The organism is Microbacterium oryzae (genome assembly GCF_009735645.1).
GTDB lineage: Bacteria > Actinomycetota > Actinomycetes > Actinomycetales > Microbacteriaceae > Microbacterium > Microbacterium oryzae.
Genome location: NZ_CP032550.1, coordinates 2883777 through 2938301 on the forward strand (window position 1 = coordinate 2883777; position 54525 = coordinate 2938301).

Sequence of the window (54525 nt, forward strand, 5' to 3'; positions counted from 1 at the left end):
GGCGTGGGACATCGCCGCACTCGGCCGCGAGCTCGGCTCGCACGCCTCCGCGCGCCTCGCCCGCGTCGACTGAGCCCCCATGCGTCGGGCCGCCTCCGCCTGTCGGAGGGCTCCGCGCTCGCGAGACTAGCGCTGGTCGTCGAGACCAGCGCCGGGAACGCTAGCCTCGACGCCCGGCGCTAGGGCTGGTGTTCCCGGCGCTAGGACCGGCGCTCCGGACGCCAGGCACGTGTCGGGCGCCGAGCCGCCTCGGAGCCGGGTGGCGGACAATGGGAGCATGACCGATCCCTTCTCCCAGCTGCCCGGTGCCGTGAACGGCGACGAGGGCGTCGAGCACTTCGGCGACCCGGTCCGCGAGCAGCGCCGCCTCCTCGCGGGCGACGCGATCGTGCCGCGCGGGGACCGCGCCGTCGTGCGGGTCGCGGGGGAGGACCGTCTCACCTGGCTCGACTCCATCACCTCCCAGGCGCTGAAGCGGCTCACGCCGGGTGAGAGCACCGAGCTGCTCGTCCTCGACCCGCACGGGCACATCGAGCACGCCGCGGCGGTCGTCGACGACGGCGAGGCGGTCTGGCTCATCGCGGACGCGGGCGACGCCCCGAAGCTCGCGAAGTGGCTCGGCATGATGCGCTTCCGTGCGCGCGTCGAGGTCGCCGAGCGCCCCGACCTCAGGGTCGTCGGATTCGTCGCGGGCGGCGCGGCCGAGGAGCGGGCCGTCGGCGCCGCGCTCCACCCGGCGGACCGGCCGCTCGTCTGGCGCGACCCGTGGACGGGCGTCGGTCAGGGCGGATGGCAGTACGCCCGCGTCGAGGAGCACCCCGGCACGCAGCTGGCGTGGGCCGAGGCGATCGTCGACGAGGCGGGGGCCGCCGCCCTCGCCGAGCACGGCGACGTCGCCGGACTGCTCGCGGCCGAGGCCCTCCGCATCGCCGCATGGCGACCCCGCTGGAGCCGCGAGGTCGACGAGCGCTCGCTGCCGCACGAGACCGACTGGCTGCGCAGCGCCGTGCACCTCGACAAGGGCTGCTACCGGGGTCAGGAGACCGTCGCCAAGGTGCACAACCTCGGCCACCCGCCGCGCCGCGTGGCGATGCTGCACCTCGACGGGAGCGAGAGCGTTCTGCCCGCGCCCGGCGCGGTGGTGCGCGACGGGGAGAGCGAGGCGGGGCGCATCACGTCCGTCGCGCGCCATCACGAGCTCGGACCCATCGCGCTCGCCGTGCTGACCCGGCGCACACCCGCCGACGCCCCGCTCGTCGTCGACGTCGACGGGGTGGCCGTCGCCGCCGCGCAGGAGGTCGTGGTGCCCGCCGACGCGGGGGCCACGGCCGAGGTGCCGCGCATCACGCGCCTCTCGCGCCGCCCGCTCGCCCAGTAGGCGGCGCGTCCGCGCCGCGCTGCCCGCCGAGCGGGGAGCGTGCGCTCACTCCGCCGGCGCGACCGCCGACCAGGGCAGGGTGATCTCGCCGAGGCGCCAGCGGCGCGGCGCGCGCGCGATCGGCCATCCGCCGCGACGCAGCGCGTCGACCGTGGCCAGCCACCGCTGCACGGGGCCGAACGTCGACAGTGGCGCCGCGCGCTCCCATTCACTGTCGAGCGCCTGCAGGAACGCGTGGACCGGCTCGCCGGGCACATTGCGGTGGATGAGGGCCTTGGGCAGCCGCTCGGCGACGACGCCGGGCCGCTCCAGCTGCGCGAGACGCAGCGAGACGGAGAAGCGGAGCGGCTCGCCCGACGGCGCGACGTCGACCCACGACGAGATGCGCCCGAGCTCATCGCACGTGCCCTCCACCAGCACCCCCTCCGGAGCCAGGCGCTCCGCCATCCGGCCCCACGCGCCGCGCACCTCGTGCTCGTCGTACTGGCGCAGCACGTTGAACGCGCGGATCACAGCCGGGCGTCGCCCGCCCTCGAGGGGCACCTCGAAGCCGCCGCGCGCAAACGACACGGGCAGGTCCGCCGCGAACACGGTGCGCCCCGCCCGCACCTCCTCGAGCTGGGCCCGCGCACGCGCCACCCGCTCGGGGTCGATCTCCAGCCCGCGCACCGCGACGTCCGGCCGCGCGCGGCGCAGACGGCTCGCGAGCTCGAACGCCGTCACCCCGCTCGCGCCGAAGCCGAGATCGACGACGAGCGGATGGTCGGCGTCGCGCAGGGCGGGATGGGCGGCGATCCAGCGGTCCACGCGACGGAGCCGATTGGTGCCGGTGGTGCCGCGGGTGGGGCGGCCCTCGGTCGTCGGCATGCCTCCATTCTCGCCCGCCGTCGACGGCGCCGCCGTCGGCCGCCCCGCCGCGGCTCGGTAGCATGGCGGGTATGACGCACACCCTGATCCTGCTCCGCCACGGGCAGAGCGACTGGAACGAGAAGAACCTCTTCACCGGATGGGTCGACGTCCGACTCACCGAGCAGGGGAAGCGCGAGGCTCAGCGCGGCGGGGAGCTGCTGCGCGAGCAGGGCGTCCTGCCCGACATCCTGCACTCCTCGGTGCTGAGCCGGGCCATCCAGACCGCCGACATCGCGCTCGACGCGGCCGACCGTCTGTGGATCCCCGTCAAGCGCTCGTGGCGCCTCAACGAGCGCCACTACGGCGCGCTCCAGGGCAAGGACAAGGCGCAGACGCTCGCCGAGTTCGGCGAGGAGAAGTTCATGGAATGGCGCCGTTCGTTCGACGTGCCGCCGCCCGTGATCGACCCCGAGGACGAGTACGCCCAGACGCACGACCCGCGCTACGTCGGCATCGACGGCGAGATCCCCGGCACCGAGTCGCTGAAGATCGTCATCGACCGCCTGCTGCCGTACTGGGAGGGCGAGATCGTCCCCGATCTCAAGGCCGGCAAGACCGTGCTCGTCGCCGCTCACGGCAACTCGCTGCGCGCGCTCGTGAAGCACCTCGACGGCATCAGCGACGACGACATCGCCGGCCTCAACATCCCGACCGGCATCCCGCTCGTGTACGAGCTCGACGACGACATGAAGCCGACCGGCGCGAGCCGCTACCTCGACCCCGAGGCTGCCGCCGCCGGTGCCGCCGCCGTCGCCGCGCAGGGCAAGAAGTGACGCGCTGACTCCGCACGACGAAGCGCCCCGCCGATCGGCGGGGCGCTTCGTCGTGCGGGGCGGCTCAGACGCCGAAGTGCGAGGTGCGCTCGTCGGCGGCGGCGATCTCCGGATCCGTGGACCCGGTCCAGTCGCCGGTGGCGAGGTAGACGATCTTCTTCGCGATCGAGACCGCGTGGTCGCCGAAGCGCTCGTGGTAGCGGCTGGCGAGCGCGGCGTCGATGACGTGGCCGACGTCGCCGGAGAACGCCTCGCTCAGCACCTTCTCGTAGACGGTGGCGTGCAGCTCGTCGATGAGGTCGTCGGCGTCGCGGATCTGCGCGGCAAAGGCGAGGTCCTGCGTGCGGAGCAGCTCGACGAGGGTGCGCGCGACGCTGACGTCGAGCTTGCCCATCTTCACGAAGGTGCTCTTCAGGCCCTTCGGGATGGCCCGCTCGGGGAAGCGGGAGCGCGCCAGCTGCGCGATGTGCTCGGCGAGGTCGCCCATCCGCTCGAGCGACGCGCTCGTCCGCAGTGCGCTGACGATGATGCGCAGATCGCGCGCCACCGGCTGCTGCATGGCGAGGGTGTCGATCGCGAGCTCGTCGACCGAGAGCGCGAGCTCGTCGATGCGCGCGTCGTCGGCGATGACCTCCTCGGCGAGCGACACGTCGCCGGTCTCGAAGGCGATCGTCGCCTTGTCGATGGCCACGGTGACCAGCTCGGCGATCTCGACCAGCCGGGTCTGAATGTCCTCGAGGGCCTGGTGGAAGACTTCGCGCATCGGGCGAACCTTTCGTCGGTGTCGGATCTGCCGCAGGCGGCGGCGGTCGCACGTCCAGCGCGCTCGGCGATCCTCGACCTCGAAGGTGAACGGCCGGTGCACGCGGGGTGAACACTGGGTCGAGGCTACCTCGCACGAGCCCGTTCGCAGGGGAGGGCTCTCGGCTGCACTCTACTCTGGAGACATGCACTCCACGCAGCTCGGGCTGCTCGCGCTCGCCCTGGGGATCCTCCTCGGCGTCGGGGTGACTCTGGTCGTGGTGCTCGCGTTCCGCGCGCGCGAGCGCGCGCTGCGGGAGCAGAGCCGAGCGGTGCCACCCGCGCTCATCGCCGCGCTCGACGTGATCGACGACGCGAGCGCGATCGTCGACGCCTCCGGCGCCGTGGTGGCCGTCTCCGCGCCGGGCACGTGGCTGGGCCTCACCCCCGGGCAGGGGCTGCACGAGGCCGAGCTGCGCGAGCTCGTCAAGGCCGCGCGGCTCGGCGGCGGCGCGCAGACGCAGACGATGCGGATCCGGCGGGGGCGCATCTCCGACGAATCGCGGCTGGTCGTGGCCCGCGCCGCGAGGATCGCCGACCGCCTCACCCTGCTCATCGTGCGCGACATCTCCGAGCAGGAGCGCCTGCAGCAGATGCGGCAGGACTTCATCGCCAACACCAGCCACGAGCTGAAGACGCCCGTCGGCGCGATCGGGCTCCTCGCCGAGGCGATGGATTCCGCGTCCGACGATCCGGATCAGGTGCGCCGCTTCGCCGGTCGCATGTCGGCAGAGGCCCGGCGCCTCGGCGAGCTCACCGCGCGCATCATGAACCTGTCGAAGCTGCAGGCAGCCGACGAGCTCACCGAGGTCGGCGACGTCGCGATCGACGAGGTCGTCGCCGCGGCGATCGAGCAGTACCAGGTGCAGGCCGGCTCCGCCGAGGTCGTCCTCGTGCGCGGCGGGGATCGCGGGCTGCACGTCCGCGGATCCGCGACCATCCTCGTCGAGGCGCTCGGCAACCTGATCGCCAACGCCATCGCCTACTCGCCCCGCGGATCGCGCGTGGGGATCGGCGTGCGCGGCACGGCCGAGGCCGTGGAGATCGCCGTGACCGACCAGGGCATCGGCATCGCCGAGGCCGATCAGCAGCGCGTGTTCGAGCGCTTCTACCGCGCTGATCAGGCCCGCTCCCGCCGCACGGGCGGCACGGGCCTCGGGCTCGCCATCGTCAAGCACGCGGTCAGCCGGCACGGCGGGGAGGTGCGGCTGTGGTCGCAGCCCGATCGCGGGTCGACGTTCACCATCCGGCTCCCGCGCACGGATGCGCCGCTGACCGGCGAGATCCCGGGACGACGCAAGAAGAAGGGCTCCCGCGCGGTCGACGCCGCGTGAGGGCAGCCCACGGAAGGAAAGAGGACGAATGACGCGTGTGCTGCTGGTGGAGGACGAGCCCGATCTCGCCGACCCGCTCGCCTACCTCCTGCGCCGGGAAGGGTACGACGTGGAGATCGCGGAGGACGCCGACACCGCGCTCGCCTCCTTCCGGAGGGAGGAGCCAGCGGTAATCCTGCTCGACCTCATGCTGCCGGGCATGCCCGGCACCGAGGTGTGCCGTCAGGTGCGCACGACCTCCGCGGTGCCGATCATCATGCTCACCGCGAAGGACTCCGAGGTCGACATCGTCGTGGGGCTCGAGCTGGGGGCCGACGACTACGTCACCAAGCCGTACTCCGCTCGGGAGCTGCTGGCCCGCATGCGCGCGGTGATGCGGCGCACGGCGCCCGCGGAGGCGGATCTCGACGAGCGCGTGCTGCAGGGCGGGCGCGTGACGCTCGACATCGACCGGCACACGGTCGCGGTCGACGGCGCCCCGATCAACATGCCGCTGAAGGAGTTCGAGCTGCTCGAGGTGCTGATGCGCAACTCCGGTCGCGTGCTCACCCGCGGGCAGCTCATCGACCGCGTGTGGGGCAGCGACTACTTCGGCGACACCAAGACGCTCGACGTGCACATCAAGCGCATCCGCTCCCGCATCGAGGTGACCCCGAGCGAGCCGGCGATGCTGGTGACGGTGCGCGGCCTCGGCTACCGCTTCGAGGGCTGAGCGCTACCGCCAGCGCCGAGTGCGCAGGGAAGGGGCCGAGCGGGAGGATCTCCGCTCGGCCCCTTCTCGCGCAGTGCGCGAGGTGTCAGTGCTCCTCGCCCTCGACGGGCGCGGGCGTCTCCTTCTCGCAGTCGCTGGAGCCGTTGCCGGGAACGAGGTCCTCGAACTGCTCGAGGCAGCCATTCAGCACGGGCACCTCGGCCAGGACGCCCTCGGCGTCGCCGGACTGGAAGTAGATGGGGAGCGTGGCGCCCGGGATGGTGTCGATCGCGTCGAGGAGCAGCGGGTCCTCGGCGGTCGTGCCCAGGCTCACCACGGAGTCGGCCGGCACGCGGACGGTGGTCGACTCGTCGCCCCACTCGAGGGTGAGGGTCTCGCTGCTGTCGGTGCGGTTCACGAGGGCGGCGGCGAGGTTGCCCTGCTCGCCCTCGTCGTCCGCGATCACGACCGCATTGCGGATCTCGATGGGCGCGCCCTCCGCGTCGGGCACTGAGACGCCGTCGGACGGGGAGTAGGAGATCGTCGTCGCCTGCGAGGTGACGGCCTGGCAACCCGTGGCTCCCAGGATGACGAGGCCGGCAAGGGCGGCGGACGCGAGTGCGCGCGAGTTCACGGATCCTCCAGATGGTGCGGCGTCGCCCGTCGAGCGGACGCTTCCAGCCCATCCTAAAGGGATGAGCGGGGTTCCCGTGGTCACGGATGGCCCCGCGAGCGTCGCGGAGGGCGGCGAACCTTAGTGCATCCTCAGCTGTGATATCCTGGAGATCGCCGAAAGGACACATTTCTATGCTTTTTGAGGTTGGCGAGACCGTCGTCTACCCCCACCACGGGGCCGCGACGATCACCGAAGTCAAGACCCGCGTCATCAAGGGCGAGGAGAAGATCTACCTCAAGCTGAACGTCACGCAGGGCGACCTCGTCATCGAGGTTCCCGCCGACAACGTCGACCTGGTCGGCGTGCGCGACGTCATCGGCCAGGAGGGGCTCGACAAGGTCTTCGAGGTGCTGCGTGCGCCGTTCACCGAGGAGCCCACGAACTGGTCGCGCCGCTACAAGGCGAACCTCGAGAAGCTCGCCTCGGGCGACGTGATCAAGGTGAGCGAGGTCGTGCGCGACCTGTGGCGTCGGGACCAGGACCGCGGGCTCTCCGCGGGCGAGAAGCGGATGCTCGCGAAGGCTCGGCAGATCCTCGTCTCCGAGCTCGCGCTTGCGGAGAAGGTCGAGGAGGAGCGGGCAGTCGAACTCCTCGACGAGGTGCTCGCGAGCAGCTGACGCGCTCCACGCGATCCCCGAACGGCCCGGCTCACCCCTCGGTGACCCGGGCCGTTCGCCGTCTCCACGGGTAGCGTGAGGGCGTGACCACCTTCGCGCCCTCGCCCCGTGTCGCCGTCATCGTCGTCGCCGCCGGATCCGGTACCCGCCTCCAGGCGGGCGCTCCGAAGGCCTTCGTCGGACTCGACGCGCAGACGATCCTGCATCACTGCCTGCGCGGCGTGTTCGATGCGCGGTCCGCGCAGGTCGTCATCGTCGCGCCCGAGGAGCGGGTGGGCGAAGCGCTCGCCGATGCGCAGGACGCCGCCGGAGAACGCCGCGACCTCGTCTCCGTCGTCGCCGGCGGCCGCACGCGCCAGGAGTCGGTCGCGGCCGGGCTCGCCGCCGTCTGGCCCGACGTCGAGATCGTCCTCGTGCACGACGCCGCCCGCGCACTCGCGCCCGCCGCGCTCATCGATCGGGTCGTCGCCGCCGTGGAGCGGACCGGGTGGGGAGTCGTGCCGGTGCTGCCCGTCGTCGACACCATCAAGCAGGTCGAGGGCGAGACCGTGACGGCCGTCGTCGACCGCTCGCAGCTGGCGGCCGCGCAGACGCCGCAGGGCTTCCGACGCGACGTGCTGGGGGCCGCGTACCGGGTCGCCGACACCGAGTACACCGACGACTCCGCGCTCGTCGCGGCCGCCGGCCATCCGATCGCCACGGTGACGGGCGACCAGCGCGCGTTCAAGATCACGACCCCCGACGACCTCGAGCGCGCGCGCTCCCTCATCGGCGCGCCCCGCGCCATCCCCGCCCTGCCGCGCGTCGGCGTGGGGACCGACGTGCACGCCTACGGCGGCGAGGGTGCGCTGTGGCTGGCGGGCCTCGAATGGCCGGGCGAGCGGGCGCTGTCGGGGCACTCCGACGGCGACGCCGTCTCGCACGCGATCGTCGACGCGCTGCTGTCGGCGGCGGGTCTCGGCGACATCGGCGGCCGCTTCGGCACCGACCGGCCGGAGTTCGCCGGGGCGCACGGCGCCGCCTTCCTCGCCGACACCCGCGCGCACCTCGCCGCCGAGGGCTGGGCGATTGGCAACGTCTCGGTGCAGGTGCAGGCCGCGCGCCCGAAGTTCGCCCCCCGCCGCGCGGAGGCCGAGGCCGCCCTGTCGGCCGCGCTCGGCGGTGCTCCCGTCAGCGTCGCGGCGACGACCACCGACGGCCTCGGCTTCACGGCCGACGCCGGTGTGCAGGCGTTCGCCGTGGCGGTCGTCTACCGCCGCTGAGCGGCCGGACGCCGCGCGTCAGAGTGCGCGCGTCATGAAGGTCGACAGCGGGTCCGGCCGGTAGTCGTCGAACGGCGCGCACGTCACGAAGCCCTCGCCGCCGTAGAGCCGTCGCGCGGGCAGGAACGCCGCGTCGCTGCCGGTCTCCAGCCACAGCGACGTCATGCCGCGGGCGCCGGCTTCCGCGATGATGTGCCGCAGCAGGGCGCGGGCGACGCCGCGACCGAGGTGGGCGGGCGCCGTGCGGAACGACTTCAGCTCGCCGCGTTCGGCGTCGAGGACCTTGAGCGCGCCGATCCCCGCCACCTCGTCGTCGATCCGCGCCGCCCAGACCGTCACGGAGGGATCTCGGAGTCCGGCGAGATCGAGCGCGTGCACGCTCTCCGCGGGGGTGCCCGCGAGCATGCCGGCGAGGTGCAGCTCGGCGAGCGCCCGCGTGGCGGGCTCGTCGAGGTCGGCGGGGCGGATGGCGATGGTCATCGGGTCTCCTGTCGGACGTTCCGGGGGCGACGGGCTCCCCAGGCGATGAGGGCGAGGCCCGAGGCCAGCACGACGAGCCCGGCGGCCCCGAGCGGAGCGAGCCGCTCGCCGAGGACGGCGATGCCGAGCACGGTCGCGGTGAGGGGCTCCGCGAGGGTCAGGGTCGCGGCCGTCGCCGCCTGCACTGCCTGCAGGCCCCAGGTGAACGCGGCGTAGGCGAGCGTGGTCGTGCCCAGTCCCAGCCAGAGGGCCACGGCCATCCCGCGCGGCTCGCCGAGCCACGACGCGTCCTGCGTGAGCAGCAGGGCGACCGCGAGCACAGCCGCGACGGCCCCCGCCGCGCCCATGATGGTGAGCGGTCGCCATCCGCCGTCGAGCAGTCGACGCTGCGACACCGTGAAGACCGCGAACGACGCGCCGGCGCCCACCGAGGCGGCCACGCCGAGCGGCGAGGTGCTGGCCTCGGTCTGCCCGCCGAAGGCGAGGACGGCGACCCCGGCGGTGGCGAGCGCCGTCGCCGTGAGCCAGAGGCCGCCGGGGGAGCGGCGCGTGAGCGCCCACTCGAGCGTGCCGGCCAGCACGGGCGACGAGCCGAGGGCGATGACGGTGCCGACGGCGACGCCGTTGATCGACGTGCCGAGGAAGAACAGCGGCTGGTAGGAGAACAGGCAGGTGCCCGCGAGCGCCATGAGAAGCGCCGCGCGCCCGGTGAGGCGCGGCGAGCCGGCGGGACCGCGCGCCCGCCCGCGCGCGCCGGCGGCCGCGGCGACCAGCGCGAGCGCCACGCCGCCGACCGCGACGCGAACGGCTCCCACGCCGAGCGGGGTCGTGCCGTCCGGACCGAGCGCCTGCGTGGTGCCGGTGGTGCCGAACAGCACCGCGGCGGCGAGCACGGCGAGAACGGGGAGCACCCTACGGTTCTACACGGCCAGACGCGGACGGCCCATTCGCCGGGGCTCGGCGGGGCACGGCCAGTAGTCTGAGGGGGTGACCCTCCGGCTGTACGACTCCCGCGCGCAGGCCCTGCGCGACTTCGCGCCCCTCGACCCGGAGAACGTGACCCTCTACGTCTGCGGGCCGACCGTGCAGTCCGGGCCGCACATCGGCCACATGCGCGCCGCCCTCGCCTTCGACCTGCTGCGGCGCTGGCTGGCGGCGCGGCATCCCCGCGTGACCTTCGTGCGGAATGTCACCGACATCGACGACAAGGTGCTCGCGAACGCGACGGACGACGAGCCGTGGTGGGCGCTCGCGTACCGCACCGAGCAGGAGTTCTCCGCCGCGTACGCGGCCATCGGCATCCTCCCGCCGACGTACGAGCCCCGCGCCACGGGATCGATCCCGCAGATGCAGGAGCTCATCCAGGAGCTCGTCGACCGCGGGCACGCCTACGCCGCCGGGGGCGACGTCTACTTCGATGTCCGCTCCTGGCCCGGCTACGGAGCCCTCACGCGCCAGTCGGTCGACGCTATGGAGGACGCCGCCGACGCCGACCCGCGCGGCAAGCGCGACCCGCACGACTTCGCGCTCTGGAAGGGCGCCAAGGAGGGCGAGCCGGGCAGTGCGACCTGGGCCTCGCCGTGGGGCGAGGGGCGCCCGGGATGGCACATCGAGTGCTCCGCGATGGCGCGCCGGTACCTCGGCGCCGAGTTCGACATCCACGGCGGCGGGCTCGACCTGCGCTTCCCGCATCATGAGAACGAGCTCGCCCAGTCGACCGCGGCCGGCGACGCCTTCGCCCGCTACTGGGTGCACAACGGCCTCGTGACGGTGGACGGCCAGAAGATGTCGAAGTCGCTGGGCAACTTCACGCTCGCGTCCGATGTGCTCGCCGCGCAGGACCCGCTCGTCGTCCGGTACGCGCTCGCCGCGGCGCACTACCGCTCGAACCTCGATCTCACCGAGTCGTCGTGGCGGGAGGCGGACGCCGCGCTCTCGCGCATCCGCACGTTCCTCGAGCGCTTCCTGCGCGCGCATGAGGCCGGCGCCGACGCGGCCGCGCTTCCGGAGGCGTTCGTCGCCGCGATGGACGACGACCTCGGGGTGCCCCAGGCGCTCGCGGTCGTGCACGAGACGGTGCGCGCGGGGAACACCGCCCTCGATGCGGGCGACGAGGCGGGTGCGCGGGGCGCGTTCTCAGCCGTCTCCGCCATGATGGATGTCCTGGGTCTGGATCCGCTCGGCGCACTCGCGCAGGCATCAGGTGACGGACCCGCGGCGGAGTCCCTCTCCGCGCTCGTCGAGCAGCTCATCGCTCAGCGTGCGCAGGCGCGCGCCGCGAAGGACTGGGCCGGTGCCGACCGCATCCGCGACGCGTTCGCGGCCGCGGGCATCGCCCTGGAAGACACCGCACACGGAACCACTTGGAGTATCAATGGCTAAGCCAGGACGGCCCGGCGCCGCGAAGGGCAAGAAGGGCCCCACGAAGGGCACCGGCGGGAAGAACCGCCGCTCGCTCGAGGGCAAGGGCCCGACCCCGAAGGCCGAGGACCGGCCGTACCACGTCGCGCACAAGCGCAAGCAGTCGGCAGAGCGCCTGAACGCGAAGCGCGGCGGCGGCGCGCAGAAGCCCGCGCAGCGCAGCGCGCGCCCGAAGGACGACACCGAGAACGTCACCGGGCGCAACAGCGTGCTCGAGGCGCTGCGCGCGAAGATCCCCGCGACCGCCCTCTACATCGCGCAGCGCGTGGAGATGGACGACCGCGTCAAGGAGATGCTCGTCATCGCGCGCAACCGCGACATCCCCGTGCTCGAGGTCACCCGGCCCGAGCTCGACCGGATGGCCGGGTTCGACGGCGTGCACCAGGGCGTCGCCCTCAAGGTGCCGCCGTACGAGTACGCGCACCCGCAGGATCTCCTCGAGGAGGTCATCGACCGCGGTCGCACGCCGCTGTTCATCGCCCTCGACGGCATCACCGATCCCCGCAACCTGGGCGCGATCATCCGCTCGACCGGCGCGTTCGGCGGCCACGGCGTCATCGTGCCGCAGCGACGTTCGGCCGGCGTGAACTCGGCCGCGTGGAAGACGAGCGCCGGCGCCGCCGCGCGCATCCCCGTCGCGATCGCGCCGAACCTCACCACCACGCTCAAGGAGTTCAAGAAGCAGGGCGTGTTCGTGCTCGGACTCGACGGCGAGGGCGACGTGTCGCTGCCGTCCATCGAGCTCGCCGACCGCCCCGTCGTGATCGTCGTCGGCAGCGAGGGCAAGGGCCTCTCGCGCCTCGTCACCGAGACCTGCGACCAGGTCGTGTCGATCCCGATCTCCGACGTCACCGAGTCGCTGAACGCGGGCATCGCCGCGTCCGTCGCGCTGTACCAGGTGTCGACGATCCGGGCCGCTCAGGCGTAGTCCGCCGCTTCGCACCCGAAGGCCCCGGTCCGATCGGACCGGGGCCTTCGGCGTACCGGGGCGCTGGGCCGCGCAGGCGCGAGTGCTCCGAGACCGCCTGCGCGCTCCCAGGCCGCATGAATGCTCCGAGAACGCGTGCAGCGCACGAAGTCTCGGAGCGTCGGCGCGCGGAAGGCGGAGCGGAGGCGCGGTCTCGGCGCGAAGGCGCGGTATCCGAGGGATGGCGCGATGTCGTTCGCGTGGTCCGCGAGCGAGCAGGCGGTCTCCGAGCGAGGACACGGCGAGGTGCCGTGGGCGGGCGAGGCGGCTGGGCGAGCGTGGTGCCCCGGGCGAGCGCGGTGCCCCGACGGCTGCTCGAGCCACAGCGGATGGCCCCGCTCGCGTGAGCGGGGCCATCCGCCGGGTCAGACGAGGTCGCGCCAGTCGCGAGTGGGGCCGGTCGTCGACATCGTCGAGGTGAGCGTCTCGGTGAGGGGGCCCATGATCGTGGCCTCGTCGCGGCGATGCCGGAGCACGTCGCGGATGTAGCTCGTGAGGGTCTCCGCGAGCGGCACCGAGGCGCCGCGCTGCTGCGACAGGTGCCAGCGGTGCTCGAGCACCTGATGGAACACCTCCGCCGGCTCGAGCTTCGTGCGCAGCTCGTACGGGATGGCGCGGACCACGGGCTCGAAGACGCGGGTGAGCCACTCGTGCGCCGCCACGTCCTCGTCACGGCTGCGCGCGGTGCGCGACCGGTACTCGTCGAGGTCGTTGAGCAGACGGCGGGCCTGGTTCTCCTCCGCATCGAGGCCGGTGAGCCGGAGGAGCCGACGCCGGTGGTGGCCCGCGTCGACGACCTTCGGCTGGATGGACACGCGCGTGCCCTCGGGATCCGTCTCGATGGTCATCTCGTCGATGTCGAAGCCGAGGGCGTTGAGCCGCTCCACCCGCTCGGTGATGCGCCACGCCTCGGTGAGGGCGAACGACTCCGCCTCGGTGAGGGCCGACCACAGCTCGCGGTAGGTGGCGACGAGCTGGTCGGCGACCTCGACCGCGTCCACGCCGATCTCCACGCGGCCGCCGGCCTCGAGATCCATGATCTCCCCGGCGATGTTCGTCCGCGCGATGTCGATGTCGTGCTCGCGCTGGCCATCCGTCAGCCCGCCCTCGTAGATGTCGCCGGTCTCGGCATCGACGAGGTACGCGGCGAACGCGCCCGCGTCGCGGCGGAAGAGGGTGTTGGAGAGCGAGACGTCGCCCCAGCGGAAGCCCACCTTGTGCACGCGCACGAGGAGCAGCGCCAGGGCGTCGACGAGCCGCGTGGCGGTGTCGGGGCGCAGCGTCTGCGTGAAGAGCGCGCGGTACGGCATCGAGAACTTGAGGTGCGCGGTGACGAGGGCCGCCGGCAGCGGCCGCCCCTGCTCGTCGGCGCGCCCGTCGATGACGGCGACCCGACGCACGCACGGCGCCTCGAGACGCTGCAGCGCGCCCAGCAGGTCGTACTCGCGCTGCGCCATCTCCGCGGTCGTCTCCTTGACGGCGATGACGGTCTCCGACAGCTGGCTGAAGCGCACGATGTGGCGCGAGATGCCCTTCGGCAGCTTCACGATGGCGCTGCTGGGCCACTCCGCGAGGGGGATGCGCCAGGGCAGCGTCAGCAGCTGAGGGTCGATCTCGGCGGCGGTGATGCGGAGGGAGTCGGGCATGTACACGATCCTCTCGCAGAAACGCCGACGGCGCGGCCGGACCAGGAGGTCCGACCGCGCCGCGGTGCGAGGGTCACGCCGAGGCGATGGCCTTGTCGAGCAGGCGCTCGCCGGTCTCCGCGTCGAAGACGTGGATGTGGTCGGGCGTCGGCAGCAGCGAGACGGTCTCGCCGGCCATGGGGTGCGAGCGGCCGTCGACGCGTGCGACGATCTGCGCGTCGGAGCCCTCGACGTGACCGTAGAGGTAGCCGTCCGCGCCGAGCTCCTCGACGAGGTCCACCTTGACGGCGAGGCCGTCGGCGCCGCCGGGGCCGACGATGAAGTCCTCGGGGCGGATGCCGACGGTGACCTGCGAGCCGTGCGCGCGGTTGAGCGCGGTGGACTCGACGGGGACCACGCGCGTGCCGAAGGCGATGCCGCCCTGGGCGATGGGGGCCGGGAAGAGGTTCATCGCGGGCGAGCCGATGAAGCCGGCGACGAACACGTTGTTCGGCTTCTCGTACAGGTCGCGAGGGGTGCCGACCTGCTGGAGGACGCCGTCCTTGAGCACCGCGATGCGGTCGCCCATGGTGAGCGCCTCGGTCTGGTCGTGCGTGACGTAGACCGTGGTGACGCCGAGGCGGCGCTGCAGCGATGCGATCTGCGTGCGGGTCTGCACGCGGAGCTTGGCGTCGAGGTTCGACAGCGGCTCGTCCATGAGGAACACCTGCGGCTCGCGGACGATCGCTCGTCCCATCGCGACGCGCTGACGCTGACCACCCGAGAGGGCCTTCGGCTTGCGGTTGAGGTACTGCTCGAGGTCGAGGAGCTTCGCCGCCTCCTGCACGCGCTTCGCGCGCTCGTCCTTGTTGACGCCGGCGATCTTGAGCGCGAAGCCCATGTTCTCGGCGACGGTCATGTGCGGGTACAGCGCGTAGTTCTGGAAGACCATCGCGATGTCGCGGTCCTTCGGCGGCACGTCGGTGACGTCGCGGTCGCCGATGAGGATGCGGCCGTCGTTGACCTCCTCGAGGCCCGCGAGCATGCGCAGCGACGTGGACTTGCCGCAGCCCGAGGGGCCGACCAGGACGAGGAACTCGCCGTCGCCCACTTCGAGGTTGAGGTTGTCCACCGCGGGGCGCGTGCCGCCCGGGTAGAGCCGCGTGGCGTCGTCGAAAGTGACACTGGCCATGACTGTTCTCCTTCACCGGCAGGTACGTGCCGGACGATCCGTAGTGAATGGAATCGACGGGGTGAGCCGCCGCAGGTCCGTCGTTGGACCTGGGGACAGTATGGCATCGATCGGCGACTTTCGGGGGAGTCGCTTTCCGACCCAGCGGATGGCGGTGGCCCCGCCGGTGGGAAAGGCGGCATTCGTGCACCTGGTGCGTGGGTGTTTCTCAGTGACCCGCTCTAGCATCGTCGAGGTCGACCGCCCTGAACCCGAGGCGGCGAGGGGGAGTGCAGCAGGCGATGACGAACGAGAATCCGATCGTTCCCGCGGGCAGCGAGCGACGCGACGCCGTGCGGGAGAAAGCGCAGAAGGTCCAGGCCAGGCAGACGCGAGCGAAGGCGCTGCGTCGCGGCGGGATCGCGCTGGTGATCGTCGCGGCCGTCGCCGCCATCGCCTTCGCGGTGACGAGCGCCGTGCTCCCCGCACTCAACCGGCCGACGCTGTCGCCCGAGAACCTCGACGACAACGGTCTGGTCGTGGGGAAGGGCGATGACCTCACGCCCATGGCCACGACCTCGCTGCAGACCGAGGAGCCGGCTCCCGAGGCCGACAGCGCCTCGGGCTCGTCCGCGTCGTCGGTGAGCATCCGCGTGTACGTCGACTACCTCTCGGAGGGGTCGGCGGAGTTCGAGCAGACCAATGCCGCGCAGCTCGCCGAGTGGGTCTCGCAGGGTGCGGCGGATCTCGCCTACCACCCCGTCGCCCTCCTCACCGCGAAGTCCAACGGCACCAAGTACTCCCTGCGCGCAGCCGGCGCCGTCGCCTGCGTGCGCACGCACTCGCCCGAGGCCGCGCTCGCCTACAACCACGCTCTGCTGGTCGATCAGCCCTCCGCCGACAGCGACGGCTACACCGACGACGAGCTCGCCTCCATGGCCGCCGCCGTCGGCGCCGACGACGCGGACGCCGTGCGCGACTGCATCGAGAACGAGGACTTCGTCACCTGGGCGAGCGACACCACGCAGGACGTGCTGCAGAAGCCGCTGCCCGACACCGACGGCGTCGAGCTCGCCGGTGCGCCGATGATCCTCGTGAACGGCCGGCCCTACCAGGGCCAGCTCGACGACCCGGCCGAGTTCGCGCAGTTCGTGCTCACGGTGTCGAGCGACGCGTACTACTCCACCGCGACGCCGACGCCCGCGCCCGCCGAGTAGCGGGAGCGGCCGTCGCGCGACGGTATGCTTTCCTGGTCCCTTCGGGGCCATCGCCGGCTTAGCTCAGTTGGTAGAGCACCTGTCTTGTAAACAGGGGGTCATCGGTTCGAACCCGGTAGCCGGCACCACATTTCTCCGCGTGGACGCGAGTGCTCTCGCCGTCAACTATGCTGATCGGCGAGCGAATCCTTCACGCCGTGCGTTTCCCAGAGGCGCGTGCGGGGACCGCTCGTCGCAGGGCCAATCGGGGGCGTAGTTCGGCTACGACACACGCCTGCCCTGCCGGCGCCTCTCCTGGGTGAAGACCCCCCGGGGAGGCGTCGTCATCTCACCCGCGACACCTCACCTCGGGCGCGAGACCTCGTCCGCCGCACGCGGTCTCGCGCACGGCATGAGGTCTCGCGGGAAGGGCAGGGGCAGGGCGCCCGAGCGAGCGGGTCAGCTCCCCAGGCGGATGGCCGTGGCGGCTTCCGCGCAGATTCCCCAGAGCGCGTAGGCGCCGAGTGCGAGGGCGAGCAGCTTCTCGCGCCCCGACCCCGTGTCGCCGAGCACCGGCACCGCGACGCCGCCGCCACGCAGCCAGACGTGGCGCAGCAAGGGAGTGCGCCGCGCCCACCGGGGCGCGGGGATGCGGATCGGCCAGAGGAACGGCACGCCGCCGGTCGTCAGCAGATCGCCGACGATATGCGCGACGTAGCCGACGCCGAGGCACCAGGGCAGCCACGTCAGCTGCTCGGGAGCGAGCAGGCCCGCGATGGCGCCGAGCGCCGCGCCGCCGAGCCAGGCCGGCCCCCAGCGCCGCGCGATGCGGAGTGCCTTGAGTGCGGGCGCGGTGCACGCCGCGACGGCCAGCGCGACGCCGAGAAGGAACGGCTCCGCGTCGCCGCCGGGCTGCCAGACGAGCTGGCCGAGGAAGCGCATGCCGATCATCACTGCGACGACCGCCAGCAGCGAGTGCATGCCCTTGCGGTGCCCGCCGGACACCGCGCCGAGCACCTCGGCGGCCAGTCGCCCGGCGACGGGAACCGCACGGGCCACGGTCGCGCTGTGGTGATCGGCATCGGGCAGGAGCGCCGCCCCCGCGGCGATGGGCGCGCCGAGGAGGACCGCGGCGGGCGTCAGCTCGTGGACGCCGACGGCGGGAAGGGCCGTGGCAGTGAGCGCGATCCAGGCGGCGGCACCGCTGGCGGCGTGAGAGGTCCCCATCATGGCGGCGGGCGCTCCTTCGAGAGGTCGAGGCGAATGCGCGTCACGCCGTCGGGACGATCGCCAGGCTACGTCCGACCGCCGACATCGCCGGGGCGGCGCGAGCGCCGATCCCGGACATCTGGCGCCCTCTCAGCCCCACTCGGGTAGACTGACGGGAGCTTGCAGTGCGAACTCGCCGCCTCTCACGGCCCTCGCCTCAGCTCACCGGCCCAGCGCCATCCGCCGCACCGAAGCGAGCGGGAGTCGCCGCGGCCGTCGCATCCGGGCCATCCGCCCGCGGGTGCCCGCAACAGACGAGAAGAGTGAACATGACCATGCCCCGCCTCCACGACCCGCACCATACCGGCGAGCCGCTTGCCTGGAAGCAGGCGGCAGACGACGTCTTCGTCGCCACGCACGCCGGCGAGTTCGCCGGGTTCGTGACGATCGACGGACACCGCCACTTCGCCCACGACCGCCACAGCCTTCCGATCGGGGAGTACGCCTCCCTCGCTGCCGCCCTCGGCGTGCTCGAGGAGCGCGCGAAGCCGGCCTCGGCCGCCGCGCGCGTGCGCTCGACCCGCACCCGCCGTCGCGCGCGCTCCGCGCTCGTCTGAGCGCGACCCGCCCGGGCTCGACCCTGCTGAGCGCGACCCGCCCGGGCTCGACCTAGCGGGCGTCCCCGCCGGGCATCCGCCCGAGCACGCGGTCGGGGTCGACCGCCGCGCGGAACGCCTCCCGTTCGCGGGGCGGGCGCCCGCCGACGTAGAGCCAGCCGAGCAGCTTCTCGCGGCGCGTGAGGCCGTGCGCCTTCGCGACAGCGGCGGCGCGGACGAATCCGCCGGTGCGCCACATGACGCCCCACCCCGCCTCGTCGAGGAGCAGGCTCAGCATGTGCGCGACGCCCGATGCCACCGCCTCCTGCTCCCACTCCTCGACCTTGTCGCTCGGCTGGGGGCTCGAGACGATCGCGATGAGAAGCGGCGCGCGCAGCGGCTTCATGGAGGGGCCGTCGCCGGTCGCCTCGCCGATGGCCCGGCCGAGGCGCAGCCGATCGTCGCCGCGCAGCTCGATGAGCCGCCACGGCGTGAGATTCGCGTGGTCGGCGACGCGCGAGGCCGCCGCGATGAGGGGCAGCAGCTCCTCGCGCGTGGGTGCGTCGTCGGTGACCTTCGACCAGGAGCGTCGGGCTCGGACGGACTCCAGCGCCGAGCCCGAGGTCGGCGTGCTCACGCCTCTGGCGTGAAGTTCAGCGACAGCGAGTTCATGCAGTAGCGGTCGCCGGTCGGGGTGCCGAAGCCGTCGGGGAAGACATGGCCGAGGTGCGAGCCGCAGTCCGCGCAGCGGACCTCGGTGCGCACCATCCCGTGGCTGCTGTCCTCGAGCAGCTGCACGGCCTCCGGCCGGACCGACTCGTAGAAGCTCGGCCATCCGCAGTGCGAGTCGAACTTCGTGCCGCTCTGGAACAGCTCCGAGCCGCACGCCGCACACGTGTAGAGACCCGCGCGCTCCTCGTCGAGGAGCTCGCCCGTCCACGGCCGCTCGGTCCCGGCCTCACGCAGCACCGCGTACTGCTCGGGCGAGAGCTCCTCGCGCCACTGCTCATCAGACTTCTCGACCTGGTACGACATGCCTCGATTCTACTGCCGCGGCGGATGGCCCGGGCCGGCCGGGTGGGCGGTCGCACGGGGGAGAATGGCCGGGATGGACGAGGTCGAGCAGGTCAGGGAGCGCTTCGCGCGCTTCGCCGCGGAGGAGGCCCCCGGGCGCTCGCACGTGTACGAGGAGTGGGCGCTCCGCGTCGCGTCGGACGACGCGCTCGCCGCCGTTCTCGCGCGCATTCCGGCCGCGCACCGCCAGCCGCCGCTCGTGTTCGCCGTCACGCGGCTGCTCGGCGCTCCGCTCGACGCGGCGGAGTGGGCCGCCTTCGTCTTCGCCCGCGCCGACGACATCGTCGCCGAGTGCGCTGCCCGCAGCCTGCAGACCAACGAGCCGCTGCGGTGCGCGGCGCTGCTCCCCGCCCTGTCGCTCATCGACGGGCCGATCGCCCTCCTCGAGCTGGGCGCCTCCGGCGGCCTGTGCCTGTACCCCGACCGCTACTCCTATCGCTACGCCGTCTCCTCCGGCGAGGGGATGGCGGTGGATCCGGTGGATGGACCGTCTCGCGTCGTGCTCGCTGCAGAGTGGGACGGACCGCCGACGCCGCTGCGGATGCCCGAGGTCGTGTGGCGCGCGGGCATCGACCTGGAGCCGCGCGACCCGCACAGCGATGCCGACCGCACCTGGCTCACGACCCTGGTGTGGCCGGGGGAGGAGGGGCGGCGCGAGCGCATCGAGACGGCCCTCGACATCGCGGCAGCCGCTCCGCCGCTGCTGGTGTCGGGCGACGCGGGCGACGCGGCCCTCCTCCGTGCCGTCGCCGCCGGCGCTCCCCGTGAGGCGACGCTCGTCGTCTCGACGCCCGGCGTGCTGCCGTACCTGCCGCGCGCGCGCCGCGACGCCCTGATCGCCGCCATCCGGGAGATGGACGCGCGGTGGATCACGCTGGACGCTCCCGGTCTGCATGACGGATGGACCGCGCCGATCGATCGCGGCGCGTGGCCCGGCGGCTTCGCGCTCGCCCTCGACGGGCGAGTGCTCGCCGCGGCCGACCCGCTGGGCGCGCGCGTCGCGTGGCGAGCCTGAACGAGGGCGGCCCTCGGCGGTCGTAGCCTCGGACAATGCCGTCCGCACGCGACCTCGATGACCGCGCCCGCGCCATCCTCGCCTTCGAGGCGAGCTGGAACGGGCACGGCGGCGCGAAGGAGGAGGCGATCCGCGCGCAGCTCGGGCTGACGCCGGCGCGGTACTACCAGCTGCTCGGCCGGCTCATCGAGACCGAGGCGGCGCTCGCCGCGGACCCGCTGCTCGTGCACCGGCTGCGTCGCGTGCGCGACGAGCGCACGGCAGCGCGCCTCCGCGTCGCCAGCGGATCCACCGAGACCGCCCGATAGCATCGAGGGATGCCGAGCAGCTACCCCCGGGACCGCTTCGACGAGATCCCCCGCACATCGGGGCGCGTCGGCGCGCATCGCGCGGAGAACCCCGGGATGAGCACGGCCGCGATGCTCCTGTGGGCGGCGGTCGCCACGGTCGTGCTCATGATCGTGGGCATCGTCGTCTTCCTGCAGCTCTCGCACCAGAGCACGGCACCGACCGCGTCGACCCCGTCGTCGACCGTGCAGACCACGGATCCCGTGGTCGACACCTCCTACTCCGTGCTCGTCCTCAACGGCACCGCCACCGAGGGCCTCGATGACGAGGTCGCCGACCAGCTCACGGCGGCCGGATTCGCCGAGGACGCTCTCACGACCGCCGACTCGGAGACGACCGACTTCGAGGCGACGACCGTGTTCTACGCGGCCCCCGAAGACGAGGCGGCCGCCCGCGGTCTCGCCGAGGCGATCGGCACGGCGCAGGTGGCCGAGAGCACCACCTACAGCGCTGAGGGCGAGAAGCAGCTGACGGTCGTCGTGGGGCTGGACCGCGCGGCCGCGCGCTGACCGGCACCCCTCCCGATCCGCCGCGATTCCGGCTTGCACTCGATGGGGTCGAGTGCCAAAATGGCATTAGCACTCCCGTTGAGAGAGTGCTAAACCCATACCTACGTCCGGGAGGGACGACAAACACATGGCAAAGATCATCGCTTTCGACGAAGAGGCCCGTCGCGGCCTCGAGCGCGGCCTCAACACGCTGGCCGACGCCGTCAAGGTGACGCTCGGCCCGCGTGGTCGCAACGTCGTACTCGAGAAGAAGTGGGGCGCTCCCACCATCACGAACGACGGCGTCTCCATCGCCAAGGAGATCGAGCTCGACGACCCGTACGAGAAGATCGGCGCTGAGCTCGTCAAGGAGGTCGCGAAGAAGACCGACGACGTCGCCGGTGACGGCACGACGACGGCCACCGTCCTCGCCCAGGCGCTGGTCCGCGAGGGCCTCCGCAACGTCGCCGCAGGCGCCGACCCCATCAGCCTGAAGCGCGGCATCGAGAAGGCCGTCAAGGCCGTCACCGACGAGCTGCTCTCCAGCGCCAAGGAGATCGAGTCCAAGGAGCAGATCGCGGCCACGGCCTCGATCTCCGCCGCTGACCCCTCGATCGGCGAGCTGATCGCCGAGGCGATCGACAAGGTCGGCAAGGAGGGCGTCGTCACGGTCGAGGAGGCCCAGGCCTTCGGCACCGAGCTCGAGCTCACGGAGGGCATGCGCTTCGACAAGGGCTACCTGAACCCGTACTTCGTCACGGACCCGGAGCGCCAGGAGGCGGTCTTCGAGGACCCGTACATCCTCATCGCGAACCAGAAGATCTCCAACATCAAGGACCTTCTGCCCGTCGTCGACAAGGTGATCCAGTCGGGCAAGGAGCTCGTCATCATCGCCGAGGACGTCGAGGGCGAGGCGCTCGCGACCCTGGTGCTGAACAAGATCCGCGGCATCTTCAAGTCGGTCGCCGTCAAGGCTCCCGGCTTCGGCGACCGTCGCAAGGCGCAGCTGCAGGACATCGCGATCCTCACCGGCGGCCAGGTCATCACGGAGGAGGTCGGCCTCAAGCTCGAGAACACCGACCTCGACCTGCTCGGCCGTGCCCGCAAGGTCATCATCACCAAGGACGAGACCACCATCGTCGAGGGCGCCGGCGAGGCGGACCAGATCGAGGGCCGCGTCACGCAGATCCGTCGCGAGATCGAGAACACCGACAGCGACTACGACCGCGAGAAGCTCCAGGAGCGCCTCGCGAAGCTCGCCGGCGGCGTCGCCGTCATCAAGGCGGGAGCCGCGACCGAGGTCGAGCTCAAGGAGCGCAAGCACCGCATCGAGGACGCTGTCCGCAACGCGAAGGCGGCCGTCGAGGAGGGCATCGTCCCCGGTGGTGGCGTCGCGCTCATCCAGGCCGCCAAGGTGGCGTTCCAGGGCCTCGAGCTCTCGGGCGACGAGGCGACCGGTGCGAACATCGTGAAGATCGCGATCGAGGCTCCGCTCAAGCAGATCGCCCTCAACGCGGGCCTCGAGCCCGGCGTCGTCGCGAACAAGGTCGCCGAGCTCCCCGTGGGCCAGGGCCTCAACGCCGCGACCGGCGAGTACGTCGACCTGTTCGCCGCGGGCATCATCGACCCGGCGAAGGTCACGCGCTCCGCGCTGCAGAACGCCGCGTCGATCGCCGGCCTCTTCCTCACCACGGAGGCCGTCGTCGCCGACAAGCCGGAGAAGGCAGCCGCCGCTCCTGCCGACCCCACGGGCGGCATGGACTTCTGACCCCCGACGGGTCGGGGCCGGTGACGGCCTGACGTCCATTCACACGAAGGGCCCCTCCGCGAGGAGGGGCCCTTCTGTGCGTCCGGGGGCTGCTCCGGCCTCAGTGGAACATCGCCGCGGCCGACTGCTCGGCGTCGGCGTACTGGGTGCCGGCGATGTTCAGCGCCTGCCCGATGGAGGCGAGCGAATCCTGGATGGCCAGCTGCGCGGAGCGCCACTGGTCCATGACGCCCTGGAAGCCCGCGGCCGCCGACCCCTGCCAGACGGACTGCAGCTCCGCGAGCTGACCCAGCAGCGTGTCGGACTCGCTCTGCAGGCGGTCGCAGGTGGCGCGGACGTTGACGGACTGCGAGACGATGGCATCGCTGTCGGCGGAGAAGATGGGCATCCTGGGCTCCTGTTCGTGACGGCGCCGGTGGTCGACGCGTTCTCACGCTAGGAGCCGGCGGCGGTCTCCTCGCCGTCGTCCACAGCGGTGTCGGCCGACACGGCGGCCGGGGAGGCCTGTGCACGCGGCGACAGCTCGGCGCCCTCTCGTGCGAGGGGAAAGGCGACGCGGAAGGTCGCCCCGCCGCCCGGGGTGTCGTGCACCTCGACCGTTCCGCTCAGCGACTCGACGATGGAGGCCACGATCGACAGGCCGAGGCCGCTGCCTCCGGTCTCCCGCGCCCGCGAGGTGTCCGCGCGCCAGAAGCGCTGGAAGACCTTCTCGCGGATGGACTCGGGAACCCCCTCGCCGTGGTCGACGATCGCGATCCATCCGGTGTGCGCTTCGGCGTCCACCCCGACCTCGATGACGATCGGCGCCTCGGGCGGGCTGTAGCGTCGCGCGTTCCCCAGGAGATTCGAGACGACCTGGCGGATCTTGTCCTCGTCGCCGCGCACGATGGGAGGCAGTGCGACGGGCTTCGACGGCGGCTGCACGGGGATGTCGAGCTGAGTGACGAAGGAGCCTTCGTCTCCGGCAGCGGGGCGGCGACGGCGCAGGGCCGCGGAGGCGCGCGCGATGGCGGCCGTGCGCGGCGGCGCCCACCGTCGGCGCGGGGCGTCGTCCGACTCCGCAGGGCCCTCGAGCTGAGAGAGGTCGGGCAGCGTCACCGAGGCGGTGAGCGCCTGGAAGGTGTGGTCGACGACCGTGACGTCGCGCCCGGGATCCGCTGCCCGCACGTCGAGCGCCGCGTCGTGCGCGATGGGGCGCAGGTCGATGGGGCGGATGTCCAGCTCGCGGTGGTCGTCGAGGCGGGTGAGGGCGAGCAGGTCCTCGACGAGGAGCGCCATGCGCTTGGCCTCGGCCTCGATCCGCTCCATCGCCTTCGCGGTGGCCTCCTCGTCCTGCAGCGCGCCCATCCGATACAGCTCGGCGTAGCCGCGCACGCTCACGAGCGGCGTGCGCAGCTCATGGCTGGCGTCGCCGATGAACCGCCGCATCTGCCGCACGGTCGCGTCGCGCTCGTCGATGGCGCCGTCGATCCGATCGAGCATGGTGTTGATGGCCATCTTGAGGCGGCCGATCTCGGTGCGCGGCTCGATGTCGGTCATGCGCTGGCTGAAGTCGCCCGAGGCGATCTCCATCGCGGTCTCCTCGACCCGGCCGAAGCGGCGGAACGTGAGCGTGACGAGCCCGCGGGTGAGGAACGCGGCGATGATGACGGTCGCGGTCGCGACGAGCGTGAACACCGCGGTGTAGGTGCGCACGAAGGCATCCACGCCGGTGAGCGGCAGCGCGATCATCGTCGCGTACGGCAGGTCGTAGCTCTCCGACTGCAGCGTGTTGACCGAGACAGCGGCGTGGAAGCCCGAGCCCGAGCCGCTCGCGGACTCGAGGATGAGCGTGTCGCCGCGCTTCATGTAGGCCTGATCCAGCGGCAGCTCCCGCGGGAACGCCGGCTCGGGCTGGTTCTCGGCACCCCCGGCCGTGGCGAGCAGCTCGCCCTCGCGGTTGTACATGGCGACGGAGTACTCCGTGCGCGGCTCGTTGTCCGACGGCACGAACATGAGGTCGCCCGATGCCGTCGTGAGGGGAGTGAGCAGCCGCTCGGCGACGTTCGACTGCGCGTACTCCTGCACGGTGCTGTCCACCGTGCTCAGCAGGTTGACGCGCAGGATCGGCAGCGTCGCGAGCCCCGCGGCCAGCAGCCCCGACGCCAGCACGAACACGGTGACGCCGGTGACCTTGGCCCGCAGGCTCACTCGACGCCACCAGCGGGTCACCGTGTCGAGCCTGCGTGCCAGGGCCGGGCCTTTCCTCGGGGCGAGCGGGGCTCGCCGACGGTCAGGAGACCTTGTCGACCTTCAGCATGTAGCCGAAGCCGCGCTTGGTCTGGATGAGCGACTCCGACGTGTGCGGGTCGATCTTGCGACGCAGGTAGGAGATGTAGCTCTCCACGATGCCGGCGTCGCCGTTGAAGTCGTACTCCCACACGTGATCGAGGATCTGCGCCTTCGACAGCACGCGGTTGGGGTTCAGCATGAGGTAGCGGAGGAGCTTGAACTCGGTCGGGCTGAGATCGATCTGCTCGTCGCCCACGTACACGTCGTGGGTGTCCTGATCCATCGTCAGCTCGCCGGCGCGGATGACGGACTCCTCCTCGTCGGTCTGCATCGTGCGGCGCAGCACCGCCTGGATGCGGGCGACGATCTCGTCGAGGCTGAACGGCTTGGTCACGTAGTCGTCGCCGCCGACGTTGAGGCCCTTGATCTTGTCCTCGGTCTCGTCCTTCGCGGTGAGGAAGATGATCGGAGCCGTGTAGCCGGCGTCGCGCAGGCGCTTGGTGACGCTGAACCCGTTCATGTCGGGCAGCATCACGTCGAGCACGATGAGGTCGGGCTCCTCCTCCAGCACGGCGGAGATGGTCTGGGCTCCGTTGGACACGGTCCGAACCTGGAACCCGGCGAAACGCAGGCTCTGGGAGAGCAGGTCGCGGATGTTCGGCTCGTCGTCGACGACCAGGATGCGCGGTGCGGTCATGACCCCATTATGTCGCCGTCGGACGGGGGCGGGTGGGGAATGGCACGCCGACCGCGCGAATCGGCCGGGCGCGGCGGAGCCTCACGCGGCCTCGAGGCGCTCCGCGTCGAGGATCGTGTAGCTGTAGCCCTGCTCCGCGAGGAAGCGCTGGCGGTTCTGCGCGAAGTCCTGGTCGACCGTGTCGCGCGCGATGAGCGTGTAGAAGCTCGCGGTGAGGCCGCTCTGCTTCGGGCGGAGGAGCCGGCCGAGCCGCTGCGCCTCCTCCTGGCGCGAGCCGAACGAGCCGGACACCTGGATGGCCACCGACGCCTCGGGGAGGTCGACCGAGAAGTTCGCCACCTTCGAGACGACGAGGAGCTTCACCTCGCCCGCCCGGAAGGCGCCGAACAGCCGCTCGCGCTCGTCGACGGGCGTGGCGCCGGTGATCTTGGGCGCCCCCAGCGCATCGGCGAGCTCGTCGAGCTGGTCGAGGTACTGCCCGATGACGAGCACCTGCTCGTCGGCGTGCTGGACGAGGATGCGACGGACGGCGTCGATCTTCGCCGGCGCGGTCGCCGCCAGCCGATAGCGCTCGTCGTCGGCCGCCGCGGCGTACTCGAGCCGCTCTGAGGCGGGGAGGTCGACGCGCACCTCGTAGCAGGCGGCGGGGGAGATGAAGCCCTGCGCCTCGATCTCCTTCCACGGGGCGTCGAACCGTTTGGGGCCGATGAGGCTGAACACGTCGCCCTCGCGCCCGTCCTCGCGCACGAGGGTCGCGGTGAGGCCGAGGCGACGACGCGCCTGCAGGTCGGCGGTGAGTTTGAACACCGGTGCGGGAAGCAGGTGCACCTCGTCATACACGACGAGCCCCCAGTCCAGGGCGTCGAGAAGCGACAGGTGCGCGTACTCGCCCTTCCGCTTGGAGGTGAGGATCTGGTAGGTCGCGATCGTGACGGGCTTGATCTCCTTCGACTGCCCGGAGTACTCGCCGATCTCCTCGGCCGTGAGCGTGGTGCGCCGCAGCAGCTCATCGCGCCATTGCCGGGCGGAGACGGTGTTCGTCACGAGGATGAGCGTCGTCGTCCCGGTCGCCGCCATCGCGCCCGCGCCGACGAGGGTCTTGCCGGCGCCGCACGGGAGCACGACGACGCCGGAGCCGTCCGCTCGGAACGTGTCCACGGCCATCCGCTGGTAGGGGCGGAGCGACCAGTCGTCCTCGCGCAGCGAGATGGGGTGCGGAGTGCCGGGCGTGTAGCCCGCGCGGTCCTCGGCGGGCCAGCCGATCTTCAGCAGCTCCTGCTTGATCTGCCCGCGCGCCCACGCCTCGACGACGAAGGAGTCCTCCGTCGGCTGCGCGAGGAGCAGCGGCTGGATGCGCTTGCTGCGGGACACCTCGGTGAGCACCGCGCGGTCGGTGGACGTCAGACGCAGGCGTCCCTCGTCGTCGCGGTCGATGACGAGACGGCCGTACCGCTCCACGGTCTCGCGCAGATCGGTGCTGACCGACGGCGGCACGGGGAACCGCGACCACCGCTCGAGGGTGGCCAGCATGTCGTCGGCGGTGTGGCCGGCGGCGCGCGCGTTCCAGAGGCCGAGCCGGGTCACGCGGTAGGTGTGGATGTGCTCGGGAGCCCGCTCGAGCTCGGCGAACACGGCGAGCTCGTGACGGGCCGTCTCCGCGTCGCGATGGGCGACCTCGAGGAGCACCGTGCGGTCGCTCTGGACGATGAGGGGGCCGTCGGACATAGCTGACGATTCTACCGGCGGGATGGCCGCACGGCTCGGGGCGGGCCCGTCGCGTCGGCCCTCTCCGCCGGCGCCGTCAAGCCGGGCGCACGGAGCGGATGAGCGCCACCGGCAGCGTGCGCTCGACGTCGACTGCGCGGTCGCGCCCGCGGAGTCGCCCGCCCGCCATCCCCGAGGCCTCGAGCGTGAACTCGCGCACCGCCCCGTCCGGCATCGCGACGGTCACGACCACGAGCGCCCGAGCGCGGACGGCGGACTCGAGCTCGCGCTCGCGCCACGCCGCCTCGGCGTCCTCGCCGTGCGCTGCCCGCAGCCGGGCGATGAGCGGATCCAATCTGCGGGAGGAGGGGTCGCTCGCCGGCTGGACGGCGTGCCCGCGGTGCAGCGGGACGGGCGCCCCGCTCTCGTCGACGGCCACGGCCGGATATCGTGCCTCGGTCAGCGCACGGGCGACGGCGTCGCGGGAGACGCGCGTCCGCAGCGCGCCGCCCGCCCGCACGAGCGCGATCGGCTGCAGGGTCTGGTCGACGGCGATGGTCTCGAGGATGCGCGGATCGACGCTCGTCACCCGGGTTCTGCCGTCCTCGGGGTCCGTGTGCACCTGCACGAGGCCGTGCCGCTCGGCGGTGCGCGAGAGCAGGTAGTCGAGCGGCTGCGGGATGCCGGTGAGCGACAGCTCGGAGAGGAACGCGCGGATGGCCTCGGCCGTCTCTCCGGCGGCCAGCGCGGCCGAGAGGGTGGTCTCGCTGAAGCGGTAGGTGGACGCCTGCGCGTGCGTCTCCCGCGTCGCCATCCCGCGCAGCCGGACCTCGAGCGCGGGCGCGAGCGGACCGGGCGAGATCGCCGTGAGGTCGTTCTGCAGGAACACCCGGTCGACCTCGCCGGGGAGGAGCGCGACGAGCGCGGAGGCGTCCGGCGCCGCTCCCTCGCGCATCGGACGCGCCCATGCCGTCTCCCGTCCCTCGCGCCCGTCGAGCTCGCCGAGCCCGAGGAGGATGCCGAGACGCAGCCAGGTCGTCGCGCGCTCCGGCCAGCCGGGATCGAGCGGATAGGCCTTCGCCCATGCCGCGGGGGGCAGCCAGCCTCCTGCCGGCGACCGCACTCCCTCGGGAAGCGCGTCGCGCCATCCGCTCGCCAGTCTCTCCCAGCGCATCCGCGTATCCGCCCGCACCCAGTCCGCCCCCGCCTCGGTCGCGACCCAGGTGCGGTGGAGGGCGTGCAGGAGTCCCGCGACCTCGCCGAGCCGGACCAGGTCGTCGAGCTCGTCGGCGTCGCGCGCCACCTCCTCCTGCAGCAGGCGCCGACGGTCGGCCGCGGCCACCGATCCGCTGCCGACCCGCGCGAGCGGAGCCGAGAGGGCGGCGACGAGCACGTCGGCGAGGGCCGACAGCGTCGTGAAGGCGCGCTCTGCCGCACGCGCGCTCGCCGCGTCGTCCGCGAGGCGCGGCGGCGAGGCGTCGGCGGACGCGAGGTCGATCTCGGCGAGAGCGGCCGCCACGCGGGGAAGGGCGCGGCCATCCGTCCCGACGAGCGACGCAGCCACCATGCCGCCCTGCACGCGGCGACCGCCGGCGAGGGCCGCGAGGGCGTCTCGAGGCAGGAGCCGCAGGGCCGACGCGATCGAGTCCGGCGCGAGCAGAGCCTCCGCCGCGTCGAAGAAGTCGTGCCATCCCACCTGCGGCGAGACGTGGCGCCCCGTGAGGAGCGCGTGGAGGTCGGCGTCGGAGAGGGCGGCCAGCTGCTCAGCCAGCTCGCGTGCCTCGCCGCCGCTCATACGTCAGCCCTCGCGGGAGGCACGTCCCCTTCGCGCGAAGCTCGTGATGAGCAGCGTGAGGAGCAGGAGGAAGGCGACGATCGGGCCGATCAGCTGGACCAGGAAGACCACCGGCCATGCCCCGCCGGAGAAGTCGGTCACGCCGGCCCACGTGGCGATCATGACCGAGAGGAAGCAGCCGATGGAGAGGATGACGACGCCCAGCGACGCGAACGCGAGGATGCGGTCGATGCGGCGGACCGCCGGCTGCGGGCTGGGGTGGGTGCTCATCCTCACCAGGATAGTGGCACCGCGCTAGGCTGGAGGGGAGGGATCGGACGATCCCTCTCTCTACGTCCAGCCGCATCAGCGAGGTTCACATGCCCACCGGCAAGGTCAGGTTCTACGACGACGACAAGGGCTTCGGCTTCATCACGTCGGACGACGGACACGACGACGTGTTCCTGCACGCGAGCGCCCTCCCTGCGGGCGCTGTTGTCAAGGCGGGCACGCGTCTGGAGTTCGGCATCGCGGATGGCCGCAAGGGTCCGCAGGCGCTCTCCGTCCGCGTGCTGGAGGCTCCGCCGAGCCTCGCGAAGGCGTCGCGCAAGAACGCCGACGACATGGCGGTCATCGTCGAGGACCTCGTGAAGCTCCTCGACGACATCGGCGGCGACCTGCGCCGCGGCCGCTACCCCTCCTCGTCGCACGGGCGCAAGGTCGCCGCGGTGCTGCGCAAGGTCGCGGACGAGCTCGATGTCTGACGCCTCCGAACCGGGCGCCGCGCCCGACTCCCGCCTCCTCGAGGCGCACGACCTCGCCCTGGCGGCCCTCCGAGAGGTGACGCCGGCGGAGACGATCGGCGAGCCCGCGGGCTATGCCGTGGAAGAGGGCGGCGCGGTGTCGCTGCGCTTCGAGACCACGCTGAGCGGATACCCCGGCTGGCACTGGACCGTCACCCTCGCGGTCGTCGAGGAGGCCGAGCCCACCGTGCTCGAGGTCGAGCTGCTCCCCGGTGAGGGCGCGCTGCTCGCTCCCGAGTGGGTGCCCTGGTCGGTGCGCCTGCAGGAGTACAAGGCGGCGCAGGCCGCGGCGGCGGAGGCGTCCGACGACGACGCCGAGGGCGACGACGGCGACTCGGACGGCGAGGACTTCGCGGACGACCACGACGAGGACGCCGACGAGGACGACTTCGACGAGGACGGCTCGCCGATCCTGCACGCGGGCGACGTCGACGGGGTCGACATCGACGAGCTCGACGATGAGGACTCCGACGAGGATGACGAGTCGGACGACGATGACGACGACGAGTCGGACGGTGACGACGACTCGGACGAGGATGACGACGACGAGTCGGACGACGACGACTGAGACGCCCCCTCACGAGGAACGCCCCGGCCATCGGCCGGGGCGTTCCTCGTCGAGGGGAAGAGCTCAGCGGTGCGCGAGCACGAAGTCGAGGCAGCGGGTGAGCTGACGCACGTCGTCGGGCTCGACCGAGACGAAGGTCGCCACGCGCAGCTGGTTGCGCCCGAGCTTGCGATAGGGCTCCGTGTCGACCACGCCGTTCGCGCGCAGGGTCTTCGAGATCTCGGCTGCGTCGACGCTGTCGTCGAAGTCGATCGTGACGACGACGGGCGAGCGGTGCGCGACATCCGCGACGAAGGGCGTCGCGACGTCCGACGCCTCCGCCCAGGAGTAGAGGATGTCCGAGGACTCCGCCGTGCGGGCGCCCGCCCACTGCAGACCGCCGTTCTCGAGGATCCAGCCGAGCTGGGAGTCCAGGAGGTGCAGCGTCGTGAGCGCGGGCGTGTTCAGCGTCTGCTGCTTGCGCGAGTTGTCCACCGCATTCCAGAGGCTGAGGAACTCGGGGATGTAGCGGTCGCTCGCGTGGACGCGCTCGACCCGCTCGATCGCGGCCGGAGACATCGCCGCGAACCAGAGCCCGCCATCCGACCCGAGGTTCTTCTGCGGAGCGAAGTAGTAGACGTCCGTCTCGGCCACGTCGAAGTCGATGCCGCCGGCGGCGCTGGTCGCGTCGATGACGGTGAGGGCGCCGGCGTCGCCCGCGACGCGCCGGATCGGTGCGGAGACCCCCGTGGACGTCTCGTTGTGCGGCCACGCGTAGACGTCGACCCCGTCGACCGCCTCGGCGTCGCATCGCGTGCCGGGCTCGGCGCGGCGCACGTCGGGTGCCTCGAGCCAGGGAGCGCCGGCCGCCGTGGCGAACTTGCCGCCGAACTCGCCGAAGACGAGGTTCTGGCTGCGCCGCTCGATGAGTCCGAACGCCGCGGCGTCCCAGAAGGCCGTTGATCCGCCGTTGCCCACCACGATCTCGTAGCCCTCGGGCAGGCGGAGCAGCTGCGCGAGACGCTCGCGCACCTCCGCGACGAGGTTCTTCACGGGAGCCTGGCGGTGCGACGTGCCCAGCAGCGACGATCCCGCCGCGGCGAGGGCGGCCACCTGCTCGGGGCGCACCTTCGAGGGGCCGGAGCCGAACCGGCCGTCGGAGGGGAGGAGATCGGCGGGGATCGTGAGCGTCATGGTGCTCATCCTAGAACGCAGCCTCCCCGGCCCCCGGCCCGCCGTGGTCGCAGGGCGGATGGCTAGGATTGCGCCAGACGCAGACGGAGGATCGATGACCGACCTGATCGACACCACGGAGATGTACCTCCGCACCATCCTCGACCTCGAGGAGGAGGAGATTGTGCCGCTGCGCGCGCGCATCTCGGAGCGGCTCGGGCACTCGGGCCCCACGGTGTCGCAGACGGTCGCGCGCATGGAGCGCGACGGTCTCGTCGTGGTCGCGGAGGACCGGCGGCTGCGGCTGACCGACGACGGCCGCGCCAAGGCCGTCGAGGTCATGCGCAAGCACCGCCTCGCCGAGCGGCTGCTGTCGGATGTCATCGGCCTCGACTGGGCGTACGTGCACGACGAGGCCTGCCGGTGGGAGCACGTCATGAGCGAGCAGGTCGAGCGTCGGCTCGTCGAGCTCCTCGGCTATCCGACCGAATCGCCGTACGGCAACCCCATCCCGGGTCTGGAGCAGCTGGGCGAGTTCGCGATCGAACGCGAGCACCAGGGCGTCGTCGGGCTCGTCCGTCTGCTGGATGAGAAGGGCGGCCCGGTCTCGGGCACCGTCCGCCGTCTGGCCGAGTCGGCGCAGGTCGATCCCGAACTGCTGCAGCAGCTGCGTCAGGCCGGCGTCGTGCCGGGAGCGCAGGGCGACTTCCGCTACAGCGAGGGGTACGTCCTCGTGCAGATGGCCGGGGTCGCCGAAGCGCTCGAGCTGCCGGTCGAGATCGCCTCGCACGTCTTCCTCGTCGACGACCGCGCCTGAGGACCGGCCGGGAGCCCGGCCGAGAGCGTGACATTTTCGTTATCTTCCGTTACCTTTGAGCGATACCCGGGTCCCTGATCCCGGGTCGCTCCGTGAGAAATCGCCTCTCCGGCTCGTCGTTCTGACGGAGTGGAACTGTGCCCCGAACCAGTTCTGACGAGTCGGCGCTCCCTGGCGCGAGGCGACGGAGGAGAACAGACTTGGCAGAGAACCCCGTGTCCGCCGGTGCCCCCGACACCGTCGAGACCTCTCAGACGAACGCCCCCGCCAATGGTCCGGTCGTGATGTCGCGCAGCGACGTCCGCCGGATGGAGCGGGCCGCGCTGCGCGCAGCAGCTCCGAAGGTCAAGCCCGTGCGCACAGTCGGCACACTGGCGGCCGTGCTCGCGCTGATCGCGGGCGTGGCGGTTCCCGCCTACGCCGCGACGCAGCCCTCCGCCGAGACGGTGTCCTTGCAGGACGCCGCCGAGAGCGAAGCGCAGTCGATCGCCGTCGACGCCGCAGTGAAGGCCGAGCCTCTCGGCGGTGCCGCGTACTCCGCGACGACGCCGGAGGAGATCGAGCAGGCGAAGGCCGAGGCGGCGGCAGCGGCCGCCGCCGAGCGCGCACGTGAGCAGGCCGAGAAGGCGGCAGCCGAGCAGAAGCAGCAGGCCGAGGCGCAGCAGCGGCAGCAGCAGGCGCAGGTGCAGCCCGCGCAGCCGCAGGCTCCCCAGGCGCCGCAGGCACCTCAGCCGCAGACCTACGAGGCCCCGGCGCAGAACGCCGGCGGCATCTGCCCGCTCCCCGCGGGCTCCTATTACGTCAGCCGCTCGGTGAGCTCCGGACACGAGGGCGCCGACATGGTCGCCCCCGCCATGACGCCGATCTACGCGGTCAAGTCCGGTCAGGTCATCACCTCGCAGGAGGCGCTCGGCGGCTGGGGCGTCGTCGTCGCGATCGACCACGGCGACGGCACGACCTCGCTTTACGGCCACATGACCTACGGCACCCGGCAGGTGCAGGTGGGCGACACCGTCTCCGCCGGCCAGATCATCGGGTACGTCGGATCGACGGGACACTCGACCGCGAACCACCTGCACATCGAGTACCGCATCAACGGCGCGATCGTCGACCCGCTGAACTACCTCCCCATCTGAGCGCTTCCGCTCCGCAGAGCGCCCGGCACCCTCGCGGTGCCGGGCGCTCTGCGCATGCCCGACCTCGTTCGCATGCCTCGGGGTGTTCATCTCCGATTCGCCCGCGACACGCCCGGGGTGCGCTACTCTGACCCTGTCGCCGAGAAGGGCGGAGGAGCCGATGGAGCGAACACCTCGCATTCACCCCATGAATGCGCTCGGTCGTCACGTCCTCCGGCATCGTGTGCACGTGTGCCTCGGCACCGCCGTGGCCATTCGAGGGCGCTGTCCATGAGACGGCGCCCTTCTTCGTGCCGCCCTCTGCTCGAACGGAGCGGCCGCAGTTCGAATGCCCGGAAGCCGTCCGGGTGGCGTCGAAGGGGACGATGATGCGGACACTGGTTCTGAATGCGGGATACGAGCCCCTCGCGGTCGTCTCGTTCAAGCGGGCGCTCGTGCTCGTGATGAACGAGAAGGCCACGGTGCTCGAGTGCGTGGAGGGCGAGCCGGTGTGGGCCGCCAGAGCGGTGTTCGAGCGGCCGGCGGTGATCGTGCTGACGCGCTATGTGCGAGTGCCCGGAGCTCGCCGCGTGCCGGCGACCCGGCGCGGCGTGCTGCGACGCGACGCGTTCCGGTGCGGCTACTGCGGGGGAGCGGCCTCCACGATCGACCACGTCATGCCGCGGTCGCGAGGTGGGCGCGATACGTGGGAGAACCTCGTGGCCTGCTGCCTCCGCTGCAACAACGTCAAGAGCGACCGCACTCCTCAGGAGATGGGATGGGAGCTCCGGTTCGCGCTCGGTGCTCCGCGTGGCGGCGCTTGGACGGTCCGCGGCACGGAGCGGGCCGACCCGAGGTGGGAGCCGTACCTCGCTCTCGCGGCCTGAGCGGCCGGGCTCCGGTTCAGCTGTCGGTGCCCCCGACTGGACTCGAACCAGCGACGCACGGTTTAGGAAACCGACGCTCTATCCACTGAGCTACGGGGGCGTGTGCGCTCCAGCTTATCGGGCGAGCGGACAGCACGACGGCGCCGCCCGTGGGCGGCGCCGTCGTCGTCAGGCTCAGTGCTGCTGCAGGCCGAGCGCGAAGCGCACGCCGTCCGGCGTCATCTCCGCGTCGAGCACCTTGTCGTCGAGCTCCGCCGCGGCGTCGCCCGGCAGGAAGACCCGGGCGGTGCCGGAATCCACCACGGCGTCCGCGGCCTCGGGGGTGGGGGCGATGCTGAGGGTGTATCCCTCGGCCGAAGCGCTGGACCCGTCGATGCGCAGGCCGCCCGTGGCGGGAGCCGGGGACTGATCGACGATCGTGCGGACGGCGGTCTGGGCGTTCTCGGTGAGTGTGAGCATCGGGCTCTCCTTCCGTCGGGCCAGCCACGATGCCGAGAACGGCCGCCGCATGCAAGCCGGAGACGACGAAGCGGCGCCGATTCACACGGAATGCACATGCGCATTCCGTGTGAATCGGCGCCGCCGTCGCGAGCTGCGGTCAGTGGGCCGCTTCGTATGCCTCGAGTACATTCGCCGGGACGCGACCGCGCTCCGAGACGGAGTAGCCGTTCTCCTTCGCCCATTCGCGCACGGGGCCGTAATCCGTCTGGCCGGAACGACGACGCGGCGTGCGCGACGAGTTCTGCGCCGAAGCGCCGCCGCCGACGCGGCGACCGGCCGAGATGTAGCGCTCGAAGAGCGAGCGGAATTCCGCGGCATTCTGCGCGGTGAGGTCGATCTCGTAGCTCTTGCCGTCCAGGGCGAACGTGACGGTCTCGCCTTCGCCGGCGTCGAGCACGCTGTTGTCGAGGTCGTCCACGAGCTGATGAATGATCTTTCGGGCCATGCCGTAAATGTAGCGCAGAAAGAATGCGACGCCGTGCGACTATTCCGGAATTCCCTGCGGCCCTCTCAGGGCAGAATTCCCGCTCTGCGTGCTTTCGCCACGGCGGCCCAGCGTGTCGACACGTCGAGTTTCGCCATCGCGGCGCCGAGATACGCCTTCACCGTGGCTTCTCGAAGACCGAGTTGTGCCGCGACATCAGCATTCGTGGCGCCCAGTGCGGCGCACGCGAGCACGTCGGTCTCGCGCGGTGAGAGTCGGACGGGAGGCTCCTCCGACGGAGTGCTCGCGGCCATCCCGGAGAGACCGGCGAGGCGGCGCTCGACCTGCTCGAGCCGCGAGCGCAGGGGGCCGTCGGCGACGGACGCGGCGATGCGGCGGAGCTCGGCGTAGGTCTCGCGGAGCTCCTCCTGGTGCGCAGGCGGCAGCGTCGGCGCCGGGAGGGACGGCGTCTCGGGCGTCGGCTTCGCGGCGGCGTCGTGCGCGTCGAGCTCGGCAAGCCGCCGCCCCAGCCGCGCGGCCACGTCGACGGCGGGCGCGGCGGCGACGCCGCCCACCTCCCACTGCGACCACGCGGCCCCGTACAGCACGCCGCGCGCGCGCCCGGCGACGACGACGGGCACTGCCAGGAGCGTGCCGATGCCCTCTCCGAGGATGTAGCGGTCGTAGTCGTGCGTGATCTGCTTCGCGGTCCGGTAGTCGCTTGCAAGGCGTGGCCGCAGCTCCGTGATGGCTCGGCCGCCGAGGCCGCGCTCGGGACGCACCGCGAGGCCGTCGAGGGCCCCGGTGCGCGCACCGCGGATGGCGGTGATGGCGACTTCGCCTCCACAGAGGATGCCGCCGAATGCGACGGGGAAGCCGGTGCGGCGGGTGAGGTCGCCCACGGCGTCGGAGACGAGAGCGCGCTCATCTGCGCTGAGCTGCTGCGGCGCTGCCTGCACGGGTCGAGTACCTACTTTCGGGGGTGACGACGGCTCCGTCGCATTCCGTAGCGTCGAAGATATCACCGGCGAGTTGCCGGGGCCGTGCTGCGACGACGCAGCGCGAAGGGAACCATGCGGCAAGGAGGCCTCATGACCGATTCTCCTGGCGGCGTCTCAGCGACGACGTCGATCGATTACCTCGCGGTGGAGGAATCACCGCGATTCCGAGAACTCAAGCGCACGCAGCGGAGCTTCGTGTTCCCGCTCGCGGTGTTCTTCCTCGTCTGGTATTTCGCCTACGTCGTCGCGGCCGGGTTCTTCCCCGAATTCATGGGGCAGCGGGTCGCGGGCGATATCACCGTCGGGCTGCTTCTCGGGCTCGGGCAATTCGTGACGACTTTCGCGATCACGATGGGGTACGTCGCATTCGCCAATCGCCGGCTCGACCCGATCTCCGCGGAGATCCGCGCAGACCTCGAGAGCCGGGAGGCCGGTGCATGAACGGCGTGCTGCTCGCGCAGGCCCCGGCGCAAACGGAGAACAACCCGGTGCTCAACATCAGCGTGTTCGGCGCCTTCGTCGCGATCACGCTGTTCATCGTCATCAGAGCCAGCCGCAACAACAAGACCGCCGCCGACTTCTATGCGGGCGGCCGCTCGTTCAGCGGGCCGCAGAACGGCTTCGCGATCGCGGGCGACTACCTCTCGGCGGCGTCGTTCCTCGGCATCGTCGGCGCCATCGCCCTGAACGGGTACGACGGCTTCCTCTACTCGATCGGGTTCCTGGTCGCCTGGCTCGTCGCGCTGCTGCTCGTCGCCGAGCTCATGCGCAACACCGGCAAGTTCACGATGGCCGATGTGCTGTCGTTCCGCCTGAAGCAGCGGCCGGTGCGGATGGCCGCCGCCATCACCACGCTCGCGGTGTGCCTGTTCTACCTCCTCGCGCAGATGTCGGGGGCGGGCGGTCTCGTCTCCCTCCTCCTCGGCGTCGGCGACCGGGTCGGGCAGTCCGTGGTCATCGCCGTGGTCGGCGTGCTCATGGTCGTGTACGTGCTCATCGGCGGCATGAAGGGCACGACCTGGGTGCAGATCGTCAAGGCGTTCCTCCTCATCGGAGGCGCGATCGCCATGGCGGTCTGGGTTCTCGCCGAGCACGGGTTCGACTTCAACGGCGTTCTCGAGGCGGCGGTCGCCGCTTCCGCTTCGGGAGATGCGATCCTCGCTCCCGGGCTGCAGTACGGCGCGAAGCCGCTCGACTTCCTGTCCCTCGGCATGGCGCTCGTCCTCGGCACCGCCGGCCTGCCGCATGTGCTGATGCGGTTCTACACGGTGCCCACCGCGAAGGAGGCCCGGCGCTCGGTGGTGTGGGCCATCTGGCTCATCGGCCTGTTCTACCTGCTCACGCTCGTGCTCGGGTACGGCGCGGGCGCCCTGGTCGGCGCCGAGACCATCGCGGCGGCTCCCGGTGGCGTGAACTCGGCGGCTCCGCTGCTCGCGCAGGCGCTCGGCGGCCCCGTCCTGATGGGGTTCATCTCCGCGGTGGCGTTCGCGACGATCCTCGCCGTCGTCGCGGGGCTCACGATCACCGCGGCGACCTCGTTCGCGCACGACATCTACGCGAACGTCATCAAGAAGGGGCAGGTCGAGGGCGACGGCGAGGTGAAGATCGCCCGCATCACGGTGCTCGTCATCGGCGCGCTCGCGATCGTCGGCGGGATCGGCGTGCAGGGGCAGAACGTGGCGTTCCTCGTCGCGCTGGCCTTCGCCGTGGCGGCGTCCGCGAACCTCCCCACCATCCTCTACTCGCTGTTCTGGCGGCGCTTCACCACGCGCGGCGCGGTCTGGAGCATGTACGGCGGGCTCGGCACGGCGCTCGTGCTGATCGTGCTGTCGCCGGTGTTCTCGAGCACGGAGACGAGCGTCTTCCCGGGCGCCGACTTCGCGGTGTGGCCGCAGAGCAACCCCGGAATCGTCTCCATCCCGGTGGGCTTCCTGCTCGGGTGGATCGGCTCGCTCACCTCCCGCCGTGCCGAGGACCGTCGCCTGGCGGCGGAGATGGAGGTCCGCTCGCTCACGGGCTTCGGTGCGGAGAAGGCCGCACAGCACTGACGCGGGGAAGGGCGTCGGCGCCGCGGCCTACACGCGGCGCCGGCGCCCTCGTCATGCCGGCCCGTCGTCCTGCTCGAGCTCGAGGAGGTGGCGCTTCACGTCGATGTCGGATCCGTATCCGCCGATCGTGCCGTCCGCGTGGATCACCCGGTGCACGGGCACGACGAGCGAGAAGGGCGACGTGCGGCAGGCGGTGCCCACGGCCCTCGCCGCACGAGGGCGACCCGCCAGCGCGGCCACCTCGCCGTAGCTCGCGGTCGTCCCGTACGGGATGTCGCAGACCACTGCCAGCGCCTCCCGGGTGAAGCCGTTGGCGAGGCGCCAGTCGAGGGTCAGGTCGAAGCGGCGACGCTCGCCCTGGAAGTAGCCCTCGAGCTGCGCGGCGAGGTCCTCGAGGGCTTCCGAGCCGTCGTCGGGAAGGAGCGCGCCGCGCAGCTCGCGGGAGACGGACTCGAGGGCCTCGTGCGGCTCCGCGCGGACGCGCAGGGCGACCAGGCCCTCGTCGGAGAACGCCGCCATCGCGTCGCCGACCGGCGTCGGGAGCATCGCGTATCGGAAGGTCATAGGGCCATCCTCACGCGCGGGAAGGCCGGAGGAGTCGTCTCCACCGTCGGGGGACGCGAAACGCCGCCCGACGGGGCCTGTGCACGAGACGTGGGCGCGGGATTTCCGCGAAACTCCGGTGCGCGCGGGGGACTTTGAGCAAGGCCCGCCTACCCTGGCACGTGTGCTGCCCGCAGAAGACGACGCCATGGAGAACCTCCGGCTCGCGCCCGTGACGCCTGCGGATCTCCGTATCGCGGATCCCGACGTCTCGGTCGCGCATGTCGCCGAGACCGAACGCGAGCGCCTGCGCGCGCTCGCCGCCCAGCTGGGCGGACGTTCGCCCCTGCTGCGCTACCGACCCTCCTCCGAGTCCGGGATCGAGATCACCAAGGCGCATCCGGGGAGCCTGCCGCAGTTCATCACCGGCCGCTCGACGCTGCTGTCGAACCTCTTCCGCGACGAGGTCGCGCTGCGCACCGCGCGGCTGGCCGCCGAGCGCATCACGGCGAAGAACCTCGAGCTGCGCACGGTCCGCGGCATCGACGCCGTCCGCCTGGCCGTGGGGCTCGCCGGCTGGCGAGTGGGGGACGAGGAGTTCGTCGCCCCCGTCCTCCTGCGTCCCCTGGCCATCCGCCGGCACCACTCGGACTTCGAGCTGAAGCTGCACGGCCGGTTCCGTGTGAATCCCGAGCTCGTCCGCATCGCGCAGGACCACTTCGGGATCGAGCTGGACGGCGACGAGCTCGCCGAGCTCGCCTACGACGAGGGCGTGTTCAAACCGCAGCCCGTGCTCGACCGCCTGCGCGGGCTGGCCGCGCACGTCGATACGTTCAGCGTGAAGCCCCGCCTCATCGTGTCCACCTTCGCCGAGGTGGGCGAGGTGATGGTGCGCGACATGACGAAGCTCGGCCACCCGCTCCTGAACGCTCTCGGCGGGCACCCCGACGACCTGGCGCAGGTGACGGCCGAGCGGCCCGCTCCCGCGCTCGCGCATCCCGACGAGCGCGCCCCCGCGGCCGACACGATGCTGCTGGACGCCGACGCCGAGCAGGAGCGCGTGCTCGCGCGCATCACCGCCGGGCACTCGCTCACGGTGCACACGCTCCCCGGAACCGGCGGCACTCAGACCGTCATCAACGCCGTCGGCGCCCTGGTGCGCGACGGCAAGCGCGTGCTCGTCGTCAGCGCGCGGCGCTCCACGCTCGAGGGCATCCGACACCGGCTCGCCGGCATCGGCCTCGAAGGTCTCGCCGTGTCGCCCACCGACCTGCGCCGCGACCTCATCCGCGCCATCGGCCGGAACGAGAAGGCCACGCAGCCGAAGGTGTCGGACATCGACGACGCGCTCGTGCGGCTGCGCTCCGTGCTGCGCGACTACCGGCACGCGCTCACCCGCGTGCACCCCGGGCTCGGCGTCTCCGTGCTCGAGACCACGCGCACCCTCACGAAGCTCGCCGCCCTCCCGACGCCGCCGTCGACGAGCGCCCGTCTGGGCATCCGCGCGCTCGAGCAGCTCGCCGGCGACCGCTCGAAGGCGGCCTCGACGCTCGCGCTCGCCGCGCGCCTGGGCGAGTTCCGCGTCGGCCCCGACGACTCGCCCTGGTACGGCGTCTCATTCTCGTCGACCGACGACGCGCGCCGTGCGCATCGGATGGCCGGAAAGCTGCACCGGACCAGCGTGCCGGAGCTCCTCGAGCGCGGGTTCGAGCTCATCTCGCAGACGCGGATGCGCCCGTTCACCACCATCGACGAGCTCGGGGAGTACCTGCGTCTCCTGCACGGCATCCGGGACTCGCTCGACCGCTTCACGCCCGTGGCCTTCGAGCGTCCGCTGACCGACATGATCAAGGCCTTCGGCCCGCGACGCGAGTCCGGTCTCACCGGTGCGCAGCGTCGGCGCCTGCGCCGCCTGTCGAAGGAGTACCTGCGGCCGGGCGTGCACGTGAGCGACATGCACGAGGCGCTCACGCGCATTCAGCAGCAGCGCCAGCAGTGGCAGCAGCTCGTCGACGTCGGCACGATCCCCGAGCTGCCCCTCGGCCTGGCCGACGTGCAGGTCGAATGGCAGCGCGTGGAGGCCGAGCTCAGCGACCTCGACTCGGCGCTCGGACGCGGCACCCGGCTCGCCTCGATGCCGGTGGAGCGTCTCGTGCGCACGCTCGCGGGCCTGGCGGCGGACTCGGACGTGTTCGAGAACATCGTCGAGCGCGCGGAGCTGCGCGCCGAGCTCTCGCGCCTGGGTCTCGAGCCGCTGCTCACGGAGCTCTCGGTGCGCCACGTCGACGAGGAGCGGGTCGGCGAGGAGCTGGAGTTCGCCTGGTGGCAGTCGGTGCTCGAGCACCTCCTGCAGACCGACCGCGCACTGCTCGGCGCGAACACCTCGGTCGTCGACCGGCTCGAGCGCGACTTCCGACTCGTCGACGAGGCCCACGCCGCGGCGTCCGGGCCGCTGCTGGCCTGGCAGCTCGCGACGCAGTGGAAGATCGGGATCGTCGACGAGCCCGGCGAGGCCGACAGCCTGAAGCGCGCGCTGACGCGCGGCGACATCACGCCGCAGGTGCTCGGCCGGATCGCGCCGACCCTGTCGCGCGTGATCGCGCCGGTCTGGATCGCCTCGCCCTACGACGTGCCCCTCATCCCCGACACCCCGGACTTCGATGTCGTGCTGCTGGCCGACGCCGGAGCGATCGGCCTCGCGGAGGCGACCCCGGCCATCCGCCGCGCTCGTCAGGTCGTCGCCTTCGGCGACCCGGTCACGCAGCGCCCCGTGCCCTTCTCGGTCGCCGTGCTCGAGACGCCGCCCGCTCAGGCCGAGCCGATCAGCGCGTTCGAGCGTCTGGCGGAGGTGCTGCCGGTCGAGACGCTCACCCGCAGCTATCGCGCGGGCGGGGAGGACCTCGTCGATCTCGTCAACGACGCGTTCTACGGCGGCGAGATCGTGTCGCTGCCGTGGGCCGGGTCGTATCTCGGCCGCGGCAGCCTCTCGGTCGACTACGTCGAGGGCGGCTTCGGGGCCCCCGACCCGGAGAGCGGCGCCGTGGAGAGCCCCGACGCGGAGGTGCAGCGCGTGGTGACGCTCGTCGTCGAGCACGCGGTGAACCGTCCGAACGAGTCGCTCATGGTCGTCACGGCGAGTCGCCGGCACGCCGAGCGGGTGCGGTCGGCCGTCACGACCGCGTTCGCCGGCCGCTCCGACGTCGCCGACTTCGTCTCCCGCGAGACCACCGAGCCGCTGACGGTGCTCACGCTCGAGGAGTCGGTCGCCGAGAGCCGCGACCGCGTCATCTTCTCCCTGGGCTTCGGCGTCACCAAGCACGGCCGCGTGCTGAGCGACTTCGGCGACCTGTCGACCGCGGATGGCGAGCGGCTGCTCACCGTGGGGATGACCCGCGCGCGCCGGTCGATGATCATCGTGTCGTCCATCCGCCCCGAGGCCGACGACGGGCGTCTCGAGCACGGCGCGGCCATCCTCATGAGCGTCCTCGCCCGTGCGAACGAGCGCGGGCGCCAGGCGCGACGCGAGGACGACGCCGATCCGCTCACCCGCGTGCTCGCGCGCGAGCTGCGGAAGCTCGGCGTCGCGGTCGACGTGGATTACCACGGGATGCTCCCGCTCGTCGCGCAGCGCAGCGGCAAGGCCGTCGTGGTGGAGAGCGATCCGGAGTCGCGGGACGCCTCGCTGCGCGAGTCGCTGCGGCTGCGCCCGCACGCGCTGCGCCGGCTGGGATGGCACTACGTGCGCGTGCATGCGTTCGACCTGTACAGCGACCCCGCCGCCGTCGCGCAGCGGATCGCCGCCGTCCTCGGGGTGTCCGCCGACACGCCGCGCGTCGACTCCGACACCGAGCCGCTCGCGTTCTGATGGCCGAGGAGCCGCGTCAGCGGGTCGTGCGCGTGGCGGGGGCGCGTCGCGCGCGCCTGACGCGGGTGGAGGGAACGCTCGCCGATGCGGACGCCGAGGCCACGCTGCGCGCGGACGAGGATGCGCGTGCCGCCCGTGGGTCGACCGGCGAGCGGGGACCGAACGACGAGCGGCTGCGACGGGACGTGCCGCCGCACTGGTGAGGGCTGCGCTTCGGCGGACTACCGGTCGGAGCGCTGCGCGAGCAGGTCGCGGATCTCCGTGAGGAGCTGCTCCTGGGTCGGAGCGGGGACGGCCTCCTCCGCGATACCGGCGCGGGCCTTCCGCATGTCGTTGACCTTGTTCATCGGCAGCACGATGACGAAGTAGACCGCTGCGGCGACCACGACGAAGTTGATCACCGCGGCGATGACCGCGCCGAACGCGAACGTCGAGGTGCCGTCGAACAGCGTCGGCACGGTGACCTTCAGCGCGTCCTGAAGGCGCGACGCGTCGAAGAAGAGCGCGATCAGCGGGTTGATGAGCGCCTCGACGAGCACGGTGACGATCGCGTTGAACGCCGTGCCGATGACGACGGCGACGGCGAGCTCGACGACGTTCCCGCGCAGGATGAAGTCCCGGAAGCCCTGAAGCATGTTCTCTCCCTACTGCCGGCGCCGCCGGCGGATGCTGAAAACGCCCGGCGTCAGGAGCCGGAGGCGGCGGGAGCTGCTGCGGCCCCCGATGACGCTGCGGCCGCGGTGGAGGCGCCCGTGGATCCGCTCGACGACGAGCGCGAGTCGGTGCGGTAGAAGCCGGAGCCGTTGAACGTCACGCCGATCGAGCCGTACTGCTTGCGGAGGGCCCCCGAGCACTCCGGGCACTCGGTGAGCGACGGGTCGCTGAAGGCCTGGACGGCGTCGAAGCGGTGGCCGCAGGCGGTGCAGGCGTAGGCGTACGTGGGCATGTGTCCTCGTTCGGGTCTCGAAGCGGATGGCCGGGGTCGTCAGCGCGCGAAGTCGACGATCCTCGTGGGGGTCACCACGCCGTCGACGGGCTGATCGTGCAGCTCGCGGGGAACGCGGTCGACCAACTCCGAATCATAGATCACCGCATACACCGGCGGCCTGTGCGCCATGGAGCCGAGCGTCTTGTCGTAGAAGCCGCGACCCCACCCCATCCGCAGACCCTCGCCATCCACCGCCGATGCGGGGACGATCAGCAGGTCGACGTCGTTGACCGCGATCGGGCCGAGCACCTCGCCGACCGCCTCGGGAACGCCGTACGCGCTCTCGATCTCCCGGCCATCCGCCTGAGCGACCGTCCAATCGAGGAGACCGTCGGCGCGGGTCACGGGAAGCAGGACGCGGACCCCGCGGGCGAGCGCGGCGTCGATGAAGGCGCGGGTGTCGGGCTCGGAGGGGCTGGACAGATAGCAGGACACGGAGCGGGCGCCGACGCGCTGCACGAGGTCGTCGAGCTGCCGGCGGACACCGTCGCTCGCGGCCTGCCGCTGCGCGTCCGTGACGTTCTGCCTGCGCTCGCGGATCTCCGCGCGCAGTGCGCGCTTGGCCTGCTCGACGTCATCCCGCATGCCCCGATCCTAGGAGCGGTGAGACGGCATCGCACACGATGACGGGTGTCGGCGGGCCGAGAATATCGGTCGATCACCTAGGCTAGGCCCATGGATTCACCGAAGATCAAGGCGGTCATCCCCGCCGCCGGGCTCGGCACGCGGTTCCTGCCTGCCACCAAGGCCACACCCAAGGAGATGCTGCCGGTCGTCGACAAGCCGGCCATCCAGTACGTCGTGGAGGAGGCGGTCGCCGCCGGCATCCGCGACGTGCTCATGATCATCGGGCGCAACAAGAACGCGCTGGCGAACCACTTCGACTCCGTGCCCGAGCTCGAGAGCAACCTCGAGCGCAAGGGCGACCAGGGTCGTCTCGAGCGCGTGAAGGCGTCGAGCGACCTCGCCGACATCCACTTCGTGCGACAGGGTGACCCCAAGGGCCTCGGCCACGCCGTGCTGCGCGCGAAGGCGCACGTGGGCGACGTGCCGTTCGCGGTGCTGCTGGGCGATGACCTCATCGACGAGCGCGACGAGCTCCTCTCGAAGATGATCGACGAGCAGAGCAAGCGCGGTGCGCAGATCGTCGCCCTCATGGAGGTCGACCCCGAGCACATCCACATGTACGGCTGCGCCGACGTCGAGGCGACCGACACCGACGGCGTCGTCCGCGTGAAGGGCCTCGTCGAGAAGCCCGCCAAGGAGGACGCTCCCTCGAACCTCGCCATCATCGGCCGCTACGTGCTGACGCCGGCGATCTTCGACGTGCTCGAGCACACCGAGCCGGGCAAGGGCGGCGAGATCCAGCTGACCGACGCGCTGCAGGAGGTGGCCGCCGATGAGGACGGCCCCGGCGTGTACGGCGTGGTCTTCCGCGGCCGCCGCTACGACACCGGCGACCGGCTCGACTACATCAAGGCCATCGTGCAGCTCGCCGCCGACCGCCCCGACCTCGGCCCGGACCTGCGTCCGTGGTTCAAGGAGTTCGCGACTACGCTCTGAGCAGGTTGCTCGACACGTCGGCCGAGGAGAGTCGGATGGATAGCCAGCTCTTGCGCGAGCACGGTCCGGTGTCCATCCGACTCGTCCGCCCGCGGGACGCGCGCGTGCTGCAGCAGGAGCTGCTGTCGAACCGCACGTGGCTGCGTCCCTGGGAGGCGACGAGTCCGGAGGGCGCGGTCTCCTTCGACATGCGCGCGGGTGTCCGACGACTCCTGCAGCAGTACCGCGACGGCGCCGGCGTGCCCATGGTCATGGAGTACGGCGGCGACGTCTGCGGACAGCTGAACATCTGGGGGATCGCCCGCGGTTCGCTGTCCTCCGCCACCATCGGCTACTGGGTGAGCGAGCGCTACGCGGGGCGCGGCATCACCCCCACCGCCGTCGCGCTGGCGACCGACCTGGCGTTCACCGAGCTCGGACTCCACCGGATGGAGATCTGCATCCGACCGGAGAACGTCCCGAGCCTGCGCATCGTGCAGAAGCTCGGCTTCCGGTACGAGGGCCTGCGCCGCCGCTACATCCACATCGACGGCGACTGGCGCGACCACTACGCCTTCGCGCTCGTTCGCGAGGACGTGCACCACGGCGTGCTCGCACGATGGCTGCGCGGCGATGTCCCCGCCGACGCCGCTGACATCCCGCCGCAGGATCTCGCCGGCTGAGCGCCGGACGCGCGGTGCGACACGCGCGGCGCGTGGTCGATGCCCGCGGCCTGATTCCCCTACCTTTAGAGCATGGGTGGGCAGATGCTGGGTGGGGGCGTGATCATCGCCGTCGCGGTGCTGCTGTGGATCGTGTACCTGCTTCCCACGTGGTACAGCCGGATGCGCTACAACGCGTCGGAGCGCAACGCCGTGCGTCTCAGCCAAGCGCTGCGCGTGCTCGCCGAGACGAGTGAGACGCCGGCGGAGATCCACGTCGAGCTCTCCGCGCGCGAGGCGCGCGCCCAAGAGCGTCTCGTGCAGCGCATGCGCGCGGAGGAGGAGCGGCTGCGCGCGGAGCAGGACCGCATCGCACTCGAGCGCAAGCGCCTCGAGGTGCAGGCCGACGTGGACCGCTCGCGCGAGGAGGCCGCCCTCGAACTCGAGCGGCGCCGTGCCGAGCTCGCCGCCGAAGCCGACCGCCGGCGCCGGGCGCTCGACGCCGCTCGCCGCGACCCCGCCGTCCGCCGCGCCCGTCAGGCGCGCGCGCGGCGCGCACTGCGTCTCGCCGCCACCGGGACGCTGCTTGCGAGCCTCGCCGCCATCGCATACGGCGCCACCGCACTCGCGCAGGGCGGGGCCGGATGGTGGCTGGCCGGGGGAGCGGTGACGGCACTGGTCGCACTCCAGGCACTGGCGCGGATGGCCGCGGTCGCGCGGCGCACGCGTCGACCGGCCGCGCAGGCGGTCACCCGTGTGCCGGAGGCAGCGCCGGCACCGGCCTCCGTTCCCGCCCACCGGACCGCTCCGGTGCTGCTCGACGCGCAGGACCGCGGGTGGACGCCTCGGTCGCTGCCCGCCCCGCTCGTCTCGGTGTCGGGATCTCGCGCCGCGGTCGTGCTCGCGGAGGCACGTGCGCAGGAGGCACTGCGGGCCGCCGCGCGCGAAGAGGGTCTGCGTGCACAGGCGGCGGCGTCGGCTCCCGTGTCGATCGCGACCGCTCGCCCCGCCGCCGAGCGTTCGCGGTACGCGGGCATGGGCGTCGTGGACGACGCCGAGATCGAAGCGCACGTGCGGCAGCTGCTCGCCCGCCGCGCGGCGAGCTGACGCGCGCGGCTGCCCTCGATTCGGCAACCGGCTCCCGCTCTGGTAACGTATTGCGGGTTGCAAGGGCCCATGGCGCAGTTGGTAGCGCGTCTCGTTCGCAATGAGAAGGTCGGGGGTTCGAATCCCCCTGGGTCCACACTGAGTTGAGACAGTCGGTCAGGCCCCGTCCATCGGACGGGGCCTTTCTCGTACCCCGGGCCGGCGACCGGCCTGGGTGCACACCGGCTGTCCGCTCCCGGACGGCGCGCCTGCTCGCCGACCGTGCTGACGCTCCCAGCCGTCGTCATCCCCAGCGCTATAGGCGCGCTCGCTCCGAGACCGCAGGCACCGCGCGCACTCTCGGAGCGGGACCGCAGGACGCGAGCGAAGGCGCTGTGCGACGAGAGTGTTCACGGCCGCCGAGGGTGCGGATGGCGGCGGCGAGGGTTCGACGCGTCGAGATGCCTCGTGGGCGACACGCCCGACGGATGGTCCGGTTTGCGGGGGTGGGGGGATGAACGTAATGTTGTCTCTTGTCGCCGCCAAGCAGCGAGGTTGAGCCGGAAGGTTCCCCGCCCCAGGTCAGCGACAACATCTCCTCGAAGTCCACGCATCATGTGCGGCGGGTTCGAGTTGGTGCGTGGTCGTCCCTCGGGTGGCTGCAACCGGCACGGCGTGTCGGGTTTGCATCCGGTTCGGGCTTCGGCTACGGTAGAGAAGTTGCCCCGGAGGGCCACGGCGGGAGTCGTGGGGCTGGGTGCGTCTGATCCTTGAGAACTCAACAGCGTGCACTTGTCAAATGCCAAATTATCCTCGGCCTGGTCTTTGTGACTGGGTTTGAGAATTCCTTTGGATCAAAACAATGGTTGTCAGTTATGACATCCGTATTTGGTCATGATTGAACTCGCTGTTCGTTTCACCGTTTTCCCGGTGGCGGTCAGCTTCTGTTTTTTACGGAGAGTTTGATCCTGGCTCAGGATGAACGCTGGCGGCGTGCTTAACACATGCAAGTCGAACGATGAAGCCCAGCTTGCTGGGTGGATTAGTGGCGAACGGGTGAGTAACACGTGAGCAACCTGCCCCTGACTCTGGGATAACAGCCGGAAACGGTTGCTAATACCGGATATGCATCATGGCCGCATGGTCTGTGATGGGAAAGATTTTTCGGTTGGGGATGGGCTCGCGGCCTATCAGCTTGTTGGTGAGGTAGTGGCTCACCAAGGCGTCGACGGGTAGCCGGCCTGAGAGGGTGACCGGCCACACTGGGACTGAGACACGGCCCAGACTCCTACGGGAGGCAGCAGTGGGGAATATTGCACAATGGGCGGAAGCCTGATGCAGCAACGCCGCGTGAGGGACGACGGCCTTCGGGTTGTAAACCTCTTTTAGCAGGGAAGAAGCGAGAGTGACGGTACCTGCAGAAAAAGCGCCGGCTAACTACGTGCCAGCAGCCGCGGTAATACGTAGGGCGCAAGCGTTATCCGGAATTATTGGGCGTAAAGAGCTCGTAGGCGGTTTGTCGCGTCTGCTGTGAAAACCCGAGGCTCAACCTCGGGCCTGCAGTGGGTACGGGCAGACTAGAGTGCGGTAGGGGAGATTGGAATTCCTGGTGTAGCGGTGGAATGCGCAGATATCAGGAGGAACACCGATGGCGAAGGCAGATCTCTGGGCCGTTACTGACGCTGAGGAGCGAAAGGGTGGGGAGCAAACAGGCTTAGATACCCTGGTAGTCCACCCCGTAAACGTTGGGAACTAGTTGTGGGGGCCTTTCCACGGTCTCCGTGACGCAGCTAACGCATTAAGTTCCCCGCCTGGGGAGTACGGCCGCAAGGCTAAAACTCAAAGGAATTGACGGGGACCCGCACAAGCGGCGGAGCATGCGGATTAATTCGATGCAACGCGAAGAACCTTACCAAGGCTTGACATACACCGGAAACGGCCAGAGATGGTCGCCCCTTTATGGTCGGTGTACAGGTGGTGCATGGTTGTCGTCAGCTCGTGTCGTGAGATGTTGGGTTAAGTCCCGCAACGAGCGCAACCCTCGTTCTATGTTGCCAGCACGTTATGGTGGGAACTCATGGGATACTGCCGGGGTCAACTCGGAGGAAGGTGGGGATGACGTCAAATCATCATGCCCCTTATGTCTTGGGCTTCACGCATGCTACAATGGCCGGTACAAAGGGCTGCAATACCGTGAGGTGGAGCGAATCCCAAAAAGCCGGTCCCAGTTCGGATTGAGGTCTGCAACTCGACCTCATGAAGTCGGAGTCGCTAGTAATCGCAGATCAGCAACGCTGCGGTGAATACGTTCCCGGGTCTTGTACACACCGCCCGTCAAGTCATGAAAGTCGGTAACACCTGAAGCCGGTGGCCTAACCCCTTGTGGGAGGGAGCTGTCGAAGGTGGGATCGGTAATTAGGACTAAGTCGTAACAAGGTAGCCGTACCGGAAGGTGCGGCTGGATCACCTCCTTTCTAAGGAGCATCTCGAACCTTTTAGGTTCTAGAGGCCAGTTCATCACCGAATGTGTGGTGCTGGTAGCTCATGGGTGGAACATTTGACAAGGCGCCTCAGTCGCGCTGGTGCTCTTAGTACGTCTCGTCTTCGGACGGGGTGGGAACGGGGTGCTGGCTGCGGGTGGGGCGCGTGCACGTTGTTGGGTCCTGAGGGCTCAGGCACCTGTTGGTGGCTGGATCCTTGTGGGCCATCCTGAAGCCGGGTTTTCCGGTGGGTGGGGTGGTGCCGCCCGTACTTTGAGAACTACACAGTGGACGCGAGCATCTTAAAGAAATTCGCATACTCCGGTTTCGGCTGGGGTGTGTGTACTCATGTGATTTCAAGTCTTTAAGAGCAAACGGTGGATGCCTTGGCATCTGGAGCCGAAGAAGGACGTAGCAATCTGCGATAAGCCTTGGGGAGCCGATAAGCGGGCTGTGATCCGAGGGTCTCCGAATGGGGAAACCCCGCCAGGCGGCGTGCTGACCTGGTGACTCCCGCCTGAATATATAGGGCGGGTAGAGGGAACGTGGGGAAGTGAAACATCTCAGTACCCACAGGAAGAGAAAACAATAGTGATTCCGTGAGTAGTGGCGAGCGAAAGCGGAAGAGGCTAAACCGAGTCGTGTGTGATAGCCGGCAGGCGTTGCACGTTCGGGGTTGTGGGACCACTAGGGGACGCTGCCGTGTTCCGCGTGGTACAGGTGCGTATAGACGAACGGTTTTGAATGGCCGGCCAGAGCGGGTGGTAGCCCCGTAGTCGACATGCGTGTTCCTGCCGCGAGTGGTATCCCGAGTAGCACGGGGCCCGTGAAATCCCGTGTGAATCTGCCAGGACCACCTGGTAAGCCTAAATACTCCCAGATGACCGATAGCGGACAAGTACCGTGAGGGAAAGGTGAAAAGTACCCCGGGAGGGGAGTGAAATAGTACCTGAAACCGTTTGCTTACAAACCGTCGGAGCCTCCTTGTTGGGGTGACGGCGTGCCTTTTGAAGAATGAGCCTGCGAGTTAGCGATACGTGGCGAGGTTAACCCGTGTGGGGTAGCCGTAGCGAAAGCGAGTCTGAATAGGGCGACCTTCAGTCGCGTGTCCTAGACCCGAAGCGAAGTGATCTATCCATGGCCAGGCTGAAGCGACGGTAAGACGTCGTGGAGGGCCGAACCCACTTAGGTTGAAAACTGAGGGGATGAGCTGTGGATAGGGGTGAAAGGCCAATCAAACTTCGTGATAGCTGGTTCTCTCCGAAATGCATTTAGGTGCAGCGTTGCGTGTTTCTTGCCGGAGGTAGAGCTACTGGATGGCCGATGGGCCCTACAAGGTTACTGACGTCAGCCAAACTCCGAATGCCGGTAAGTGAGAGCGCAGCAGTGAGACGGTGGGGGATAAGCTTCATCGTCGAGAGGGAAACAACCCAGACCACCATCTAAGGTCCCTAAGCGCGTGCTAAGTGGGAAAGGATGTGGAGTTGCTTAGACAACCAGGAGGTTGGCTTAGAAGCAGCCACCCTTGAAAGAGTGCGTAATAGCTCACTGGTCAAGTGATTCCGCGCCGACAATGTAACGGGGCTCAAGCACGCCACCGAAGCTGTGGCATTGACATTAATGGTAGGCCTTCGTGGTCCAGCCGTGTTGATGGGTAGGAGAGCGTCGTGTGCGGGGTGAAGCGGCGGAGTGATCCAGCCGTGGACGGCACACGAGTGAGAATGCAGGCATGAGTAGCGAAAGACGTGTGAGAAACACGTCCTCCGGAAGACCAAGGGTTCCAGGGTCAAGCTAATCTTCCCTGGGTAAGTCGGGACCTAAGGCGAGGCCGACAGGCGTAGTCGATGGACAACGGGTTGATATTCCCGTACCGGCGAAGAACCGCCCCAATCAATCCAGTGGTGCTAAACGCCCAAAGCCGGACATCGTCACCTTCGGGTGGCACCGTCCGGGGGAGCGCGTGACCCCATGCTGGTGCGGTTAGCGTATTAACAGGTGTGACGCAGGAAGGTAGCCCAAGCCAGGCGATGGTTGTCCTGGTCCAAGCATGTAGGCCGAGTCATAGGCAAATCCGTGACTCATTAAGGCTGAGATGTGATGGGGATGAAAAGTGGGTGATCCTATGCTGCCAAGAAAAGCATCGACGCGAGGTTCTAGCCGCCCGTACCCCAAACCGACTCAGGTGGTCAGGTAGAGAATACCAAGGAGATCGAGATAATCGTGGTTAAGGAACTCGGCAAAATGCCCCCGTAACTTCGGGAGAAGGGGGGCCATCCACTTATACGGACTTGCTCCGGAAAGGGTGTGGTGGCCGCAGAGACCAGTGGGTAGCGACTGTTTACTAAAAACACAGGTCCGTGCGAAGTCGCAAGACGATGTATACGGACTGACGCCTGCCCGGTGCTGGAAGGTTAAGAGGACCGGTTAGCCGCAAGGCGAAGCTGAGAATTTAAGCCCCAGTAAACGGCGGTGGTAACTATAACCATCCTAAGGTAGCGAAATTCCTTGTCGGGTAAGTTCCGACCTGCACGAATGGCGTAACGACTTCCCAACTGTCTCAACCACGAACTCGGCGAAATTGCATTACGAGTAAAGATGCTCGTTACGCGCAGCAGGACGGAAAGACCCCGTGACCTTTACTACAGCTTGGTATTGGTGTTCGGTGTGGCTTGTGTAGGATAGGTGGGAGACGTTGAAGCGGTGACGCCAGTTACCGTGGAGTCGTTGTTGAAATACCACTCTGGTCACTCTGGATATCTAACTTCGAACCGTGATCCGGTTCAGGGACAGTGCCTGGTGGGTAGTTTAACTGGGGCGGTTGCCTCCTAAAGAGTAACGGAGGCGCCCAAAGGTTCCCTCAACCTGGTTGGCAATCAGGTGGCGAGTGTAAGTGCACAAGGGAGCTTGACTGTGAGACTGACAGGTCGAGCAGGGACGAAAGTCGGGACTAGTGATCCGGCAGTGGCTTGTGGAAGCGCTGTCGCTCAACGGATAAAAGGTACCTCGGGGATAACAGGCTGATCTTGCCCAAGAGTCCATATCGACGGCATGGTTTGGCACCTCGATGTCGGCTCGTCGCATCCTGGGGCTGGAGTAGGTCCCAAGGGTTGGGCTGTTCGCCCATTAAAGCGGTACGCGAGCTGGGTTTAGAACGTCGTGAGACAGTTCGGTCCCTATCCGCTGCGCGCGTAGGAAGTTTGAGAGGATCTGACCCTAGTACGAGAGGACCGGGTTGGACGAACCTCTGGTGTGCCAGTTGTCCTGCCAAGGGCACCGCTGGTTGGCTACGTTCGGGATGGATAACCGCTGAAAGCATCTAAGCGGGAAGCCGGCCTCAAGATGAGACTTCCATACCCTTCGGGGTGAGAGGCTCCCAGCAGACTACTGGGTTGATAGGCCAGACGTGGAAGCCCAGCAATGGGTGCAGCTGACTGGTACTAATAAGCCGATGACTTGATAACACACTCCTTCTGCGAGTGCTCGCGTCCACTTTGTGGTTCCCGATGTACGGGCACCAAACAGTTTCATAGAGAAGCTAGATGTCAGAAACACATCACCAAGTGTTTCGGCGGTCATAGCGAGAGGGAAACGCCCGGTCACATTCCGAACCCGGAAGCTAAGCCTCTCAGCGCCGATGGTACTGCAAGGGGGACCTTGTGGGAGAGTAGGACACCGCCGGACTTCACGTAACCGAAAGGCCACCCGACGACGGGTGGCCTTTCGTGCATTCCAGGCCCATTCCCCGCCCACCGCGTTCCGGCTCGGTCGCTGCGCTCCCTCACACAACGACCGGGACGAGAGAGCCGAGCCTCAGCCGAACACGGCGTGCGCGACCGCGAAGATCACGAGCCCCGCCAGCGCACCGACGACGGTGCCGTTGAGACGGATGTACTGCAGGTCGCGGCCGACGAGCAGCTCGATCTTCTCGGTGGTCTCCTCGGCGTCCCACTTCTCGACCGTGTCCGTGATGATCGACGCGATGTCGTGTCGGTAGCGCTCGACGAGGAAGCCGGCCGCGTCCATGACCCAGCCGTCCACGCGCTGCCGCAGGGGAGCATCCGACTGCAGCCGCTCACCGGTCTCCATGAGGGCCTCGCGGATGCGTGTTCGCAGCGCGCTGCTCTCGTCACCGAGCGAGGCGATGAGACCGTTCTTCGCGGTGTCCCAGGCGCTGGCCGCGAGCTCGCGGACGCGCGGACTGTCGAAGAGCGCGGTCTTCGCGGCCTCGAGCTTCGCACGGGTGTCTTCGTCGTGCTGCAGATTGTCGGCGAGACGAGCCAGGTACCGGTCGATCGCGGCGCGGGCCGGATGGCGGTGGTCGGCGCGAACAGCATCGACGAACGAGACGGCCTCGTTGTAGAGCGCGCCGTCGATCACCCGGTGCGCGACCGACGGCAGCCACGACGGGAGCCGGCGCGAGACCAGGCCGGCGAACGCGTCGCTGTTCTCACGCAGCCAGCCCGCGACGCTGTCCGCGGCGAGGTCGACCGCCGCGCGGTGCGCTCCGCTCGCCACGACGCGGCGGAGGGAGGCGCCGGCCGGAGTGCCCCATTCCGGCTCGATGAGGTGCTCACGGGCGAGGGAGGCGACGAGCTCCTGGACGTCGTCGTCGCTCAGCGCCCGCAGGACGCCCTGAGCCATCGCCGCACCCTCCGACGCGCCGCGCTCGGCGTGCTCCGGCTGCGCGAGCCATGTGCCCGCCCGCTCGGCCATGCGCGCGCTGCCGAGCTTCTCGCGCACCACCGGCGACGACAGGAAGTTCGTCTCGACGAACTCCCCGAGCGTGCGGCCGATCTCG

The 54525-nt window shown here is 70.4% G+C and carries 52 protein-coding genes, 3 tRNA genes and 3 rRNA genes (2 of these 58 running past the window's edge); 32 read left to right on the forward strand and 26 right to left on the reverse strand.

Annotated elements, in window-relative coordinates:
* Together D7D94_RS13430 and ygfZ are read left to right on the forward strand one after the other, a co-directional pair.
* Window positions 1-73 carry the 3' end of a nitrobindin family protein gene (locus D7D94_RS13430; RefSeq protein ID WP_156243097.1) on the forward strand. The gene continues 533 nt to the left of window position 1, outside the view, so the window shows 73 of its 606 coding nt (coding positions 534-606); its start codon lies off the left edge, out of view; the stop codon is at window positions 71-73.
* A gap of 204 nt (window positions 74-277) precedes the next feature.
* On the forward strand, window positions 278-1378 hold the full coding sequence (ygfZ, locus tag D7D94_RS13435) for a CAF17-like 4Fe-4S cluster assembly/insertion protein YgfZ (RefSeq protein ID WP_156243098.1): 1101 nt from the start codon (window positions 278-280) through the stop codon (window positions 1376-1378).
* Between the two features lie 45 nt (window positions 1379-1423).
* Here the strand turns inward: ygfZ and D7D94_RS13440 are convergent, their stop codons facing one another.
* Window positions 1424-2245, reverse strand: a complete 822-nt coding sequence (locus tag D7D94_RS13440; protein ID WP_156243099.1) for a class I SAM-dependent methyltransferase — start codon at window positions 2243-2245, stop codon at window positions 1424-1426.
* 71 nt (window positions 2246-2316) lie between these two features.
* On the opposite strand from D7D94_RS13440, the gene D7D94_RS13445 reads away from it, so the two are divergent.
* Window positions 2317-3060 carry a phosphoglyceromutase gene (locus D7D94_RS13445; protein ID WP_156243100.1) on the forward strand — a complete coding sequence of 248 codons (744 nt, stop codon included), beginning with the start codon at window positions 2317-2319 and terminating at the stop codon, window positions 3058-3060.
* 64 nt (window positions 3061-3124) lie between these two features.
* Here the strand turns inward: D7D94_RS13445 and phoU are convergent, their stop codons facing one another.
* Window positions 3125-3823 carry a phosphate signaling complex protein PhoU gene (phoU, locus tag D7D94_RS13450; RefSeq protein ID WP_156243101.1) on the reverse strand — a complete coding sequence of 233 codons (699 nt, stop codon included), beginning with the start codon at window positions 3821-3823 and terminating at the stop codon, window positions 3125-3127.
* A 184-nt stretch (window positions 3824-4007) separates the two neighbouring features.
* On the opposite strand from phoU, the gene D7D94_RS13455 reads away from it, so the two are divergent.
* Window positions 4008-5195 carry a sensor histidine kinase gene (locus D7D94_RS13455; RefSeq protein ID WP_156243102.1) on the forward strand — a complete coding sequence of 396 codons (1188 nt, stop codon included), beginning with the start codon at window positions 4008-4010 and terminating at the stop codon, window positions 5193-5195.
* A 28-nt stretch (window positions 5196-5223) separates the two neighbouring features.
* Entirely contained in the window at window positions 5224-5907 is a 684-nt protein-coding gene (locus tag D7D94_RS13460; protein WP_156243103.1) for a response regulator transcription factor, read from the forward strand.
* Window positions 5908-5992: 85 nt separating this feature from the next.
* On the opposite strand, the gene D7D94_RS13465 is transcribed toward D7D94_RS13460, so the two are convergent.
* Window positions 5993-6520 (reverse strand): DNA modification methylase, encoded by a 528-nt coding sequence (locus D7D94_RS13465; protein WP_216648671.1) that lies wholly within the window; start codon window positions 6518-6520, stop codon window positions 5993-5995.
* 173 nt (window positions 6521-6693) lie between these two features.
* Here D7D94_RS13465 and D7D94_RS13470 point away from each other — a divergent pair, with 173 nt between their 5' ends.
* The gene (locus D7D94_RS13470; protein WP_156243104.1) at window positions 6694-7179 is read left to right on the forward strand and encodes a CarD family transcriptional regulator; all 486 of its coding nucleotides are present in this window, start codon (window positions 6694-6696) and stop codon (window positions 7177-7179) included.
* Between the two features lie 83 nt (window positions 7180-7262).
* Window positions 7263-8441, forward strand: a complete 1179-nt coding sequence (gene ispD / locus D7D94_RS13475; protein ID WP_156243105.1) for a 2-C-methyl-D-erythritol 4-phosphate cytidylyltransferase — start codon at window positions 7263-7265, stop codon at window positions 8439-8441.
* A gap of 18 nt (window positions 8442-8459) precedes the next feature.
* Here ispD and D7D94_RS13480 read toward each other — a convergent pair whose 3' ends face one another.
* Together D7D94_RS13480 and D7D94_RS13485 are read right to left on the reverse strand one after the other, a co-directional pair.
* Complete coding sequence (locus D7D94_RS13480; protein WP_156243106.1) at window positions 8460-8921, reverse strand: GNAT family N-acetyltransferase; 462 nt, start codon at window positions 8919-8921, stop codon at window positions 8460-8462.
* On the reverse strand, window positions 8918-9832 hold the full coding sequence (locus tag D7D94_RS13485) for a DMT family transporter (protein ID WP_156243107.1): 915 nt from the start codon (window positions 9830-9832) through the stop codon (window positions 8918-8920). Before D7D94_RS13485 ends, D7D94_RS13480 begins: the two co-directional genes overlap by 4 nt.
* A 76-nt stretch (window positions 9833-9908) precedes the next feature.
* On the opposite strand from D7D94_RS13485, the gene cysS reads away from it, so the two are divergent.
* Together cysS and rlmB are read left to right on the forward strand one after the other, a co-directional pair.
* Window positions 9909-11303 carry a cysteine--tRNA ligase gene (gene cysS, locus D7D94_RS13490; protein ID WP_156243108.1) on the forward strand — a complete coding sequence of 465 codons (1395 nt, stop codon included), beginning with the start codon at window positions 9909-9911 and terminating at the stop codon, window positions 11301-11303.
* Entirely contained in the window at window positions 11296-12270 is a 975-nt protein-coding gene (gene rlmB / locus D7D94_RS13495; RefSeq protein WP_156243109.1) for a 23S rRNA (guanosine(2251)-2'-O)-methyltransferase RlmB, read from the forward strand. The genes cysS and rlmB overlap by 8 nt, the downstream gene beginning before the upstream one ends.
* A gap of 404 nt (window positions 12271-12674) precedes the next feature.
* Here rlmB and D7D94_RS13500 read toward each other — a convergent pair whose 3' ends face one another.
* Both D7D94_RS13500 and D7D94_RS13505 read right to left on the reverse strand, forming a co-directional pair.
* Window positions 12675-13955 carry a DUF4032 domain-containing protein gene (locus D7D94_RS13500; protein WP_156243110.1) on the reverse strand — a complete coding sequence of 427 codons (1281 nt, stop codon included), beginning with the start codon at window positions 13953-13955 and terminating at the stop codon, window positions 12675-12677.
* Between the two features lie 73 nt (window positions 13956-14028).
* Window positions 14029-15126 carry an ABC transporter ATP-binding protein gene (locus tag D7D94_RS13505; protein ID WP_156243111.1) on the reverse strand — a complete coding sequence of 366 codons (1098 nt, stop codon included), beginning with the start codon at window positions 15124-15126 and terminating at the stop codon, window positions 14029-14031.
* Window positions 15127-15407: 281 nt separating this feature from the next.
* Between D7D94_RS13505 and D7D94_RS13510 the strand changes: the two genes are divergently transcribed.
* Together D7D94_RS13510 and D7D94_RS13515 are read left to right on the forward strand one after the other, a co-directional pair.
* Entirely contained in the window at window positions 15408-16322 is a 915-nt protein-coding gene (locus D7D94_RS13510; protein ID WP_156243112.1) for a DsbA family protein, read from the forward strand.
* A 52-nt stretch (window positions 16323-16374) separates the two neighbouring features.
* A tRNA-Thr gene (locus D7D94_RS13515) sits at window positions 16375-16450 on the forward strand.
* Window positions 16451-16760: 310 nt separating this feature from the next.
* Here D7D94_RS13515 and D7D94_RS13520 read toward each other — a convergent pair.
* Window positions 16761-17531 (reverse strand): metal-dependent hydrolase, encoded by a 771-nt coding sequence (locus D7D94_RS13520; RefSeq protein WP_156243113.1) that lies wholly within the window; start codon window positions 17529-17531, stop codon window positions 16761-16763.
* Between the two features lie 308 nt (window positions 17532-17839).
* Between D7D94_RS13520 and D7D94_RS13525 the strand changes: the two genes are divergently transcribed.
* Window positions 17840-18127, forward strand: a complete 288-nt coding sequence (locus D7D94_RS13525; protein WP_156243114.1) for a hypothetical protein — start codon at window positions 17840-17842, stop codon at window positions 18125-18127.
* Window positions 18128-18179: 52 nt separating this feature from the next.
* Here D7D94_RS13525 and D7D94_RS13530 read toward each other — a convergent pair whose 3' ends face one another.
* Both D7D94_RS13530 and msrB read right to left on the reverse strand, forming a co-directional pair.
* On the reverse strand, window positions 18180-18743 hold the full coding sequence (locus tag D7D94_RS13530) for a nitroreductase family protein (RefSeq protein ID WP_156243115.1): 564 nt from the start codon (window positions 18741-18743) through the stop codon (window positions 18180-18182).
* Window positions 18740-19141, reverse strand: a complete 402-nt coding sequence (msrB, locus tag D7D94_RS13535; RefSeq protein ID WP_156243116.1) for a peptide-methionine (R)-S-oxide reductase MsrB — start codon at window positions 19139-19141, stop codon at window positions 18740-18742. The genes D7D94_RS13530 and msrB overlap by 4 nt, the downstream gene beginning before the upstream one ends.
* 73 nt (window positions 19142-19214) lie before the next feature.
* On the opposite strand from msrB, the gene D7D94_RS13540 reads away from it, so the two are divergent.
* The 4 genes from D7D94_RS13540 (at window position 19215) to groL (ending at window position 22799) form a co-directional block, all read left to right on the forward strand.
* The gene (locus D7D94_RS13540) at window positions 19215-20195 is read left to right on the forward strand and encodes a DUF2332 domain-containing protein (RefSeq protein WP_156243117.1); all 981 of its coding nucleotides are present in this window, start codon (window positions 19215-19217) and stop codon (window positions 20193-20195) included.
* Window positions 20196-20230: 35 nt separating this feature from the next.
* Window positions 20231-20503 carry a DUF3263 domain-containing protein gene (locus tag D7D94_RS13545; RefSeq protein WP_156243118.1) on the forward strand — a complete coding sequence of 91 codons (273 nt, stop codon included), beginning with the start codon at window positions 20231-20233 and terminating at the stop codon, window positions 20501-20503.
* A gap of 9 nt (window positions 20504-20512) precedes the next feature.
* On the forward strand, window positions 20513-21052 hold the full coding sequence (locus D7D94_RS13550) for a LytR C-terminal domain-containing protein (RefSeq protein ID WP_156243119.1): 540 nt from the start codon (window positions 20513-20515) through the stop codon (window positions 21050-21052).
* A 127-nt stretch (window positions 21053-21179) separates the two neighbouring features.
* Entirely contained in the window at window positions 21180-22799 is a 1620-nt protein-coding gene (groL, locus tag D7D94_RS13555) for a chaperonin GroEL (RefSeq protein ID WP_156243120.1), read from the forward strand.
* A gap of 100 nt (window positions 22800-22899) precedes the next feature.
* On the opposite strand, the gene D7D94_RS13560 is transcribed toward groL, so the two are convergent.
* The 6 genes from D7D94_RS13560 to D7D94_RS13585 form a co-directional block, all read right to left on the reverse strand.
* The gene (locus D7D94_RS13560) at window positions 22900-23187 is read right to left on the reverse strand and encodes a WXG100 family type VII secretion target (RefSeq protein ID WP_156243121.1); all 288 of its coding nucleotides are present in this window, start codon (window positions 23185-23187) and stop codon (window positions 22900-22902) included.
* Between the two features lie 47 nt (window positions 23188-23234).
* Window positions 23235-25010, reverse strand: a complete 1776-nt coding sequence (locus D7D94_RS13565) for a HAMP domain-containing sensor histidine kinase (protein ID WP_246171809.1) — start codon at window positions 25008-25010, stop codon at window positions 23235-23237.
* 61 nt (window positions 25011-25071) lie between these two features.
* Window positions 25072-25767: a response regulator transcription factor gene (locus D7D94_RS13570; RefSeq protein ID WP_156243123.1), complete on the reverse strand. Its 696-nt coding sequence runs from the start codon at window positions 25765-25767 to the stop codon at window positions 25072-25074.
* An 81-nt stretch (window positions 25768-25848) separates the two neighbouring features.
* Window positions 25849-27492: a DNA repair helicase XPB gene (locus D7D94_RS13575; protein ID WP_156243124.1), complete on the reverse strand. Its 1644-nt coding sequence runs from the start codon at window positions 27490-27492 to the stop codon at window positions 25849-25851.
* Between the two features lie 76 nt (window positions 27493-27568).
* Window positions 27569-29266, reverse strand: coding sequence for a helicase-associated domain-containing protein (locus D7D94_RS13580; protein WP_156243125.1), 1698 nt, complete (start codon window positions 29264-29266; stop codon window positions 27569-27571).
* 3 nt (window positions 29267-29269) lie between these two features.
* On the reverse strand, window positions 29270-29536 hold the full coding sequence (locus D7D94_RS13585) for a multidrug ABC transporter ATPase (protein WP_156243126.1): 267 nt from the start codon (window positions 29534-29536) through the stop codon (window positions 29270-29272).
* Between the two features lie 89 nt (window positions 29537-29625).
* On the opposite strand from D7D94_RS13585, the gene D7D94_RS13590 reads away from it, so the two are divergent.
* Both D7D94_RS13590 and D7D94_RS13595 read left to right on the forward strand, forming a co-directional pair.
* On the forward strand, window positions 29626-30009 hold the full coding sequence (locus tag D7D94_RS13590) for a cold-shock protein (protein ID WP_156243127.1): 384 nt from the start codon (window positions 29626-29628) through the stop codon (window positions 30007-30009).
* A complete protein-coding gene (locus D7D94_RS13595; RefSeq protein WP_156243128.1) occupies window positions 30002-30616 on the forward strand; it encodes a DUF3027 domain-containing protein in 615 nt (204 codons plus the stop codon). The genes D7D94_RS13590 and D7D94_RS13595 overlap by 8 nt, the downstream gene beginning before the upstream one ends.
* A gap of 63 nt (window positions 30617-30679) precedes the next feature.
* Here the strand turns inward: D7D94_RS13595 and serC are convergent, their stop codons facing one another.
* Window positions 30680-31789: a phosphoserine transaminase gene (serC, locus tag D7D94_RS13600; RefSeq protein ID WP_156243129.1), complete on the reverse strand. Its 1110-nt coding sequence runs from the start codon at window positions 31787-31789 to the stop codon at window positions 30680-30682.
* A gap of 94 nt (window positions 31790-31883) precedes the next feature.
* Here serC and D7D94_RS13605 point away from each other — a divergent pair, with 94 nt between their 5' ends.
* The 3 genes from D7D94_RS13605 to D7D94_RS13615 all read left to right on the forward strand — a co-directional run bounded on the left by D7D94_RS13605 (window position 31884) and on the right by D7D94_RS13615 (window position 34587).
* The gene (locus D7D94_RS13605; protein ID WP_156243130.1) at window positions 31884-32585 is read left to right on the forward strand and encodes an iron-dependent transcriptional repressor DtxR; all 702 of its coding nucleotides are present in this window, start codon (window positions 31884-31886) and stop codon (window positions 32583-32585) included.
* Between the two features lie 200 nt (window positions 32586-32785).
* Window positions 32786-33721 carry a M23 family metallopeptidase gene (locus D7D94_RS13610; RefSeq protein WP_246171810.1) on the forward strand — a complete coding sequence of 312 codons (936 nt, stop codon included), beginning with the start codon at window positions 32786-32788 and terminating at the stop codon, window positions 33719-33721.
* A gap of 368 nt (window positions 33722-34089) precedes the next feature.
* Complete coding sequence (locus D7D94_RS13615) at window positions 34090-34587, forward strand: HNH endonuclease (RefSeq protein WP_156243131.1); 498 nt, start codon at window positions 34090-34092, stop codon at window positions 34585-34587.
* A gap of 27 nt (window positions 34588-34614) precedes the next feature.
* On the opposite strand, the gene D7D94_RS13620 is transcribed toward D7D94_RS13615, so the two are convergent.
* The 4 genes from D7D94_RS13620 to D7D94_RS13635 all read right to left on the reverse strand — a co-directional run bounded on the left by D7D94_RS13620 (window position 34615) and on the right by D7D94_RS13635 (window position 36471).
* Window positions 34615-34687, reverse strand: a tRNA-Arg gene (locus D7D94_RS13620).
* 74 nt (window positions 34688-34761) lie between these two features.
* A complete protein-coding gene (locus D7D94_RS13625) occupies window positions 34762-35046 on the reverse strand; it encodes a Fe-S cluster assembly protein HesB (RefSeq protein ID WP_156243132.1) in 285 nt (94 codons plus the stop codon).
* A gap of 139 nt (window positions 35047-35185) precedes the next feature.
* Window positions 35186-35533 (reverse strand): histone-like nucleoid-structuring protein Lsr2, encoded by a 348-nt coding sequence (locus D7D94_RS13630; protein WP_156243133.1) that lies wholly within the window; start codon window positions 35531-35533, stop codon window positions 35186-35188.
* A 65-nt stretch (window positions 35534-35598) separates the two neighbouring features.
* Window positions 35599-36471 carry a LuxR C-terminal-related transcriptional regulator gene (locus D7D94_RS13635; RefSeq protein ID WP_156243134.1) on the reverse strand — a complete coding sequence of 291 codons (873 nt, stop codon included), beginning with the start codon at window positions 36469-36471 and terminating at the stop codon, window positions 35599-35601.
* 132 nt (window positions 36472-36603) lie between these two features.
* Between D7D94_RS13635 and D7D94_RS13640 the strand changes: the two genes are divergently transcribed.
* Both D7D94_RS13640 and D7D94_RS13645 read left to right on the forward strand, forming a co-directional pair.
* Window positions 36604-36954 (forward strand): DUF485 domain-containing protein, encoded by a 351-nt coding sequence (locus D7D94_RS13640; RefSeq protein WP_156243135.1) that lies wholly within the window; start codon window positions 36604-36606, stop codon window positions 36952-36954.
* On the forward strand, window positions 36951-38561 hold the full coding sequence (locus tag D7D94_RS13645; RefSeq protein WP_156243136.1) for a solute symporter family protein: 1611 nt from the start codon (window positions 36951-36953) through the stop codon (window positions 38559-38561). Before D7D94_RS13640 ends, D7D94_RS13645 begins: the two co-directional genes overlap by 4 nt.
* Before the next feature lie 51 nt (window positions 38562-38612).
* On the opposite strand, the gene D7D94_RS13650 is transcribed toward D7D94_RS13645, so the two are convergent.
* The gene (locus D7D94_RS13650; protein WP_156243137.1) at window positions 38613-39125 is read right to left on the reverse strand and encodes a methylated-DNA--[protein]-cysteine S-methyltransferase; all 513 of its coding nucleotides are present in this window, start codon (window positions 39123-39125) and stop codon (window positions 38613-38615) included.
* A gap of 187 nt (window positions 39126-39312) precedes the next feature.
* Between D7D94_RS13650 and D7D94_RS13655 the strand changes: the two genes are divergently transcribed.
* Window positions 39313-42969, forward strand: a complete 3657-nt coding sequence (locus tag D7D94_RS13655) for an AAA family ATPase (protein WP_156243467.1) — start codon at window positions 39313-39315, stop codon at window positions 42967-42969.
* Window positions 42969-43172, forward strand: coding sequence for a hypothetical protein (locus D7D94_RS13660; RefSeq protein WP_156243138.1), 204 nt, complete (start codon window positions 42969-42971; stop codon window positions 43170-43172). The genes D7D94_RS13655 and D7D94_RS13660 overlap by 1 nt, the downstream gene beginning before the upstream one ends.
* An 18-nt stretch (window positions 43173-43190) precedes the next feature.
* Here D7D94_RS13660 and mscL read toward each other — a convergent pair whose 3' ends face one another.
* From mscL to D7D94_RS13675, 3 genes are read right to left on the reverse strand one after another with little or no spacing between them, the layout of a single operon-like run.
* A complete protein-coding gene (gene mscL, locus D7D94_RS13665) occupies window positions 43191-43604 on the reverse strand; it encodes a large conductance mechanosensitive channel protein MscL (protein WP_156243139.1) in 414 nt (137 codons plus the stop codon).
* Between the two features lie 50 nt (window positions 43605-43654).
* Window positions 43655-43915: an FmdB family zinc ribbon protein gene (locus D7D94_RS13670; RefSeq protein WP_156243140.1), complete on the reverse strand. Its 261-nt coding sequence runs from the start codon at window positions 43913-43915 to the stop codon at window positions 43655-43657.
* 39 nt (window positions 43916-43954) lie between these two features.
* Window positions 43955-44542 (reverse strand): 5-formyltetrahydrofolate cyclo-ligase, encoded by a 588-nt coding sequence (locus D7D94_RS13675; protein WP_156243141.1) that lies wholly within the window; start codon window positions 44540-44542, stop codon window positions 43955-43957.
* Window positions 44543-44632: 90 nt separating this feature from the next.
* On the opposite strand from D7D94_RS13675, the gene galU reads away from it, so the two are divergent.
* The 7 genes from galU to rrf all read left to right on the forward strand — a co-directional run bounded on the left by galU (window position 44633) and on the right by rrf (window position 53408).
* Complete coding sequence (gene galU / locus D7D94_RS13680) at window positions 44633-45520, forward strand: UTP--glucose-1-phosphate uridylyltransferase GalU (protein WP_156243142.1); 888 nt, start codon at window positions 44633-44635, stop codon at window positions 45518-45520.
* A gap of 35 nt (window positions 45521-45555) precedes the next feature.
* Window positions 45556-46182 carry a GNAT family N-acetyltransferase gene (locus tag D7D94_RS13685; RefSeq protein ID WP_156243143.1) on the forward strand — a complete coding sequence of 209 codons (627 nt, stop codon included), beginning with the start codon at window positions 45556-45558 and terminating at the stop codon, window positions 46180-46182.
* 72 nt (window positions 46183-46254) lie between these two features.
* A complete protein-coding gene (locus D7D94_RS13690) occupies window positions 46255-47268 on the forward strand; it encodes a coiled-coil domain-containing protein (RefSeq protein WP_156243144.1) in 1014 nt (337 codons plus the stop codon).
* A 63-nt stretch (window positions 47269-47331) separates the two neighbouring features.
* Window positions 47332-47404: transfer RNA gene (locus D7D94_RS13695), tRNA-Ala, on the forward strand.
* A gap of 793 nt (window positions 47405-48197) precedes the next feature.
* Window positions 48198-49721, forward strand: a 16S ribosomal RNA gene (locus tag D7D94_RS13700).
* A gap of 360 nt (window positions 49722-50081) precedes the next feature.
* Window positions 50082-53188: ribosomal RNA gene (locus D7D94_RS13705) — 23S ribosomal RNA — on the forward strand.
* Window positions 53189-53291: 103 nt separating this feature from the next.
* Window positions 53292-53408: ribosomal RNA gene (gene rrf, locus D7D94_RS13710) — 5S ribosomal RNA — on the forward strand.
* The 16S, 23S and 5S rRNA genes sit together here, the layout of an rRNA operon.
* Window positions 53409-53537: 129 nt before the next feature.
* Here the strand turns inward: rrf and D7D94_RS13715 are convergent.
* Window positions 53538-54525 carry the 3' portion of a DUF445 domain-containing protein gene (locus D7D94_RS13715; RefSeq protein ID WP_156243145.1) on the reverse strand. The gene runs 284 nt beyond the window's last position, so 988 of the gene's 1272 nt are visible here — the last part of the coding sequence; the start codon falls outside the window, past its right edge; the stop codon is at window positions 53538-53540.

What these genes read in the sequence shown, in the direction of transcription:
- ygfZ (WP_156243098.1), top strand. Translation starts at nt 278, where the DNA reads ATGACCGATCCCTTCTCCCAGCTGCCCGGTGCCGTGAACGGCGACGAG.
- D7D94_RS13510 (WP_156243112.1), top strand. Translation starts at nt 15,408, where the DNA reads ATGACGAACGAGAATCCGATCGTTCCCGCGGGCAGCGAGCGACGCGAC.
- D7D94_RS13440 (WP_156243099.1), bottom strand. Translation starts at nt 2,245, where the DNA reads ATGCCGACGACCGAGGGCCGCCCCACCCGCGGCACCACCGGCACCAAT.
- D7D94_RS13625 (WP_156243132.1), bottom strand. Translation starts at nt 35,046, where the DNA reads ATGCTCACACTCACCGAGAACGCCCAGACCGCCGTCCGCACGATCGTC.
- D7D94_RS13470 (WP_156243104.1), top strand. Translation starts at nt 6,694, where the DNA reads ATGCTTTTTGAGGTTGGCGAGACCGTCGTCTACCCCCACCACGGGGCC.
- D7D94_RS13460 (WP_156243103.1), top strand. Translation starts at nt 5,224, where the DNA reads ATGACGCGTGTGCTGCTGGTGGAGGACGAGCCCGATCTCGCCGACCCG.
- D7D94_RS13520 (WP_156243113.1), bottom strand. Translation starts at nt 17,531, where the DNA reads ATGATGGGGACCTCTCACGCCGCCAGCGGTGCCGCCGCCTGGATCGCG.
- serC (WP_156243129.1), bottom strand. Translation starts at nt 31,789, where the DNA reads ATGACGCTCACGATCCCCGCCGATCTCCTCCCCTCCGACGGCCGGTTC.
- D7D94_RS13655 (WP_156243467.1), top strand. Translation starts at nt 39,313, where the DNA reads ATGGAGAACCTCCGGCTCGCGCCCGTGACGCCTGCGGATCTCCGTATC.
- D7D94_RS13550 (WP_156243119.1), top strand. Translation starts at nt 20,513, where the DNA reads ATGCCGAGCAGCTACCCCCGGGACCGCTTCGACGAGATCCCCCGCACA.
- D7D94_RS13690 (WP_156243144.1), top strand. Translation starts at nt 46,255, where the DNA reads ATGGGTGGGCAGATGCTGGGTGGGGGCGTGATCATCGCCGTCGCGGTG.
- D7D94_RS13650 (WP_156243137.1), bottom strand. Translation starts at nt 39,125, where the DNA reads ATGACCTTCCGATACGCGATGCTCCCGACGCCGGTCGGCGACGCGATG.
- D7D94_RS13575 (WP_156243124.1), bottom strand. Translation starts at nt 27,492, where the DNA reads ATGTCCGACGGCCCCCTCATCGTCCAGAGCGACCGCACGGTGCTCCTC.
- D7D94_RS13615 (WP_156243131.1), top strand. Translation starts at nt 34,090, where the DNA reads ATGCGGACACTGGTTCTGAATGCGGGATACGAGCCCCTCGCGGTCGTC.
- D7D94_RS13685 (WP_156243143.1), top strand. Translation starts at nt 45,556, where the DNA reads ATGGATAGCCAGCTCTTGCGCGAGCACGGTCCGGTGTCCATCCGACTC.
- phoU (WP_156243101.1), bottom strand. Translation starts at nt 3,823, where the DNA reads ATGCGCGAAGTCTTCCACCAGGCCCTCGAGGACATTCAGACCCGGCTG.
- D7D94_RS13560 (WP_156243121.1), bottom strand. Translation starts at nt 23,187, where the DNA reads ATGCCCATCTTCTCCGCCGACAGCGATGCCATCGTCTCGCAGTCCGTC.
- D7D94_RS13445 (WP_156243100.1), top strand. Translation starts at nt 2,317, where the DNA reads ATGACGCACACCCTGATCCTGCTCCGCCACGGGCAGAGCGACTGGAAC.
- D7D94_RS13605 (WP_156243130.1), top strand. Translation starts at nt 31,884, where the DNA reads ATGACCGACCTGATCGACACCACGGAGATGTACCTCCGCACCATCCTC.
- D7D94_RS13590 (WP_156243127.1), top strand. Translation starts at nt 29,626, where the DNA reads ATGCCCACCGGCAAGGTCAGGTTCTACGACGACGACAAGGGCTTCGGC.
- D7D94_RS13525 (WP_156243114.1), top strand. Translation starts at nt 17,840, where the DNA reads ATGACCATGCCCCGCCTCCACGACCCGCACCATACCGGCGAGCCGCTT.
- rlmB (WP_156243109.1), top strand. Translation starts at nt 11,296, where the DNA reads ATGGCTAAGCCAGGACGGCCCGGCGCCGCGAAGGGCAAGAAGGGCCCC.
- D7D94_RS13670 (WP_156243140.1), bottom strand. Translation starts at nt 43,915, where the DNA reads ATGCCCACGTACGCCTACGCCTGCACCGCCTGCGGCCACCGCTTCGAC.
- D7D94_RS13630 (WP_156243133.1), bottom strand. Translation starts at nt 35,533, where the DNA reads ATGGCCCGAAAGATCATTCATCAGCTCGTGGACGACCTCGACAACAGC.
- D7D94_RS13545 (WP_156243118.1), top strand. Translation starts at nt 20,231, where the DNA reads ATGCCGTCCGCACGCGACCTCGATGACCGCGCCCGCGCCATCCTCGCC.
- D7D94_RS13500 (WP_156243110.1), bottom strand. Translation starts at nt 13,955, where the DNA reads ATGCCCGACTCCCTCCGCATCACCGCCGCCGAGATCGACCCTCAGCTG.
- D7D94_RS13595 (WP_156243128.1), top strand. Translation starts at nt 30,002, where the DNA reads ATGTCTGACGCCTCCGAACCGGGCGCCGCGCCCGACTCCCGCCTCCTC.
- D7D94_RS13660 (WP_156243138.1), top strand. Translation starts at nt 42,969, where the DNA reads ATGGCCGAGGAGCCGCGTCAGCGGGTCGTGCGCGTGGCGGGGGCGCGT.
- D7D94_RS13585 (WP_156243126.1), bottom strand. Translation starts at nt 29,536, where the DNA reads ATGAGCACCCACCCCAGCCCGCAGCCGGCGGTCCGCCGCATCGACCGC.
- D7D94_RS13570 (WP_156243123.1), bottom strand. Translation starts at nt 25,767, where the DNA reads ATGACCGCACCGCGCATCCTGGTCGTCGACGACGAGCCGAACATCCGC.
- mscL (WP_156243139.1), bottom strand. Translation starts at nt 43,604, where the DNA reads ATGCTTCAGGGCTTCCGGGACTTCATCCTGCGCGGGAACGTCGTCGAG.
- D7D94_RS13540 (WP_156243117.1), top strand. Translation starts at nt 19,215, where the DNA reads ATGGACGAGGTCGAGCAGGTCAGGGAGCGCTTCGCGCGCTTCGCCGCG.
- D7D94_RS13505 (WP_156243111.1), bottom strand. Translation starts at nt 15,126, where the DNA reads ATGGCCAGTGTCACTTTCGACGACGCCACGCGGCTCTACCCGGGCGGC.
- D7D94_RS13640 (WP_156243135.1), top strand. Translation starts at nt 36,604, where the DNA reads ATGACCGATTCTCCTGGCGGCGTCTCAGCGACGACGTCGATCGATTAC.
- groL (WP_156243120.1), top strand. Translation starts at nt 21,180, where the DNA reads ATGGCAAAGATCATCGCTTTCGACGAAGAGGCCCGTCGCGGCCTCGAG.
- D7D94_RS13580 (WP_156243125.1), bottom strand. Translation starts at nt 29,266, where the DNA reads ATGAGCGGCGGCGAGGCACGCGAGCTGGCTGAGCAGCTGGCCGCCCTC.
- msrB (WP_156243116.1), bottom strand. Translation starts at nt 19,141, where the DNA reads ATGTCGTACCAGGTCGAGAAGTCTGATGAGCAGTGGCGCGAGGAGCTC.
- D7D94_RS13480 (WP_156243106.1), bottom strand. Translation starts at nt 8,921, where the DNA reads ATGACCATCGCCATCCGCCCCGCCGACCTCGACGAGCCCGCCACGCGG.
- D7D94_RS13675 (WP_156243141.1), bottom strand. Translation starts at nt 44,542, where the DNA reads ATGCGGGATGACGTCGAGCAGGCCAAGCGCGCACTGCGCGCGGAGATC.
- galU (WP_156243142.1), top strand. Translation starts at nt 44,633, where the DNA reads ATGGATTCACCGAAGATCAAGGCGGTCATCCCCGCCGCCGGGCTCGGC.
- D7D94_RS13645 (WP_156243136.1), top strand. Translation starts at nt 36,951, where the DNA reads ATGAACGGCGTGCTGCTCGCGCAGGCCCCGGCGCAAACGGAGAACAAC.
- D7D94_RS13455 (WP_156243102.1), top strand. Translation starts at nt 4,008, where the DNA reads ATGCACTCCACGCAGCTCGGGCTGCTCGCGCTCGCCCTGGGGATCCTC.